Annotated in this window: 46 protein-coding genes and 1 tRNA gene (1 of these 47 only partly in view); 27 read left to right on the top strand and 20 right to left on the bottom strand. The window is 61.3% G+C overall.

The genetic code is table 11. The annotated features are described in order from the left end of the window. Positions 1-49: 49 nt before the first annotated feature. From HFO99_RS31920 to HFO99_RS31940, 5 genes are all read right to left on the bottom strand, one after another. Complete coding sequence (locus HFO99_RS31920) at positions 50-811, bottom strand: electron transfer flavoprotein subunit beta/FixA family protein (RefSeq protein ID WP_222365642.1); 762 nt, start codon at positions 809-811, stop codon at positions 50-52. A gap of 186 nt (positions 812-997) precedes the next feature. Further along, a complete protein-coding gene (locus tag HFO99_RS31925) occupies positions 998-1,783 on the bottom strand; it encodes a rhomboid family intramembrane serine protease (protein WP_222310002.1) in 786 nt (261 codons plus the stop codon). Positions 1,784-1,816: 33 nt separating this feature from the next. Then, positions 1,817-2,395: a cob(I)yrinic acid a,c-diamide adenosyltransferase gene (locus tag HFO99_RS31930; RefSeq protein WP_222365643.1), complete on the bottom strand. Its 579-nt coding sequence runs from the start codon at positions 2,393-2,395 to the stop codon at positions 1,817-1,819. Between the two features lie 21 nt (positions 2,396-2,416). After that, positions 2,417-2,620, bottom strand: coding sequence for a twin transmembrane helix small protein (locus HFO99_RS31935; protein ID WP_017966362.1), 204 nt, complete (start codon positions 2,618-2,620; stop codon positions 2,417-2,419). Between the two features lie 18 nt (positions 2,621-2,638). Beyond that, complete coding sequence (locus tag HFO99_RS31940) at positions 2,639-3,472, bottom strand: SDR family oxidoreductase (protein ID WP_222365644.1); 834 nt, start codon at positions 3,470-3,472, stop codon at positions 2,639-2,641. Between the two features lie 75 nt (positions 3,473-3,547). On the opposite strand from HFO99_RS31940, the gene HFO99_RS31945 reads away from it, so the two are divergent. Further along, positions 3,548-4,471, top strand: coding sequence for a YihY/virulence factor BrkB family protein (locus HFO99_RS31945; protein ID WP_222253634.1), 924 nt, complete (start codon positions 3,548-3,550; stop codon positions 4,469-4,471). Here HFO99_RS31945 and gluQRS read toward each other — a convergent pair. Continuing rightward, a complete protein-coding gene (gluQRS, locus tag HFO99_RS31950; RefSeq protein WP_222365645.1) occupies positions 4,436-5,317 on the bottom strand; it encodes a tRNA glutamyl-Q(34) synthetase GluQRS in 882 nt (293 codons plus the stop codon). The genes HFO99_RS31945 and gluQRS overlap by 36 nt on opposite strands. Here gluQRS and HFO99_RS31955 point away from each other — a divergent pair. Then, positions 5,316-6,008 carry a DNA-3-methyladenine glycosylase family protein gene (locus tag HFO99_RS31955; protein ID WP_222365668.1) on the top strand — a complete coding sequence of 231 codons (693 nt, stop codon included), beginning with the start codon at positions 5,316-5,318 and terminating at the stop codon, positions 6,006-6,008. The genes gluQRS and HFO99_RS31955 overlap by 2 nt on opposite strands. A gap of 111 nt (positions 6,009-6,119) precedes the next feature. Then, the gene (locus HFO99_RS31960; protein ID WP_017966367.1) at positions 6,120-6,677 is read left to right on the top strand and encodes an HNH endonuclease; all 558 of its coding nucleotides are present in this window, start codon (positions 6,120-6,122) and stop codon (positions 6,675-6,677) included. A 73-nt stretch (positions 6,678-6,750) separates the two neighbouring features. Here HFO99_RS31960 and HFO99_RS31965 read toward each other — a convergent pair whose 3' ends face one another. Together HFO99_RS31965 and HFO99_RS31970 are read right to left on the bottom strand one after the other, a co-directional pair. Beyond that, entirely contained in the window at positions 6,751-7,272 is a 522-nt protein-coding gene (locus HFO99_RS31965) for a disulfide bond formation protein B (RefSeq protein WP_222365646.1), read from the bottom strand. A 22-nt stretch (positions 7,273-7,294) separates the two neighbouring features. Continuing rightward, a complete protein-coding gene (locus tag HFO99_RS31970) occupies positions 7,295-7,891 on the bottom strand; it encodes a YqaA family protein (RefSeq protein ID WP_164579011.1) in 597 nt (198 codons plus the stop codon). Between the two features lie 197 nt (positions 7,892-8,088). Between HFO99_RS31970 and HFO99_RS31975 the strand changes: the two genes are divergently transcribed. Together HFO99_RS31975 and HFO99_RS31980 are read left to right on the top strand one after the other, a co-directional pair. Then, entirely contained in the window at positions 8,089-8,379 is a 291-nt protein-coding gene (locus tag HFO99_RS31975; protein ID WP_222365647.1) for a hypothetical protein, read from the top strand. 116 nt (positions 8,380-8,495) lie between these two features. Next, on the top strand, positions 8,496-8,825 hold the full coding sequence (locus tag HFO99_RS31980; protein ID WP_222336315.1) for a hypothetical protein: 330 nt from the start codon (positions 8,496-8,498) through the stop codon (positions 8,823-8,825). Between the two features lie 52 nt (positions 8,826-8,877). Here HFO99_RS31980 and HFO99_RS31985 read toward each other — a convergent pair whose 3' ends face one another. Then, positions 8,878-10,626 (bottom strand): cation:proton antiporter, encoded by a 1,749-nt coding sequence (locus HFO99_RS31985; protein ID WP_222365648.1) that lies wholly within the window; start codon positions 10,624-10,626, stop codon positions 8,878-8,880. A gap of 213 nt (positions 10,627-10,839) precedes the next feature. Between HFO99_RS31985 and HFO99_RS31990 the strand changes: the two genes are divergently transcribed. Together HFO99_RS31990 and HFO99_RS31995 are read left to right on the top strand one after the other, a co-directional pair. After that, a complete protein-coding gene (locus HFO99_RS31990) occupies positions 10,840-11,124 on the top strand; it encodes a hypothetical protein (RefSeq protein ID WP_222253642.1) in 285 nt (94 codons plus the stop codon). A gap of 169 nt (positions 11,125-11,293) precedes the next feature. Further along, positions 11,294-11,581 (top strand): hypothetical protein, encoded by a 288-nt coding sequence (locus HFO99_RS31995; protein ID WP_003543268.1) that lies wholly within the window; start codon positions 11,294-11,296, stop codon positions 11,579-11,581. A 225-nt stretch (positions 11,582-11,806) separates the two neighbouring features. On the opposite strand, the gene HFO99_RS32000 is transcribed toward HFO99_RS31995, so the two are convergent. After that, positions 11,807-12,664 (bottom strand): LysR family transcriptional regulator, encoded by an 858-nt coding sequence (locus HFO99_RS32000; protein WP_222365669.1) that lies wholly within the window; start codon positions 12,662-12,664, stop codon positions 11,807-11,809. A 181-nt stretch (positions 12,665-12,845) separates the two neighbouring features. Between HFO99_RS32000 and HFO99_RS32005 the strand changes: the two genes are divergently transcribed. Both HFO99_RS32005 and HFO99_RS32010 read left to right on the top strand, forming a co-directional pair. Then, on the top strand, positions 12,846-13,304 hold the full coding sequence (locus HFO99_RS32005; protein ID WP_315860507.1) for a HEPN domain-containing protein: 459 nt from the start codon (positions 12,846-12,848) through the stop codon (positions 13,302-13,304). Between the two features lie 90 nt (positions 13,305-13,394). Beyond that, the gene (locus HFO99_RS32010; RefSeq protein ID WP_222365650.1) at positions 13,395-13,994 is read left to right on the top strand and encodes a hypothetical protein; all 600 of its coding nucleotides are present in this window, start codon (positions 13,395-13,397) and stop codon (positions 13,992-13,994) included. Here HFO99_RS32010 and HFO99_RS32015 read toward each other — a convergent pair. From HFO99_RS32015 to HFO99_RS32025, 3 genes are all read right to left on the bottom strand, one after another. Then, entirely contained in the window at positions 13,989-14,321 is a 333-nt protein-coding gene (locus HFO99_RS32015) for a DUF3102 domain-containing protein (protein WP_222365651.1), read from the bottom strand. The genes HFO99_RS32010 and HFO99_RS32015 overlap by 6 nt on opposite strands. Positions 14,322-14,664: 343 nt before the next feature. Then, positions 14,665-14,749, bottom strand: a tRNA-Leu gene (locus HFO99_RS32020). A 125-nt stretch (positions 14,750-14,874) separates the two neighbouring features. Next, entirely contained in the window at positions 14,875-16,170 is a 1,296-nt protein-coding gene (locus tag HFO99_RS32025) for an MFS transporter (protein WP_222365652.1), read from the bottom strand. A gap of 129 nt (positions 16,171-16,299) precedes the next feature. Between HFO99_RS32025 and HFO99_RS32030 the strand changes: the two genes are divergently transcribed. Beyond that, a complete protein-coding gene (locus tag HFO99_RS32030; protein WP_222365653.1) occupies positions 16,300-16,878 on the top strand; it encodes a TetR/AcrR family transcriptional regulator in 579 nt (192 codons plus the stop codon). An 89-nt stretch (positions 16,879-16,967) separates the two neighbouring features. Here the strand turns inward: HFO99_RS32030 and HFO99_RS32035 are convergent, their stop codons facing one another. Beyond that, complete coding sequence (locus tag HFO99_RS32035) at positions 16,968-17,948, bottom strand: aldo/keto reductase (protein WP_222365654.1); 981 nt, start codon at positions 17,946-17,948, stop codon at positions 16,968-16,970. A 221-nt stretch (positions 17,949-18,169) separates the two neighbouring features. Here HFO99_RS32035 and HFO99_RS32040 point away from each other — a divergent pair, with 221 nt between their 5' ends. Further along, positions 18,170-19,819, top strand: coding sequence for an AMP-binding protein (locus HFO99_RS32040; protein WP_222365655.1), 1,650 nt, complete (start codon positions 18,170-18,172; stop codon positions 19,817-19,819). On the opposite strand, the gene HFO99_RS32045 is transcribed toward HFO99_RS32040, so the two are convergent. The 3 genes from HFO99_RS32045 to secA all read right to left on the bottom strand — a co-directional run bounded on the left by HFO99_RS32045 (position 19,794) and on the right by secA (position 25,384). Beyond that, a complete protein-coding gene (locus HFO99_RS32045; RefSeq protein WP_222253648.1) occupies positions 19,794-21,071 on the bottom strand; it encodes a GNAT family N-acetyltransferase in 1,278 nt (425 codons plus the stop codon). The two genes, HFO99_RS32040 and HFO99_RS32045, sit on opposite strands and share 26 nt — an antisense overlap. Further along, positions 21,072-22,487, bottom strand: coding sequence for a lipopolysaccharide biosynthesis protein (locus tag HFO99_RS32050; protein ID WP_222365656.1), 1,416 nt, complete (start codon positions 22,485-22,487; stop codon positions 21,072-21,074). A 179-nt stretch (positions 22,488-22,666) separates the two neighbouring features. Continuing rightward, positions 22,667-25,384 (bottom strand): preprotein translocase subunit SecA, encoded by a 2,718-nt coding sequence (gene secA, locus HFO99_RS32055; RefSeq protein WP_222365657.1) that lies wholly within the window; start codon positions 25,382-25,384, stop codon positions 22,667-22,669. Positions 25,385-25,630: 246 nt separating this feature from the next. Here secA and HFO99_RS32060 point away from each other — a divergent pair, with 246 nt between their 5' ends. The 6 genes from HFO99_RS32060 to HFO99_RS32085 all read left to right on the top strand — a co-directional run bounded on the left by HFO99_RS32060 (position 25,631) and on the right by HFO99_RS32085 (position 29,750). Further along, entirely contained in the window at positions 25,631-26,512 is an 882-nt protein-coding gene (locus HFO99_RS32060; protein ID WP_222365658.1) for a peptidylprolyl isomerase, read from the top strand. 116 nt (positions 26,513-26,628) lie between these two features. Further along, positions 26,629-27,870 carry a bifunctional glutamate N-acetyltransferase/amino-acid acetyltransferase ArgJ gene (argJ, locus tag HFO99_RS32065; RefSeq protein WP_222365670.1) on the top strand — a complete coding sequence of 414 codons (1,242 nt, stop codon included), beginning with the start codon at positions 26,629-26,631 and terminating at the stop codon, positions 27,868-27,870. Next, positions 27,851-28,657: a GNAT family N-acetyltransferase gene (locus HFO99_RS32070; protein ID WP_222365659.1), complete on the top strand. Its 807-nt coding sequence runs from the start codon at positions 27,851-27,853 to the stop codon at positions 28,655-28,657. The genes argJ and HFO99_RS32070 overlap by 20 nt, the downstream gene beginning before the upstream one ends. After that, positions 28,654-29,067 (top strand): 8-oxo-dGTP diphosphatase MutT, encoded by a 414-nt coding sequence (mutT, locus tag HFO99_RS32075; RefSeq protein WP_017966385.1) that lies wholly within the window; start codon positions 28,654-28,656, stop codon positions 29,065-29,067. The genes HFO99_RS32070 and mutT overlap by 4 nt, the downstream gene beginning before the upstream one ends. Before the next feature lie 126 nt (positions 29,068-29,193). Beyond that, a complete protein-coding gene (locus HFO99_RS32080) occupies positions 29,194-29,511 on the top strand; it encodes a hypothetical protein (protein ID WP_064247732.1) in 318 nt (105 codons plus the stop codon). Between the two features lie 71 nt (positions 29,512-29,582). Next, positions 29,583-29,750: a Flp family type IVb pilin gene (locus tag HFO99_RS32085; RefSeq protein WP_064247733.1), complete on the top strand. Its 168-nt coding sequence runs from the start codon at positions 29,583-29,585 to the stop codon at positions 29,748-29,750. Between the two features lie 14 nt (positions 29,751-29,764). Here the strand turns inward: HFO99_RS32085 and HFO99_RS32090 are convergent, their stop codons facing one another. Next, a complete protein-coding gene (locus HFO99_RS32090; RefSeq protein ID WP_222336326.1) occupies positions 29,765-30,649 on the bottom strand; it encodes a methyltransferase domain-containing protein in 885 nt (294 codons plus the stop codon). Positions 30,650-30,726: 77 nt separating this feature from the next. Between HFO99_RS32090 and HFO99_RS32095 the strand changes: the two genes are divergently transcribed. From HFO99_RS32095 to HFO99_RS32110, 4 genes are read left to right on the top strand one after another with little or no spacing between them, the layout of a single operon-like run. Next, positions 30,727-31,503: a ComF family protein gene (locus HFO99_RS32095; RefSeq protein ID WP_222365660.1), complete on the top strand. Its 777-nt coding sequence runs from the start codon at positions 30,727-30,729 to the stop codon at positions 31,501-31,503. 31 nt (positions 31,504-31,534) lie between these two features. Further along, the gene (gene grxC / locus HFO99_RS32100) at positions 31,535-31,792 is read left to right on the top strand and encodes a glutaredoxin 3 (protein WP_222253657.1); all 258 of its coding nucleotides are present in this window, start codon (positions 31,535-31,537) and stop codon (positions 31,790-31,792) included. Positions 31,793-31,802: 10 nt separating this feature from the next. Beyond that, on the top strand, positions 31,803-32,660 hold the full coding sequence (locus HFO99_RS32105; RefSeq protein WP_222309956.1) for a carbon-nitrogen hydrolase family protein: 858 nt from the start codon (positions 31,803-31,805) through the stop codon (positions 32,658-32,660). Further along, positions 32,657-33,085: a DUF1178 family protein gene (locus tag HFO99_RS32110; protein ID WP_222365661.1), complete on the top strand. Its 429-nt coding sequence runs from the start codon at positions 32,657-32,659 to the stop codon at positions 33,083-33,085. The genes HFO99_RS32105 and HFO99_RS32110 overlap by 4 nt, the downstream gene beginning before the upstream one ends. An 85-nt stretch (positions 33,086-33,170) precedes the next feature. Here HFO99_RS32110 and ubiG read toward each other — a convergent pair whose 3' ends face one another. Beyond that, positions 33,171-33,917, bottom strand: a complete 747-nt coding sequence (ubiG, locus tag HFO99_RS32115; protein ID WP_222365662.1) for a bifunctional 2-polyprenyl-6-hydroxyphenol methylase/3-demethylubiquinol 3-O-methyltransferase UbiG — start codon at positions 33,915-33,917, stop codon at positions 33,171-33,173. 294 nt (positions 33,918-34,211) lie between these two features. On the opposite strand from ubiG, the gene HFO99_RS32120 reads away from it, so the two are divergent. The 6 genes from HFO99_RS32120 to clpB all read left to right on the top strand — a co-directional run bounded on the left by HFO99_RS32120 (position 34,212) and on the right by clpB (position 43,770). After that, positions 34,212-35,486 carry an aspartate kinase gene (locus tag HFO99_RS32120; protein WP_011653679.1) on the top strand — a complete coding sequence of 425 codons (1,275 nt, stop codon included), beginning with the start codon at positions 34,212-34,214 and terminating at the stop codon, positions 35,484-35,486. An 89-nt stretch (positions 35,487-35,575) separates the two neighbouring features. Further along, complete coding sequence (gene ptsP, locus HFO99_RS32125) at positions 35,576-37,843, top strand: phosphoenolpyruvate--protein phosphotransferase (RefSeq protein ID WP_222365663.1); 2,268 nt, start codon at positions 35,576-35,578, stop codon at positions 37,841-37,843. A 29-nt stretch (positions 37,844-37,872) separates the two neighbouring features. Next, positions 37,873-38,952 carry a peptide chain release factor 1 gene (gene prfA / locus HFO99_RS32130; RefSeq protein WP_222365664.1) on the top strand — a complete coding sequence of 360 codons (1,080 nt, stop codon included), beginning with the start codon at positions 37,873-37,875 and terminating at the stop codon, positions 38,950-38,952. After that, entirely contained in the window at positions 38,949-39,809 is an 861-nt protein-coding gene (gene prmC / locus HFO99_RS32135; protein ID WP_222336332.1) for a peptide chain release factor N(5)-glutamine methyltransferase, read from the top strand. The genes prfA and prmC overlap by 4 nt, the downstream gene beginning before the upstream one ends. A 341-nt stretch (positions 39,810-40,150) precedes the next feature. Then, a complete protein-coding gene (locus HFO99_RS32140; RefSeq protein WP_222365665.1) occupies positions 40,151-40,918 on the top strand; it encodes a DUF4167 domain-containing protein in 768 nt (255 codons plus the stop codon). Between the two features lie 251 nt (positions 40,919-41,169). Continuing rightward, a complete protein-coding gene (gene clpB, locus HFO99_RS32145) occupies positions 41,170-43,770 on the top strand; it encodes an ATP-dependent chaperone ClpB (RefSeq protein WP_222365666.1) in 2,601 nt (866 codons plus the stop codon). A gap of 64 nt (positions 43,771-43,834) precedes the next feature. Here the strand turns inward: clpB and HFO99_RS32150 are convergent, their stop codons facing one another. Further along, positions 43,835-45,000 carry the 3' portion of a M23 family metallopeptidase gene (locus tag HFO99_RS32150; protein WP_222365667.1) on the bottom strand. The gene runs 775 nt beyond the window's last position, so 1,166 of the gene's 1,941 nt are visible here — the last part of the coding sequence; its start codon lies beyond the right edge, outside the window; the stop codon is at positions 43,835-43,837.

Here is a 45,000-nt window from a genome sequence, read left to right on the forward strand (position 1 = left end):
GTCAGCCAGAAGAAGAATGGTCATGATGATGGCTCCTGTTCCAAGCTGATTACAGCACGCCGGCTTCGTTTTTGAGCTTGTCGATCAGTTCGGCGACCGACTTGACCTTGACGCCGGCCTTGCGGCCGGAGGGCTCCTCGGTTTTCAAGACCTTGAGGCGCGGCGTGGTGTCGACACCGAAGTCGCCGGGCGTTTTCTTGTCGAGCGGCTTCTTCTTCGCCTTCATGATATTAGGCAGCGAGGCATAACGCGGTTCGTTCAAGCGCAGATCGGTGGTGACGACCGCCGGCAGCTTGATCTCGATCGTCTGCAGGCCGCCATCGACTTCGCGGGTGACGGTTGCTTTGCCCCCAGGACCAGAGGCTTCGATCTCGATCTTCGAGGCGAAGGTCGCTTGGGCAATTCCCATCAGTGCCGCCAGCATCTGGCCGGTCTGGTTGCTGTCGTCATCGATCGCCTGCTTGCCTGATATGATCAGCCCTGGCTGTTCGGCATCGGCGACAGCCTTGAGGATCTTGGCAACCGTGAGCGGTTCGACTTGATCGTCGGTCTCGACCAGGATCGCCCGATCGGCACCCATCGCAAGGGCGGTCCGTAGCGTCTCCTCGGCCTTGGCAGGACCGATCGAGACGACGACCACTTCCTCGCACTTGCCGGCTTCCCTCAGCCGCAGCGCCTCTTCCACCGAGATCTCGTCGAACGGGTTCATCGACATCTTCACATTGGCAAGCTCGACACCAGTGCCGTCCGGCTTCACCCGGATCTTCACATTATAGTCGACAACCCGTTTGACTGGGACGAGTATCTTCATGGGGTCCTTCCTTCAGGAGAAACTGGCTTCGGAGACTTTTTTAGAAAATGCGCGTTCGGGCGCCGCTCCGATTGTCGAATGGCGACATGGATACGCGCTTTTCCTCCAAATTCAACGCTTCCATGACGCCGGCAGGCGATTTGCCTCGGCAATATACGAACGTTTACGTTCACGTCAATATTGTCGTCACTGACGACCCCAGGGAAATCGCTGTGCCGTCCGCCCATCCGTACCGGCCGCGATGGCCGGGCCGGCGCCCGGGTCGTTTCTGACGGCGCGAGGCGTGACGATCTGCCGGTCGAAGAGCGGCACACCATGCCGGCGCAACACGAGGATCAGGAAAGCCCCGGCAAGGATGCCGCCGACATGCGCGCCCCAGGAAACGTCGCCGTCAGGTGTGATCGCCAGCATGAAAAATTGCTGCCCGATCCACAGAAGCAGCGGCACGAAGGCTGGCAGGGGCAACGGCACACGGAAAAACACCAGCACCCAGACCCGGACGCGCGGATGCAGCATCACATAGGCGGCAACGACGCCGGAGACCGCCCCCGATGCGCCGACCAGCGGTGCTTCCGAGGTCATAGTCAGCAGCCCGTGGCAGAGCGCGCCGGCGGCCGCGCAAACGAGATAGAAAATCAGGAAGCGCAGATGCCCCATCGCATCCTCGACATTGTCGCCGAAGACCCAGAGGAAGATCATGTTGCCGGCGAGATGCCAGAAGCCGGTGTGGACGAAGGCATAGGTGAGGTAAGTCAGCGGCTCCGGCACGATTTCGAGCCCCTGCGCCAGCACCGCGTGGCCGAAGGCGATCGCCGGGATATAGCCGAGCCCGACGGTTGTCGCCTGGGCTGCCTGCTCACTTTCTAGGCTGGTCAAAAGCCAGGCCGCTATATTCAGTGCGATCAGTGCGAGCGTCACCCACTGAACCTTGATATGTTTCAGCGTGTTGGCATCGTGAAGTGGTATGAACATAAAGGCCCCCGGGCGATCGTGATCGCGGTTAGCCTATCTGTTTTTTCCCGGAACCCAAAGCACATCCGCATGACCCCGGTCGTTTGCATGACGTGCGGCGACGAAGAGGAAATCGGAGAGCCGGTTGACATATTTCATCGCCGGCTCGCCGATGATTTCGCCGTCGGTGCGGGCAAGCGCCACCATCAAACGTTCGGCGCGCCGCGCAATCGTGCGGGCAAGATGCAGATGGGCGGCGGCCGGGCTGCCGCCTGGCAGGATGAAGGATTTCAGCGGCTCCAGACCGGCGTTCAGCTGGTCGATGTCGTGCTCGACGCGGCCAACCTGCGTCTCGGCGACCCGCAGCGGCTCGTAGGCCGGCGGCTCACCGGTGTCAGGGGTGGCGAGATCGGCGCCGAGATCGAAGAGGTCGTTCTGGATCGACATCAGCATGGCGTCGAGGTCAGGCAAGCCGGCCGTGTACAGCCGCGCCAAGCCGATCGCGGAATTGGCCTCGTCGATCGTGCCGTAGGCCTCGACGCGCAGATCGTCTTTGAGCCGGCGCGGGCCGGACACCAGCCCAGTGGTGCCGTCATCGCCCGTTTTCGTGTAGATCTTGTTGAGCTTGACCACGGTTTCCTCCTTGAATCGCGATCAGGTCGGGCGGCCACCGCCGGTCAGCCAGAGCGTCAGCATGATCAGGATGACGGCGATCGCCTGCAACAGCACACGAAGCTGCATCAGCTTGTTGGAACGGTTGGCATCGCCGCCCTTCATCATGTTGAATAGACCGCGGATCAGGACGAGGGCGACGACGCCCATGACGATGATCGCGAGGATATAGGTGACCGTGGACATGGCATTCAGCTTTCTCAGTCAGTCCATCCAGCGCATCAGGCGGTAGAAGAGGTCTGCTGGAAGCAGCCGCTTCAGGAACATGCCCTGCTTGGCCGGAGTCGTTACGGGATAATGTGGCCTCGGATTTTTCGAGTTCAATGCGTGTTTCAATACGGAATAGACCGCTTCCGGGCCGAGTTTGTGGCGGTTGACCGGCCCCGATCCGTCGAGCCTTGCCAGTTGCCTGATGTAATCGACCGCGTGCGGCGAATTCTCGAGGTCGATATGCTCCTTGATCTTTGCGAGCGCATTGGCGGTGAACCGCGTGGCGATCGGTCCCGGCTCGATCAGGCTCACATGGATGCCGCTGCCCTGCAGTTCCATGCGCAGGGTGATGCTGAGGCCTTCCAGCGCGAACTTGGAAGCGGTGTAGGCGCCGCGATAGCGATAGGGGACGACGCCGAGGATCGAAGAGCATTGCACGATCCGCCCCTCTCCGCGTTTGCGCATCGGCGGAATGACCTGCCGCGTCAGCTCATGCCAGCCGAAGAAATTCGCCTCGAACTGTGCGCGCAGCGCTGCCGTCGACAGATCCTCGACGGCGCCCGGCTGGCCATAGGCGCCGTTATTGAAGAGCGCGTCGATGCGACCGCCGCTGCGTTCCAGAACCGCGCCGACCAGGTCGGAAATCGTCTCGGTCCTCGCATAATCCATCAGGAAGGCTTCGATGCCTTCCGCTACCAGCCCCTTGAGATCATCCGGCTTGCGCACCGTCGCGAAGACACGCCAGCCATCGGTTTTCAGCGCCCGTGCGCAATGAGCGCCGATACCGGACGAACATCCGGTCACGACGATGGTGCGCTGCTCCGCCATGGAATGATTCCTGTACAAAATGGGACTCGTTTCCCATATTCGGCCAGAGGATACAATCTGGAAAGCCGAGACGGAATGCTGAAGGTGCTGCGCACGATCTACGACGTGGTCTATGACGCGATCTGTCACATGGTCGAGGACGACGGCTTCGCCATGGCAAGCCACGTGGCGCTGTCGAGCCTGCTTGCGGTTTTCCCCTTCCTGATCTTCGGCACCGCGCTTGCAAGCTTTCTCGGCGCCGATCAGTTTTCCTCGACCGCCATCCATCTGATCTTCGACACCTGGCCCGAGGCGATCGCCAAGCCGCTGGCTGACCAGGTGCTGCAGGTGCTGACCATTCCGCGCGGCGGGCTGCTGACGATCTCGGTTCTGGCAGCCGCCTATTTCGCCTCGAACGGCGTCGAGGCGCTGCGCATCTCGCTCAATCGCGCCTATCGGGTGCAGGAAACACGGCCCTGGTATTTCACCCGTCTCTTCAGCCTCGGCTACGTGTTGATCGCGGTCATCATCTTTGCGGCGATCAGCATTCTGCTCGTCGCCCTGCCGCTGGCACTCGATTATTCCAGGAAATGGTTTCCGCTATTTGCCGAAACGCTCGACATCGTCTTCAGCTGGCGCATCTACGGCACGCTGGTGGTTCTGACGGTCGGACTGCTGGTCATGCATCTCTGGCTGCCGGCCGGCAAACGGCGGGTCTTCGATGTCATTCCGGGCGTCTTGCTGACGCTGCTTCTCTGGCTCGCCGGCGCGCTGATCTTCGCCTATTACCTTGCGACCTTCGCGAATTATACGGCAACCTATGCCGGTCTCGCCTCCGTCATGATCGTGCTGATCTTCCTCTACATGGTCGGCGTCATCTTCATCATCGGGGCGGAGATCAATGCGGCGCTGATCAAGTTTCGCGTCTTCCGGATGTTTTCCCATACGCTTTCGATCGTCGGCAGAGAGCGTGTCGAAAGGCCATCAGAGCCCGACAAGGCGGCGAATATCCGCCCCTGACATGCCTTGGGCGCGCAATTCGCCAAGCCCGGTGTCGCCCTCGCTTTTCGAAAGCTTGCGGCCGTCGGCGCCGAGAATGAGACGGTGATGGTGATAGACCGGCTGCGGCAGGCCGAGCAGCACCTGCAATAACCGATGCACCGATGTCGCGTGGAAGAGGTCGAGCCCACGCACGACATGGGTGACGCCCTGCAGCGCATCGTCGACGACCACGGAAAGATGATAGCTCGATGGCGCATCCGACCGCGACAGGATGACGTCGCCCCAGACGTCAGGTTCTGCGGCAATCTCGCCTGTCCTGCCGTCGCCGGTTTCCGTCCAGAACAGCAGCTCGCCGATCAGGTCGAGCGCTTTGCGCATATCGAGTCGCCAGGCATGTTTCTTTCCCGAGGTCAGCAGGTCCTGCCATTCGTCTGCCGGGCGTTCGCGATCACCGGCGGGATAATGCGGCGTGCCGTCGGGATCGCGCGGCCAGGATTCACCCGCCGCCTCGTAGGCAGCGACGCGCGCCTTCACCTCGCCGCGCGTCAGAAAGGCGGGATAGACCAGCCCGCGCCCGATCAGCGCATGCAGCGCCGCCTGATATTCGGGGAAATGGTCCGACTGGCGCCGCACCGGCCTTTCCCAGCTGATATCAAGCCATTCGAGATCGCTGAAGATGCCGTCCTCGAACTCCGGCGTGCAGCGCGTCTGGTCGATATCCTCGATACGCAGCAGCAAGCGGCCTTGTTCGGCCTCCGCCATGTCGCGGTTCAGCAGAGCCGAGAGGGCATGGCCGAGATGCAACGGTCCGTTGGGGCTCGGCGCAAAACGAAAGACAGGTTTTTGACGCTCACTCGTGGTCATGCTTTCTTCTGCCATGGATTCGAATTTTGAACCACTGCGAGGCAAAGTGCAGATCATCCGCAACGAAGACGATGTCAGGCAGGGGCTCGAAGCGCTGCTTCGCCTTGATCCGCGTCTTGCACCGATCGTCGCGGAGGCCGGGCCCATTCCGCTGCGGCTGCGCGAACCCGGCTTTGCCGGCCTTGCCCATATCATCGTCTCGCAGATGGTGTCGCGCGCCAGCGCCGACGCGATCTGGCGGCGCATGCTGCCGGCGGATGGTCTTTTGACTGCCGAAGGCTACGTGCTGCTTCACGCCGACGCATGGCGCGAATTCGGCTTGTCGCGCGCCAAGGCCGAGACGCTGTCGCGGATTGCCGAAGCGGTCGCCTCCGGCCGCCTCGATCTCTCCGGGCTCTGCCTGAAGCCGCCAGGCGACGCACTTGGCGAACTCACCGCGCTGAAAGGCGTCGGTCCGTGGACGGCGGAGGTCTATCTGATGTTTTGCGGCGGCCATGCCGATGTTTTCCCGGCCGGCGATGTCGCGCTGCAGAATGCCGTCAGGGCGGCTTTCGGTCTTGCAGCACGGCCGCCGGCAAAGGCGCTGACCCGGCTTGCGGAAGTCTGGTCGCCGTGGCGTTCGGTGGCGGCACGGCTTTTCTGGGCCTATTACGCCACGAAAATGCGCCGTGACATGGTGCCGATCGGCTGATCGGCAACACTCTTCAAATTGCCTTTATCCTCTGAATTTATTGGACTTCACAATCCTGTAACAACCGGCCTAATATACAGGTGCAGATGCCGAATCGATCAGGAGAGTCCCTTGACGATTGCAGTCTCCCCACAGGCCCTGCCAGCGCTCGTCCTGAACGCTGACTACCGGCCACTGAGTTATTACCCCTTGTCGTTGTGGTCCTGGCAGGACGCGATCAAGGCGGTATTTCTCGACCGTGTGAACATCATTGCAGAATATGAACATTCGGTTTCCTCGCCGAGTTTTTCGATGCGGCTTCCGAGTGTCGTGTGCCTGAAGACTTACGTTCAGCCGTCCCGCAATCCCGCCTTCACCCGGTTCAACGTCTTCCTGCGCGACCGGTTCGAGTGCCAGTATTGCGGCGCTGATGACGACCTGACCTTTGACCACGTCATCCCGCGCGCCCATGGCGGCGAGACTACCTGGGAGAATGTCGTGGCAGCCTGCTCGCCCTGCAATCTGCGCAAGGGTAGCAAGCTTCCGAAGCAGGCAGGCATGTTCCCGGCGCAGAAGCCCTACCAGCCGACGGTACAGGATCTGCACAATAACGGCCGGCTGTTCCCGCCAAACTATCTGCATCAAAGCTGGCTCGACTATCTCTACTGGGATACCGAACTGCAGCCCTGATCGAACGGCCTACAGCGTCGCGCGTCTTTTCAGAGGCACAAAAGACGCTGTACATTTCGGTTTCCTGCATAATTTATGCAGTGGCGGCCTTGTGAACGCCGACAAAGGCGAAGGCCGCAAGCAGAATTCCGGCAATCACATTCCAGCCGGCAAAAGACAGGCCGAGCACGCGAAGCGCCGCATCGGTACAGGACGGGCCCTTGATGGTGTTGAGCTCACCGAGCAGATCACCGGCATTGGTCGTCATGCTGCTTGCCGTGGTCGAGCAAGTGGCCGGGCCGGGCCAGAAATGCCATTCGACCCCTGCGTGATAGACACCCATGCCTGCCGTCACCAGCATCAGCATGCCGGCCGCGAGAATGAGCGCCCGGGTGATCCAGTTCGGCAGTCCGACGAGTTCGGAGATTGCGGCCAGGATCGCGATCGGGATGGCGTAATAATAGGGCTGACGCTGCAACAGGCAGAGCGCGCAAGGGATATAGCCGCCGATATACTGGAAGCCGAGCGCCGTTCCGATCGCTGCCGCCATGCCGATGGCGAGCAACAGGGAATAAATAAAGCCGGGGCGGGCGAGCGGCGAGGAAGGGGCAGTCATGGCAGGGCTCCGCGAAATTGGCTCAGTGGGCAAACAGTTTATAAGCGATTCCGAGTGTGATGAGGACGCCTGCACCGATGCCGACGATCTGACCAAGGCGTTTCTCGACGAAGTGGCGGATCGGCTCACCATATCGACGAAGCAGCCACGCCAAAAGCAGGAACCGAGCACCACGAGCTATGATGGCGGAGATAACGAAGAAGCCTAGATTCATGCCAATGACGCCAGCCATAATGGTCACGACCTTAATCGGCGGAAGGTGTGCCAAGCCGGAAGTCACTAGCAATAGTAACAGGATTTCCCATTCGCCGTGGATCGCGCTTCGCAATTGTTCGAAATCATCGAATTTGTTGTAGAACTCAAGAACTGGTCTGGCGATTGCGTCATAAGCGTAATAGCCGAGCGCCCAGCCGGCGATGCCGCCGAGCACGGAGGCGACAGTCGCAATTAGCGCATAGCGATAGGCGCGTTCCGGCTTGGCAAGCGCCATCGGCAGGAAGAGCACATCGGCGGGGACGAGAAAGACGGAGCTTTCGACGAAGGCGATGACGGCGAGCCAGACTTCGGCCGATTTGCGCGAGGCCAAAGACATGGTCCAGTCGTAAAGTCTGCGGAGCATTCCGTTTCCTTCCTGTTGCGGTGCAAAAAAGCTTTAGGGACCATGCGCGGCGCTGTAAATGCTCGCCCGTGTCCTTCTTGCCACCGCGGTCCAAAAATTTTCGTGATGCGGGCCATCGGCGCCTCTCCCAAGATTTCACGGGATTGCGAATCGGCCATTCTGCGGCAAGCTAATTTGGGGTCGACGTGCAGGGTGGCATGAGGATGTTCAAAGTGATCGAAGGCGGCCGTGGACAGTCCGTGCAAATGGATGACCGGTCCGCAGAGGGGCGTGGACCAAGCAAAGACGACGTGCGCCGGGAGGCTGCGCGACGGATCAGCGAGAGCGGTTATCATCTGTCCCGCATCCGGGAATTCGCGACCGGCGTGCCCATGCTGGCGTCTCTCAAACACTTGTCGCTGCAGATCGACTTCGCAGCCGAGGCGTTGTCACGGCTCGATCCGATCCCGGAGGATTTCTGCGCCGACGGTTATTGGCCGGCGGGCTGAGGCAATCCCGATACGGCGCCGCGCGTCTGGGGATTTAATCCCTACGCCTGCGGAACAACGGCTTTGGCGCATGGTTTCTTTCTCATGACCAACAAAATCCCGAGGAGGATATTCCCATGCCGATGAAACTTGCTGCAGTCTCGCTGCTCGCCCTTGGCATGGCGACGGCAGCTTTCGCACAGAGCAACCCGCCGCAGGCTCCGACCAACAGCGGCGCCAACACGCCGAGCAGCTCAGAATATAACAGCACCGGCAACAGCGGCAGCGGCACGACGGTACCACTGGATCCGAATGCGACGAACAGCACGACGAACAATGGCTCCGGCAGTTCGATGAACACGCCGATGAACAAGGCGAATTGCCCGGATCAGCCGAGCGGCAATTCACTTCAGACGCAAGGCGGCAACAGCGGTACGACGACCAGCGAAGCCTGCCCTGACAAGTAGTCCATTATTTGCCGAAACGCCGCAGCTCCGTCCGGGAGCTGCGGCTTTCGTTTCAGGATAGATCCATCGACTTTTCCCATTGCTGACGCAGAACGTTCATTTCCGTCCGCTTCTGGGCCATTTCGCTAACGGCGGCCCGCAGATGTGGATGGTGCGACATGAACATGTTGAAGTCGCGCCGTTCGAGCACTTCGAACTGGCAGAAATCGACGGCGATGACGTCGGCGGTGCGTCGTGCGCCAGTCAGCAGCGCCATTTCCCCAAAGAAGGCGCCCGGCTCCAGACGGATAGCGCCGCTGGCGAGCCGCACTTCCACCGCACCGGACGAGATGAAATACATGCTGTCGCCGCGGTCGCCGCGGCGGATGACGCGTTCGCCGGGCGGCGCGGATTTCGCCTTGAAGAGCAGCAGCAGCTCCTCCTGCGCGTCCTCGTTGACTTGGGAGAACAGCGGGAAAGTCTCGATCAGCTGCTGCATCTTCAATTGATGCTGGCGCTCGCGCTCGTCGCCGAGCGCCCTGATCTTTTCCAGTTCCTTTCCGAGCGCCTTCTGCCTGCTCCTGCCATAGCTTTCCCAGAGGGAGGGCCATTTCGAGTGGATGTATTTCTTCAGGCCGTCGGTTGCAAAGATCACAATCGGGTTGAGTGTGATCGACAGGATCGCGGCAGCGAGGATCAGATCCTGGCCCTCATGCGGCAGGAGCCCGAGCGAGACGCCGAGGCCGGCGAGGATGAAGGAAAACTCGCCGATCTGGGCGAGGCCGCCGGCCAACGTCAACCCCATGCTGATCGGATATCGCAGCAGCATGACGATGAGGAAGGTGATGATGCCTTTTCCCAGGATCACGAGCGCCAGCGCGCCGATCACGGCCAACGGCTGACGCACTAGGATCGAGGGGTCGAAGAGCATGCCGACGGAGACGAAGAACAGCACGGAGAAGGCATTCTGCAACGGCAGCGAGTCGGCCGCCGCCCTGTGGCTGAGCTGGGATTCGCTCATGACGACGCCAGCGAAAAAAGCGCCGAGCGCAAAGGAGACGCCGAAGATCGCCGCCGAACCGAAGGCGATGCCGAGCGCGATCGCCAGCACCGTCAGCGTAAAGAGTTCGCGCGAGCCGGTGCGGGCGATCAGCGTCAGCAGCCAGGGCACAATGCGAGGGCCGAGGAAGATCGCCATGGCGGCAAAGGCCACCACCTTCAGCAGCGTCAGGCCGATCGTCAGCACCAGCGGCAGCTCACCGAGGCCGTGGTTGATAGTATCGCTGGCGTTGCCACCCAGAAGCTCTGCCAGCGCCGGCAGCAGCACCAGCGCCAGCACCATCACCAGATCCTCGACGATCAGCCAGCCGACCGCGACGCGTCCGCTTGCCGCGTTGACGAGATTGCGCTCCTCCAGCGCCTTCAAGAGCACGACGGTGCTTGCCACCGACAGGCTGAGGCCAAGGACGATGCCGGCGCCGAGGCTCCAGCCCCAGAGTTTGCAAAGGCCGATGCCCAACAGGGTGGCGAAGATAATCCGCCCGATCGCGCCAGGCACGGCGATGCCGCGCACGGCGAGCAGGTCGGAGGCGGAAAAATGCAGGCCGACGCCGAACATCAGAAGGATGACGCCCATCTCGGCGAGCTGGCCGGCAAGAGCGGTATCGGCGACGAAGCCCGGCGTGAACGGCCCCATCAGGATGCCGGCCATCAAATAACCGACGAGCGGCGGCAGCCGAAGCCGGTCGGCCGCATAGCCCAGGATCGCCGCGAAAACGAAACTGACGGCGACCGTCGCGATAAGTCCTACTTCCTGATGCACGTCCGCCCTCTCTTGTGATAGCGGCGGCCACTTTGGACGAAGCGCAAGCAAAATTAAACAGTTGATTTGGGGGATGGGCTACTGTTCGGGCTTTCGTTCTCAGTGCTGGCTGGTGTGGCGCAGACGTCGTCCGCGGCGCGGTCGGGCCGTCACCGATGTTGGAACCACTTGCGTCTTGCCTCGTTGCCCTTTCATCAAGAAAGGAGAAACGACATGCGGAAGATGATCTTGAACTGTACTGTGGCGGCTCTTGCCGCTTGCTCGTTTGCAGCGCCTGTTCTTGCCGACAGCGTGTATGTGAGGGAGCGCTCTTATGACGACGGCTATCGCCATGAGCGGGTACGACCCGGCATCACAATCAGCGAACGTGGCGTCACTTTCGGTGCCGTGCGCGAGCGTGAGCACCGCCGCTATCGCGATAATGGCTGCGAAACCAGGAGCGTCACCCGACAGACCGAGGAAGGCGAGGTCACCAGGACTGTCCGACGCTGCAATTAACGAAAAAATATGCGATAAGCACGAAGCCCGGTTCCAACGAGCCGGGTTTTCGCCTTTCGTGGTACGAATATCTCAATGCGGTGGTGAAAGTCGTCTGTCGGTGTTATGAGCACGCCTTTGGTAACAGCGCGTTCCCAGCGCAAACACCGCCCGCACAGGATCTTTTAGTATGATTGAGCTTACGCCGTCCCAGATCGCCGCACTTAAACTCGCCAGGGATGGAGACCTTTATCCTCAGCCGGCCAATAAATGGACGCACGAGAACGCGACAGTGACTTACGCAAAAACTGACCGGTGGAAAGAGCGGCCTCAGAAAATAAAGTCGGTCACTGCCAAGACGTTGGGCGAGTTGAAGGAGCCGGGTTTTCTCGAAAGGCGGCACCTGGATGACGACGCATCAAAAGACGTCTACGGCATCACGATGGCCGGCAAAATGTGGCTGCTGAAGAACAAGTAGTTTAGCTTAGCCGCTGAGTATTTTCACAAGCCCCCCAGCCTAACGAGATATGAGGGCCTCATATCTGACTTTTCGGGAGGGACTTGAGATCGCCGCCAGAGCGACCTTGGCCAATAAGAATTGTATCGGGTACGGGCGGGGGCGGCGTCGTCTTTCGCTGGCGCACAGCCGCCAGCGCCGGCGCCCCATCACGCCCAAGCCTTTCACAGTGGCTTTGGTTCGGAATTATGTGGCCTCACCTGCCTGCGCGCAAAGCCATGCGCAGAGCTGCCGCGGCGCCTGGCGCGCGTCATTGGCGCGCATGAGCGCAAAATGCCAGGCCGGCCCGCTCAGCACGTAGGGGAACGGCGCGATCAACCGGCCCTCGGTCAAAAGCGGCCGAAACAGCGATGGCGACAACAGCGCCACACCCACGCCTGCCAGCGCCGCATTGGCATCCAACTCGTGCGTGGGGTAATCGACCGCCAAAAAGCGCAAACCCTGCGGGGTCGCGCATTGAGCCTCCTTAAACCATTGCTCCCAATCAGGGTGCGGCAAAAGCTCAAAGTCAGCCAGCGCCTCCGGCGCGGCAAGCGTCCGCGTTCCAAGCAGGGAAGGCGACAGCATCGGCGTCACTTCTACGGGAGCGAGCCGATATTCTTCCAGCCCGGCCCATCCACCGCGACCCGTCCTTATGGCGACGTCGAATGCGCCCGTGTCACGTATTTCCGCCGAGACGTCGACCTCGATGACGGAAGCTCCAGGCGTAGGATAGCGCGCCAGACGCGGTGCAAGCCAGCGTGACGCAAAGGTCGGCGGCGCCGTGAGCCTGAGTGGCGGCGTCGCCGCCTGAAATTCTGCGAGCGCCTCACCGATCCCGGTTAATGCCTCCCGAACCCGATATGCCAGAACGGAGGCGGCGCCCGTCGGGACCACTCGCCGACCGGCGCGAATAAATAGCGGCTGACCGAGCTCAGCCTCCAGAGTGCGAATACGAAGGCTGACCGCCGCCGGCGTCAGAAACAAGCGTTCGGCTGCGCGCGCGAAGCTGCCGGCCGAGACACAGGCTTCCAAAACGCGCAGAGACTCCAATGACGGCCGCATGATCAGCTTCCCTTCACGATCAATTTGTCTTGTGGTGACGACAAGCAAAGCACGTTTTGAAGGCGGAATGCCCTGGTGCAATTTGGGGGAGCCAAGAATAGGAGATTTACTGTGTCCCTGCAATCTCAGCACCTGTTTACACTCTTTATGAACCAAAGGGGAGGTTCTTGTCTTGGACGCAGTGTACCCTGGGCATGAAGCGAGCGTTCATGATATTCTCGAGCTAGCATCGCATTACCGAGCGGCCGCGATTTTGCTTGGGGAATGCTCTCCTCGGGGCAAACCGCTGTCGCACGCTCCGCGCCGGTTTCTGGCCCTCCACTCGATCGAGCTCTACCTGAATGCGTTTCTGCTCGCCAAGGGGCGTGACCCTAAGATGATCCGCGGCCTCCAGCACAACATTGGCGAGCGATCGCGATGGGCGAAGGAAGCCGGCCTAATCTTCCGAAAGCGGACGGAGGAACACTTGGCGACGCTGTCCAGGGAATACCTCGTCACACGATACGGTCCTGAAATGACCGCCACGCTGTCGCAGGTGAACCGAGTGATGGCAACGCTCGAAGAGTTGTCGCAGAAGGTGAGGAAGGTCATAGGCGTAGATAAGTCGAACAACGGGGAAACCGCCGATCCAAACCTGTGAGCATCGGCGATTCGTGCGATTGCCCCTTGATGGAATCACACGATTCAAACTTCATGACCGCCCGAGACACCGGTTGCTGGAAGGAAACCTATGAGCTTAGGACTGCATAAAGAGGATCTGCTGGCCCTTAACCCAGACATGCGCGCCTTCGCCCTGGTTGGGGCGTTCATGGGATTCTTCGCACTGATGGAATCGGGCATCAATGAGGCTCTTGGTGAAGTGCTCGAGGCAAAGGGCGCAAAGGCGGCCATAATTACCCGGAACATGACCTTTAACGATAAGATTAAGACGCTCAGAACATTAGTTCACTACTTCATCACAGACGAACAAAAGGCCGCCGAATTCGATGAACTCGCGAGACGTGCCAAAAAATTCGGAGAGATGCGAAATATCGTTGCCCACACGGCGTTTCGAGGAAGCTCCAAATCCGACGGGGTTGAATTTTTCACGATGGAAGCGAGCAGCAAGTTACGCTTTCCCGAAACGGACTGGTCGATAGACGAATTCCTCAAGCACATCGACACCATCAACGCGATCGACGACGGGCTTCGCTCTATCGAAAGCAGAATGTCATTGCAGCGCGTCGCTAGGGCCCTCATGGAAAAGCCCAAGGGAGCGCTCGGTGGTCTTTTCGGTCTGGGGGCGCAGTTTACGGAAGAAGAAGGTGCCGGGGGCCTCGGGCTTCTATAGCTCCTGGTGGCTAGCCTCCTTGGTGGCGCGCATGAACCGCTGAGCTTGGCTACGGGTGATCCCGCTCTTCTCTTCCACCCATGGCCCGAAGTGACCATGTGGCAGCTTGTCCTTGATGGCGAGCAGCTCCCGCCCGAGTTCGATCATTTTCTCCTTGGGAACGTGCTCACCGGGCCGGGGCAGTCGCCGGAGCTGTTGCCGCGCCTCGACGGGACGCTCCATGAGATACGGGCATGTGAGGCGATTGTGGGCATCCCACGCCGCGCGCTTCTGTTCGGGAGTTAGCGACTTGAACTGCTGGACGGTCATGCCAAGGCCGAACGCCATCGGAGCAAAGTCCCGGTTCGGACCAGGCCTCATGCCTGAGCCGCACGATCTGCCAGCTATTCAGGTGGCGCATGACACCCACGCCTTCGACCTCGATTTCCGTTAAAGCCACGACCAATTAGCGGCTCGCCATGACTTGGAGGACGGTTCTGCGAACGTCATCCGCTATGGCCTGGCGGGACTTCTGATCGCCCAAATTGCCGTGGGGCTGATGAACAAGGATTTGGAACACGAATAGAACCGATCAAATACGGAACAAAAGTGTCCAGCTTTTCAGAAGGGTAAAAGTTTTCTGGACATTTAATGGAAAAAATTCGATGAAATCAATGAATACTTAAGAGAGTGGTGCCCCATGCCGGAGTCGAACCAGCACTTCTTTCGAAACTCGATTTTGAGTCGAGCGCGTCTACCAATTCCGCCAATGGGGCAACGGATACGAACGGGCGGCTGTCTAACATGCGAGCGCCCGGACGCGCAAGACGGGCAAGCGAAGTTATCGGACTGATCCGGCAGAGAGATCCGGCCTCGCTTCGAGGCCGGATCCTGTCTGATATCAATGGGCGGCGGCCGGTGCGGGATTGCTCAGGCCGGACTTCTTCAGCGTGATCGCCAGGATCGAGGCCAGCAGGCAGAAGGCGCCGGCAACGAAGAAGGCGGGCAGGTAGCTCGAAAGCTCGGTGCGCGAGAGGCCGGCGCCATAGGCGGCGGTTGCGGCTCCCAGCTGGTGGCCGGCAAAGACCCAGCCGAAGACGAGGCCGGTCTTTTCGCGGCCGAAGCGGTCGGCGGCGATCTTGACGGTCGGCGGCACGGTGGCAATCCAGTCGAGGCCGTAGAAGACGGCGAAGATGGAGAGGCCGTAGAAGCTGAAATCGCTGAAGGGCAGGTAGAGCAGCGACAGGCCGCGCAGGCCGTAATACCAGAAGAGCAGCCAACGATTGTCGAAGCGGTCGGACAGCCAGCCGGAACCGATGGTGCCGAAGAAATCGAAGATGCCCATGACGGCCAGCACGCTGGCCGCAGCCACCGGCACGATGCCGAAATCACCGCACAGGGTGACGAAGTGGGTTTGGATCAGGCCGTTGGTGCTGAGACCGCAGATGAAGAAGGTGGCAAAGAGGATCCAGAAGGTCGAGGTCTTCGAGATTTCCTTGAGGACGGTGATCGGCGTCATCAGCGCGGCGCCGAGGGAGGTGCTTGCCGGTGGCGGCGTCACCTGCGTTTCTCCGAAGGAGGGCAGGTTGAGATCGGCCGGCCGGTCGCGCATGAAGGCAAGCACGGCAAGGGCTGCAACCATGATCATGGCGCAGACGAAAAACACCGTCGAGCGCCAGCCGTAACGTTGCGTCAGCTCCGCCATCAACGGCAGAAAGACGAGCTGGCCGGTGGCCGAGCTTGCCGAGAGCATGCCGACGACGAGGCCGCGATGCTTGGTGAACCAGCGGGAGGAGATCGTTGCGGCGAGCACCATGGCCGTCAGACCCGTGCCGAAGCCGACGACGATACCCCAGAGCAGCAGCAGCTGCCACAGCGTCGTCATGAACAGCGAACCGACGAAGCCGGCGCCGATCAGCGCTAAGGCGAAGACAATGACCTTGCGCACGCCGAAATAGTTCATGAAGGCGGCGGCGAACGGACCCATGAAGCCGAAAAGGATCAGGCGGATCGCAAGGGCCGAGGAAATCTGCGAGGTCTCCCAGCCGAATTCGTCCTGCAGCGGCTTGATGAGAACGCCGGGTGCCCCCATGGCGCCGGCGGTGACCAGCATGGTGAGGAAGGTCGCGGCGACGACGACCCAGCCGTAATGGATGTTGCGCCGGGCAAGGGTGGAGGCAAGGGCTGTGGAAACCATGGGGCAAGATTCCGTTTGAATTCAGGTTCGAGAAGATACTGGATCGATTTACATGATGGCCATCATATTTCTTGCGTATTGATGATGGACGTCATATATTTTGTCAAGCGACTATTTCTGGAGACGACAATGCGGGTCAGCCGCGAAAAATTTGCCGAAAACCGCGAAAGGATCCTGAGCGTTGCCGGCGTGCTTTTCCGCGAAAACGGTTTCGACGGGGTCGGCGTCGCCGACATCATGAAGGCGGCGGGACTGACGCATGGCGGCTTCTACGGTCATTTCGGTTCGAAGGACGACCTGGCACTGGAGGTCAGCCGCAAGCTGATCGACAAGGTCGAAATACGCTGGAAGGAGCATATCGCCGAATCGCCCGACCGGCCGCTGGCCGCCCTTCTCGACCATTATATCCACTGGCGCACGGTTGACGATCCCGGTGGCAGCTGCGTCTTCGCAACGCTGATCCAGGAGGTCAGCCGCAGCCGCGGCGCGGTCCGCGCGGTCTTCAGCGATGGGCTGTCCGTGCTGGTCGACACGCTTGCCGATATCGTTCCCGGCGAAACGGAAGAGGAGCGCCGTGCCAATGCGACGACGACGCTGTCATCGATGATGGGTGCTGTCATTCTTGCCCGCGCGGTCGAGGACCGGGCGCTTGCCGAGCAGTTTTTGGTGACGATGCGCCGGCAGCTCGATCCTGAAAGCCAGGCATAATCTCAGTCGGAAAGGCGAGGGTTTCGATCTCCCTCTCCGCGCGGAGTGGGATCTACCTTGCACAAGCCTGAGGACCGAGAAGCCAGCGGCTACTTGAATCCGGCGATGGCGTGCGGGACGTAGGGTGCTTCCAGTGCTGCGATTTCCTCGGCGGTGAGCTTGACCGAGAGCGAGGCAACGGCGTCTCTGAGGTGGTTCGGTTTGGACGCGCCGATGATCGGGGCGGTCACCGCACTCTTCTGCAGGATCCAGGCAGTTGCGACCTGGGCGCGGGAGATGTTGCGGGCCTTGGCGATTTCGGCCACGGCCGCGAAGATCTTGCGGTCGGCATCGATGGACTGGGTGTAGAGTGTCTTGCCGAATTCGTCGGTTTCGCTGCGCGCCGTCGTCTCGTCCCAGTCGCGGGTCAGGCGGCCGCGGGCAAGCGGGCTCCAGGGGATGACGGCGATTTTCTGATCCTCGCAAAGCGGCAGCATTTCGCGCTCTTCCTCACGGTAGAGCAGGTTCAGGTGGTCCTGCATGCTGACGAATTCGGTCCAGCCGTTCAGCCTGGAGACGTAAAGCGCCTTGGCGAATTGCCAGGCATACATGGAGGAGGCGCCGATATAACGCGCCTTGCCCGATTTGACGACGTCGTGCAGCGCTTCCAGCGTTTCCTCGATCGGCGTCGTGTAGTCGAAGCGGTGGATCTGGTAGAGATCGACATAGTCGGTGCCGAGACGACGCAGACTGTTGTCGATCTCGTCGAAGATCGCCTTGCGCGACAGCCCGGCGCCGTTCGGGCCCGGCCGCATGCGGTTGAACACCTTGGTCGCCAGCACGATGTCCTCGCGTTTGGCGAAGTCTTTTATGGCCCGGCCGACGATCTCCTCTGATGAACCGTTGGAATAGGTGTTGGCGGTGTCGAGGAAATTGATGCCGAGGTCGATCGCCTGCTTGATCATCGTCCGGCTTTCTTCTTCCCGAAGGCTCCAGGCATGATTGCCGCGGCCGGGATCGCCGAAGGTCATGCAGCCCAAGCAGATTTTCGACACTTCGAGACCGGTCTTCCCAAATTTTGCGTATTCCATGAAACGACTCCGTGATGAATTGGATACCAGGCGCCTTTCGATGATTTAGCGCGAGATGGCCAAAGCCGCAGGGCGGCAAATGAAGAATCTATGCTGCATGCGCACAATGATCCGTGATCGAGACTTCTGAAGCCGCGCTCATCGCCGTCGATTCTGGCTGCAGCTTGCACATCCGCGCCGCAAGATGTTAGCTGATGCAGCATTTTTATCGGAATCCGACCATGCAGCTGCCGTCCCACGATCGTTATGACGATCTTTATCGCGATTTCTCCTGGCGGATCCCGGAGGACTTCAATATCGGCCGCGCCGTCAGCGACGACTGGGCCGCAAGAGATTCCGAGCGCGTGTGCCTTGAGCATTTCAGCCCTGATGGCGATCATCTTTCGCTGACTTATGGAGAGCTTGCCGGTTCCTCCTCCATGTTCGCCAATGCGCTGGCTTCGCTCGGCATTAAGCGAGGTGACCGCGTCGCTCTGCTGATGCCCCAATCCTTCGAGACCGTGGTCGTTCATGTCGCGATCTACAAGATGGGTGCAATTGCCTTGCCGCTTGCGCTGCTCTTCGGCGTCGAGGCGCTCGAATACAGGTTGAGGATCTCAGGTGCGACGGCAATCGTCACCAATGATTTCGGCCTCGATCGCATCCGGAAAATTCGCGATCGGCTGCCGGAGCTCCGGCATGTGATCAGCGTCGATGATGCTCACGATGCTCTCTCCTTTGCCGATTTGATCGTGTCATACGAGCCCTTCTTCAAGGGAGAAAAGACGGCTCCCGACGATCCGGCGCTGATGATCTTTACCTCCGGCACGACGGGGCCGCCCAAGGGCGCGTTGCATGGTCATCGCGTTCTGCCCGGCCATATTCCCGGTATGCAGTTTGCCCATGAGGGCTTTCCGAAAGTGGGCGACAAGGTCTGGACGCCGTCCGACTGGGCTTGGGCGGGTGGGTTGCTCAATGCGTTGCTGCCGAGCCTGCTGCTCGGAATTCCCGTCGTCTCGTCGCCGGCGCAGAAATTCGATGCCCATATGGCTTATCGTATCATGGCGGAGATGGATGTGCGCAACGCCTTCATTCCGCCGACGGCGCTGAGGCTGATGAGATCCGTGTCCGATCCGCGCTCGAAATATGATCTGGTGCTGCGCACCATCGGTTCGGCCGGGGAGGCGCTCGGCCGAGAGACCTATGAATGGGCGCGGCATACGCTCGGCATCACCGTCAACGAATTCTACGGCCAGACGGAGTGCAATTTCGTGCTTGCTTCCAGCGCTGTCTATGGCGTCACCAAGGCGGGTGCCATTGGACGGGCAGTGCCCGGGCATCGCGTCGCGATCGTCAGCGAAACGGGCGACGAGTTGCCCGTCGGCGAACCGGGCCAGATCGCCATCGCCAGTCCCGATCCTGTGATGTTCCTCGGCTATTGGGACGATGCGGCGGCGACCGAACGAAAATTCGCCAAAGGCTGGCTGCTCACCGGCGATATCGGCCGGCAGGACGCCGAGGGCTACGTCACCTTCGAAGGCCGCGATGACGACGTCATCACCTCGTCGGGATATCGCATCGGCCCGGCCGAGATCGAAGACTGCCTGATCGGCCATCCCGCCGTGCAGCTTGCCGCCGCCGTCGGCAAGCCCGATGCCGTGCGCACCGAAATCGTCAAGGCCTATATCGTGCTTTCACCAGGCCATCATCCAAGCGACGCGCTGGCCGCCGACATAAGGGAATGGGTGAAGACGCGGCTTTCGATGCACGAATATCCGCGTGAGGTGGAATTCATCGATGCATTGCCGCTGACGACCACCGGCAAGGTGATCCGCCGACTGCTGCGGGAGAAGGCGGCCGGCGAGGTTAGCCCCGGCCGGCAAGCGACATGATCTTTTCGCGGAGCATCTTCGCCATGTTGCGGGTGCTGCGGTACATGTGAAGCTGGGCGGTGACCTGGCGCATGTCGCGGTCGCTGTTCTGCGTCAGGCCGATCACCAGCGTTCCCATCTCCTCGCGCTCCTGCCAGAAGCGGCTCATGATCGGATGATCCGAGACAGCGCAGGAATCGGAGCGGACTATATTGGCATCGTCGAGATGCCATTCGGTGAGTTCGCTCATCAGCAGCTTGCCCGGCGAATAGCGGGCATAGTTTTCGTCGTAGGCGGTCTTCCACGTATAGGCCTCGCCGCCCATCATCAGCACGACGATGGCGGCGATCGCCTTGCCGTTGAGGTCGATCGTGTGAATACGTACGGCATCGACGGTGGCAAGGTTCGACACCGCCTCGCGGGCGAAGGCCGTGTGATAACGATCGGTGACGAGAGCGCTTCGCCGCTTGCCCTTCCAGCCGCCGGCTTCCATTGCCAGAAATTCCTCGAAGCGGATATGGATTTCGCGCGGTTGCCGGGCGACGGTATAGACCGCCGTTCCCTGTTCCTCCAGCTGGCGCCACTGGCGGCGCATCTCGCGCATATGCGAGGAGGAGATGGTTTTGCCGAGATAGACCGGCGCCTCTTCCTCGCTCTGCAGCATTGGGCGCAGGTAAGGATTGGTGACGGTAACGGGAAGATTGCGGCTGAGCGCCACGGCCTTGAGCATGCGCACGAAGATACCGTTCAGCCTGAGATCCGGCAGGACCAGTATGCCGGGCAGATTGAGATCGCGCGCGGTCAGCCCCTCGAAGAGGTTGTCGAGCGTTTCGGCGGCATCCTCGCCATCGACGAGCGGCGTGCCGAGCGGACCGAAACTGTTCGACCAGCCGCGGATGATCGACGGGCCGACGGCGAAGCCCGGCTTGTCGACCGAAAACGGCAAGAGGAACCGCATGCGGCTGCGGCCGGCATTGTGATCGCGGATCAGGGCGAAGTTCACCTGCCGATCTTCGAGCCGCGGCATGGCGGGGGCGAGGAAACGGCCGGAGAAAAAGACGTTCGGTTCCATCGCCCGGTTGGAGAGGAAATCGAGCTCATCCTGAAGCTCATAGCCCAGCTTGCCGGGATAAAGGCAGAGCTCGCGCCCCGGCCGGCCGATCTCCGCGCGAGCCTCAGCCCGCGGTGCTTCGAAATTCAACGCAGCGAGATCATGCACCATGCGGTTTGCGGCGCTGTCGGTGCTTTCGGTAACGGGGGGAACACGCACCATCTATCGAACTCTCATTTCAGTCGTTGCGGTGGAGGGGCTGGCGAAAGCGAAAAGGACGATGCCGAGCGTGCCGCGCACGGCGACATGCAGTAGGATCGCCTCGACTGCCATGGCGGAGGCCGTGGCGATCGCCGTGCCCTCGATGCCGTAATGTGGGATCAAAGCGAGGTTAAGGCTGACATTGGCCGTCAATGCGCCGGCATAGAGTGCGACACAGAGGTTCTGCTTGCCTGCCATCATCAGCAGCGTTTCGGCCGGGCCGACCAGCGATTTGGCGAGGATGCCGGCAAGCAGGATCGTCATCACCAGATAGCCTGATGTAAAGGCGCCGCCGAAGAGCGACAGCAGCAGATGGCCGGCCGCAAGCACGACAAGGCCGACTCCGAGCGCCGGCCAGAAGGTCCAGCGGGCGGCGTCGATGGCAGCGGTTGCCAGCTGGGCGTGGTCGCCTTCGGCGATGATCGAGGAAAAGCGCGGGCCGGAGGCCGCCTTGACCGAGAAATTGATGAAATGCACCAGCGCCATCGTCTTGGCGGCGGCGAAATAGATGGCGACGTTGTGCGGCTCGAGGAAGATGCCGACGACGACGACATCGGAATTGGTGAGCAGGAAGCTCACCCCCTCGATCAAGAAAATCGGGAAGGCGACGCTGAACCAGGCGAGGAAATCGACCTTGCGCGGGCCTTCGTCATAATGCCGGCGAAGGCGGTAGAGCGTTGCGGCATACTGACCAAGGGCGGTGACGAAGGTCGCGACCAGCGCCGCCTGCATCGCGGTGACGGCCGTGTGCTCGGCGCCGATGGCAATCGCAATCAGCATGAAGAGGATGATGAGGATCGGGCGGACGATGTAGACCGGGCTCAGCGCCATCACCGGCCAATGGTTCGCCCGTGACGTGCCTTCCAGAATATCGCCCAGCGCGATCATCGGCATGGCGAGCAGGCCGATGAAGATCGGGACGAGATAATAGACCTGGATCATATCGCCGAAGAAATGCAGCCCGAGCATGCCGGCGGCGAGCACCACCGTTCCGGACAGCAGCGCAAAAATCCGCGCCGTGCCGGTCAGGCCGCGGATTTCCTCGAAAGCGCCCGCTGCCCTGTATTGCGGCAGGAAGCGGATGATCGCAGTGTGGAAACCGAGGCATGAGAGATCGCCGAAGACGACGACCAGCACCCAGACGAAAACGAAGATACCATATTCATATTCGCCCATCAGCCGGGCAAGCACGATCTGGGAGACGAAGGCAAGTGCAGCGCTGAGGATACGGATCGAAAACGCCGTCAGCGCCATGCGCTGGGCGGCCGCCCTCTCCCCGCGTTCGGTGAGCACGGCGGCAAGCATGCGCAGCGTACGGCCGCCGATTGGGCGCAGGCCCGCTGGCAGCATCTTCTCCGCTGTTTCTATGACCGCCATGATGAACACGCAAAACTCTGAGGTCAGGCAAATCGCCCTGAAGTCTTGACAGAACAGGGTTAAGAAACGGTTCCGGATCGGGCTGCCGTCCAACGCTGAAATTCCGGTTTTCCGGCGTTGCCGCAGAAAAGAAAATGCCGCCCGAAGGCGGCATTTTCGCGGATCTTTGCGGGCTTGCCTCAGACCTGCTCGAAGGCGCCGTGGCAATGCTTGTATTTCTTGCCGGAGCCGCAGGGGCAGGTCTCGTTGCGGCCGACCTTGCCCCAGGTGGCGGGATCATCCGGGTTGCGGTTTTCAGGAGAAACGATGACTTCCGATGCCTGGTAGATCGCCGGGGCGAAATCGTCCTCGCCGGTCGTCGGATCCAGGTGATGGGCCTGCATCAGTGGCGGTTCAGGCTCGGCAGGCGCCTGCTGCACCAGTTCGACGCGCATCAGCTGGGCGGTGACGGCCTCGCGCAGATTGTTGAGCAGCGCCGTGAAGAGCTCGAAGGCCTCCGACTTGTATTCCTGCAGCGGATCGCGCTGGGCATAGCCACGGAAGCCGATAACGGAGCGCAGATGGTCGAGGTTGACAATGTGCTCGCGCCAGAGATGATCAAGCGTCTGCATGACGATCGAGCGTTCGACATAATGCATGATGTCGTCGCCGAAACGCTCGGCCTTTTCCGTGAAGGCCGCATTGGCGGCTTCCGTCAGTCGCTCGCGGATATCGTCCTCGCCGATGCCTTCTTCCTTCACCCAGTCCTCGACCGGCAGGTCGAGATTGAGGATGTTCAAAGCGCTGGTCTTCAGGCCGGCGGCATCCCATTGTTCGGCATAGGCGCGCTCTGGAATATGCTTGTCGACCATGTCCTCGATCACCTCACGGCGCATGTCGGAAACGGTCTCGGAAATATTGGTCGATTCCATCAGTTCGAGGCGCTGCTCGAAGACCACCTTGCGCTGATCGTTGAGAACGTCGTCATACTTCAGGAGGTTCTTGCGGATGTCGAAGTTGCGGGCTTCGACCTTCTTCTGGGCGCGCTCCAGGGCCTTGTTGATCCAGGGGTGGACGATCGCCTCGCCCTCCTTGAGGCCGAGCTTGGTCAGCATGCTGTCCATGCGGTCGGAGCCGAAGATGCGCATCAGGTCGTCCTGAAGCGACAGATAGAACTTCGAGCGGCCGGGGTCGCCCTGACGACCGGAGCGGCCGCGCAGCTGGTTGTCGATGCGGCGGCTTTCATGGCGTTCGGTGGCGATGACGTAGAGGCCGCCGGCGTCGAGCGCCTTTTGCTTAAGCTGCTTGATCTCCTCGATGATCGCCTGGATCCGGGCGTCACGCTCCGGACCGGCTTCGACTTCGCCAAGTTCGCGCTCAATGCGCATGTCGAGGTTGCCGCCGAGCTGGATGTCCGTGCCGCGGCCGGCCATGTTGGTGGCGATTGTGATGGCACCCGGCACGCCGGCCTGGGCGACGATATAAGCTTCCTGCTCGTGGTAGCGGGCGTTCAGCACCTTGAAGTCGTCGAAGCCTTGCTTGCGCAGGCGCTCGGCGAGCAGTTCCGATTTCTCGATCGAGGTGGTGCCGACCAGCACCGGCTGGCCGCGCTTATGGGCGTCGAGGATCTCCTCGATGATCGCCTTGAACTTCTCGTCGAAGGTCCGGTAGACCTCGTCATCCTCGTCGAGGCGCTTGATCGGCAGGTTAGTCGGGACCTCAATGACATCGAGATTGTAGATATTGGCGAATTCTTCCGCTTCCGTCTGCGCCGTGCCGGTCATGCCGGCGAGCTTGTCGTACATGCGGAAGTAGTTCTGGAAGGTGATCGAGGCCAGCGTCTGGTTTTCCGGCTGGATCTGCACCTTTTCCTTGGCTTCGAGCGCCTGGTGCTGGCCTTCCGAATAGCGGCGGCCCGGCATCATGCGGCCGGTGAACTCATCGATGATGACGACTTCGTCGTTGCGGACGATATAGTCCTTGTCGCGCTGGAAGAGCTTGTGGGCCTTCAGCGCGTTGTTGACGTGGTGGACGATCGCAACGTTCTCGATGTCGTAGAGCGCGTTGCCCTTTAAGAGGCCGGCCTGGCGGAGCAGGTTTTCCAGCTTCTCAGTGCCCTCTTCGGAGAAGTTGGCAGAGCGCTGCTTCTCGTCGATCTCGTAATCGCTGGGCACCAGCAGCGGAATGTAGGCGTCGATCGTATTATAGAGTTCGGAGCGGTCGTCGAGCGGGCCGGAGATGATCAGCGGCGTGCGCGCCTCGTCGACGAGGATCGAGTCCACTTCGTCGACGATCGCGAAGTTGTGGCCGCGCTGGACCATCTGGTTCTTCTCGTACTTCATGTTATCGCGCAGATAATCGAAGCCGAGTTCGTTGTTGGTGGCGTAAGTAATGTCGCAGGCATAGGCCGCGTGACGTTCCTCGTCGGAAAGGCCGTGGACAATGACGCCGGTGGTCATGCCGAGGAAGCCGTAGACGCGGCCCATGGTGGCGGCATCGCGCTGGGCGAGGTAATCGTTGACGGTGACGACGTGCACGCCCTTGCCGGAAAGCGCGTTCAGGTAGACCGGCAGGGTGGCGACGAGGGTTTTGCCTTCGCCCGTCTTCATCTCGGCGATCGCATTCGAATGCAGGATCATGCCGCCGACCAGCTGTACGTCAAAAGGCCGCAGGCCGAGAACGCGGCGCGAGGCTTCGCGCACAACGGCAAAGGCCGGGATCAGAATGTCGTCGAGCGTCTTGCCCTCAGCGAGCAAGGCGCGAAACTCCACGGTCTTTGCCGCGAGCTGCTCGTCCGTCAGCGCCTTCGTCTTCTCTTCGATAGAGTTGATGGCAATGACGTTCGGCTGGTAGGACCGCACGCGGCGGTCGTTGGAAGACCCAAATAACTTGCGGGCTATACCGCCAAAGCTGACCATATGACTGGCCCTTTCTCAATATTCATCCCCGGCGTTTCTTGTCCGCGGCCCAGCCGAAAATCAGGCGCGCGCCTTAAAACGCCCGGAAACTGTTCTGGACGCGAGGTTGCGTGACAGATAAGAGGGGGGTCGAATGATGTCAACGGATTTGGCGGATACAGAAAGGCCACAATCCGGTGTCGATGGCTATTTTCGGCTGGATTCAGGGGATGCTGAAACCGGCAATGTAACTGTGAAGGGTATTTCATGTTGAGCACCAACAAACTTGCCGTTCTGGCGTTCGCAACTTTTGTTGCGCTCCAGGCCCCGGCCTATGCCGATGACGCCGTCATCGCCAAGGTCGGCACCCTGGAGATCCACCAGTCGGAACTCGACCTCGCCGTCGCCAATCTCGATCCCCAGCTGGCGCAGCTTCCCGATGACCAGAAGAAGGTCGCAGCCCTTTCCGCCGCCATTGACGTGAAGCTGCTCGCTGCCGACGCTGCGGCGGAGAAGCTTGATCAGACCGACGAATTCAAGAAGCGCATGCAGTATCTCTCCGACCGCGAGCTTCACAATGCCTATTTCAAGAAGCATGTCGTCGACATCGTGACGCCTGACGAAGTCAAGGCCCGTTACGACAAGGAAGTCGCCGCCCTGCCGAAGCAGGAGGAAGTTCACGCCCGTCATATCCTCGTCAAGACCGAGGACGAAGCCAAGGACATCATCAAGCAGCTCGACGCCGGCAAGGATTTCGCCGAACTCGCCAAGGAAAAGTCCACCGATCCGAACAAGTCGGAAGGAGGCGATCTCGGCTATTTCTCGCGCGGCCGCATGGTCAAAGAATTCGAAGACGCAGCCTTCGCGCTTGAAAAGGGCACCTACTCAAAGACGCCTGTTAAGACCGATTTCGGCTTCCACGTCATCAAGGTCGAAGATAAGCGCGACGCTCCGCCGCCGCCCTTCGATCAGGTGCAGGATCAGGTTCGTCAGCTCGTTATGCGCGACAAGTATCTTGCGCTTCTGAACCAGGCGAAGGCCTCCTCCAAGATCGAGATCACGGACGAGACGCTGCGCAAGGGTTACGACCAAGCCAACAAGCAGCCGGAGCCGGGCAGCGAGCCGGTTGCCCCGGCGCCGAAGCAGTAATATTCGCAAGGGCCCGGTTTTTCCGGGCCCTTCACTATCGTCGTTGTTGTCGCATTTCCGGACGGCGAGCCGGTTTCCATTTCGCCTGGAAATGCTTATTGGTAGGTCTCATCATCATGTCCGGTTCCGTCTCTCCGCTCGCTCCGAAATCCTTCGTCTCGATGCCACCGCTGCGCGGCGTGCGCATGGCGACGGCTTCCGCCGGCATCAAGTACAAGAACCGTACCGACGTGCTGATGATGGTCTTCGACAGGCCGGCGACCGTCGCAGGCGTTTTTACCCGTTCGAAGTGCCCGTCGGCGCCGGTCGATTTCTGCCGGGCCAACCTCCCCCATGGCAGCGCCCGCGCCGTCGTCGTCAACTCAGGCAATGCCAATGCTTTCACTGGCCTGAAGGGCCGCCAGGCGACCACGCTGACGGCGAAGTCGGCTGCCGCTGCCGTCGGCTGCGCCGAAAACGAGGTCTATCTGGCCTCGACCGGCGTCATCGGCGAGCCGCTCGATGCCACCAAATTTTCAGGCGTTCTGGACCGGATGCAGGCCGAAGCGACCGGCGATTTCTGGTTCGAGGCCGCCAAGGCGATCATGACGACCGACACCTATCCGAAGGTTTCGACCCGCAGCGCCGAGATCGGCGGCGTGGCCGTGACGATCAACGGCATCGCCAAGGGCGCCGGCATGATCGCGCCCGACATGGCGACGATGCTCTCCTTCGTCGTCACCGATGCCGACATCGCGCCTGCCGCGCTGCAGGCGCTTCTGTCTGACGGCGTCGGCCCGACCTTCAATTCCATGACCGTCGACAGCGATACCTCCACCTCTGATACGCTGATGCTGTTTGCGACCGGTGCGGCGGCCGAGGACGGCCAGGCCCGCATCGAACGCGCCGACGATCCGCGCCTTGCCGCCTTCCGAGCCGCACTCAACGAAGTGCTGAAGGATCTGTCGCTGCAGGTGGTGCGGGACGGCGAGGGCGCCACCAAGATGCTCGAAATCACGGTGACGGGTGCAGAGAGCGACGCCGCTGCCAAGCGTATCGGGTTGTCGATCGCCAATTCGCCGCTGGTCAAGACGGCGGCCGCCGGCGAAGACGCCAATTGGGGCCGTATCGTCATGGCCGTCGGCAAGTCCGGCGAGATGGCCGATCGCGACCGGCTCGCCATCTGGTTCGGCGAGATCCGGGTCGCCGTCAATGGCGAGCGTGATCCCGATTATTCCGAGGAGGCGGCCTCGAACGTCATGAAGGCGCAGGATATCCCCGTCAAAGTCGATATCGGGCTCGGCACCGGCACGGCAACCGTCTGGACCTGCGACCTCACCAAGGAATATGTTGCGATCAATGGCGACTATCGGAGCTGATCGTTCATTGGCGCAGGCATCCATTTCCTCACACAATCTGCCGCTGGTCCGCAGGCTGGAGGCCGTCGGCTTTCGCGCCTGGCCAGCGGCATCCGTTCAATATGACGGCAGCTGGCAGGTGCGGCTGACGGCCGGTCACCCGTCCAACCGGCTGAATTCGATCGTGCCGCTCGATCCTTCGGATCATCGCGACGTCGAAATCCGCCTGGAAAAAGCGCGCCGCAAGTTCGAGGCCTATGGACGCGCTGCCGTGGTCCGCCAGACGCCGCTTGCCTCGCCGGTGCTGATCGAACTTCTGCGCACGCAGAACTGGACGCGCTTCGATGAGACGGTGGTGATGACCTGCGACCTTGCCGAGGCGGAGCTGCCGGATACGCTCGATCACCTGCCGACCCATGATGTCGGTCGGTTCGTCGACGCCAATCTTGCCGTCGACCAGGCGCCACTGAGGCTGAAGCCGGCGCTTGCCGAAATCATTTCGGCGATCAAGCCGCCATCCGGCCTGTTCATGATCGAGAACGCGGCAGACGGCCCGCTTGCGACCGTGCTCTGCGTCCAGGACAACGACCTTGCCGGCATCATGTCGCTTTCGGTCTCCGAGGCGCGGCGACGCGAGGGGCTCGGCACCGAAATCCTGACCTCGGCGCTGCGCTGGGCGCGCATGCGCAGCGCCCGTTCGGCCTGGCTGCAGGTGAAGCGGTCCAACCGCCCGGCCATCGCACTCTATGAGCGCCTCGGTTTTCGCGACGCCTATCATTATTGCTATTGGCACAGGGAGCCGCGATGAGCGAGGCAGGCCGGAAGATATTGCTGGTCGCCGCCTGTGCGCTGATCGATGCCGATGGGCGTATCCTGTTGGCACAGCGTCCCGAGGGAAAGTCGCTTGCCGGGCTCTGGGAGTTTCCCGGGGGGAAGGTCGAGCCCGGCGAGACGCCGGAGGAAACGCTGGTGCGCGAGCTCGAGGAAGAGCTCGGCATCATCACCAAGATCGCCTGCCTTGCGCCGCTTACCTTTGCCAGCCATTCTTACGAGACCTTCCACCTTTTGATGCCGCTTTATATCTGCCGGCGCTATGAGGGCATTCCCCAGGGCCGGGAGGGCCAGGCGCTGAAATGGGTGCGTCCGCAGGCGCTGCGCGATTACCCGATGCCGCCGGCCGACGAACCGCTCATCCCAATGTTGCAGGATTTACTTTAGCGTTATCTGATTATTATTGTGCCACACCGTTTTCGGCTGTGGATATTAATGGATCGTTTAACACCTTCTGCCAAAGATCGGCCTCAATCAAGCATCTGGCGTGCGTGTATTAAAAGGCTTGACGTCATGGACGATGATTTCTGGAAAGCTGTCCGGGAAAAGGAACGGGTTTCGTCTGCCTCGCGCAGGACGGGTGCGCTGAATATCGCCCTTCTGTTCGGAACGGCGGTGGTCGCGCTGACCCTCATTCTGACGCCGATGCTTGCGGATTCCTCGAAGAAAAGCGTCTTTGCCAGCGCGCCGGCGGATTTCGATACGATCACGACGGGATCAATCCCGAAGAGTGAAAGCGGCAAGCGTTATACGATCCGCCGCAGCGTCCTTCAGGATACGCCCGGGTCGGTCTGCGTCGTTCAGGGCTATGGCGTCGGCGCCGGTTGCTGAATGCCGGCCGTCGCCCGATGGTCGTGGAATTGGTCGTTTGCAGTCGGTTTCGCTCAGAGGGTCGCGTAATAATGCGTATTTTGAAAGCATTTCTTGCTGATAACAGAGGTGCGACGGCAATTGAGTATGGCTTGATCGCCGCCCTCATTTGTGGCGCGCTCATCTCCGGCCTCGGGGCCTTCACCGGCGCCTTGCAAGACGTCTTCAACGTGATCGGCAACAATCTGCCTGCGAATTGAAGATGCTGCCACCGCTACTGCTTGAGCTTGTGCTCGTCCACCTTCAGTGCATCGGCGAGGCGCGCCTTGGCCGAACCTGGCCTGAGCGGCTTTTGCTGGCTCTCGTGGGCAGACCATCCCGAGACATAGATGATCGAGAAGGTGGCGCGGATACGTCCATCGGGATCGGAATAACGTTCGGCGTAGATCTCCGCTGCGCGCAGGAAGAAGGCGCGCGTCAGGGGCATCCGGGCGCGGGCTGCAAGCGGATTGCTCATGCCCATCGCTCTCAGATCCCGCATCAGCGGAAAGAGCGAATCATACCGCACCGTATAGTTCTCCGCATCGATCACCGGCAACGTGAAGCCGGCGCGCTGCATGAGGCTGCCGACATCGCGCACATCAGCGAAGGGAATGACACGCGGGCTTGCGCCGCCCGTCATCTCGACCTCGGTGGCCAGCAGCACATCGCGCAGTTCCTGCAACGTGCCGGCGCCGGAGATCGCGGCCATGAACAGGCCGTCCGGCTTCAGGGCGCGGCGGATCTGGATGAAGACACCCGGCGTATCGTTGGTCAGATGCAGGCTGAGCGGCGCTAGGATAAGATTGGCCGATTGCGGTTCGAGCGGCACATCCTCCAGCGGCGCCTCGATCAAGGTTTCGCCCGGTCCGGCATAGGCCTTCTCGCTTTCGATGCGGATCATCGTGCCGATTTTGCCCGTCGCTAGCGCGGCACGGGCGGCGGCACCGGTTGCGCCATGCAGTTCGACGGCGGTCTCGAAAGTCCGCTCGACCACCGTAAGCCTCTCGGCCATTTCCTCAGCGGCAATGTCGAGCAGGAAGGCGGCTTTCGGGTCGTTGTTTGCAAGCGCGCGATGGCGATGTGCGGCGATCAGGGCTCTGTCGAAGATCGTTTCCATAGCGATGTCCTTAGTCCCGCGCCGCCTGTGCGGCAAGACGATTTTCCTTTCGTGGAGAACACGCTAGTCTCTGCGGCATGGGGCCAATCGAATTGAAAAGACCGGCAGAATTCTTGCGGACGCATCTCTTGCGGCCGTTTTCGGCGCTTGCCGATTTCCTTTATCCGCCCGCCTGTTCCGTCTGCGGCATTTCCACAGGCGGCCATCGCGGGCTCTGTGCGAAATGTTGGTCCAGTATCCGCTTCATCGAACGGCCCTATTGCGAGGTGCTCGGCATTCCCTTCTCGCACGATCTCGGCGCCGGGATCCTCAGCGCCGAGGCGATCGCCAACCCGCCGCCCTTCCACCGGCTGCGGTCGGCGGCAACGCACGACCATGCCGTCCGCGGTCTTGTTCATGGGCTCAAATATCGCGATCGCACCGATCTGGCGCCGATGATGGCTGCCTGGATGCTGCGCGCTTCCGACGGAACGGTCGAGAGCTGCGATGCGCTGATCCCGGTGCCGCTGCACCGCACCCGCATGCTGACGCGCAAGTTCAACCAGGCAGCCGAGCTTGCCCGCCATATGGCAAGGCTCTCGGGCAAGCCGCTGCTTGCCGCCACGCTTATTCGCGTCAAGCGCACCAGCCAGCAGGTCGGCCTTGGCGCAAAGGCGCGCGAGGACAATGTCAGGGGCGCTTTCGCGATTGCCAAGGGTTGCGAAAACGACATTTTCGGGAAGCGCATCGTGCTCGTCGACGACGTCTATACAACAGGGGCGACGGTCGCTGCGGCAAGCCGGACACTGCGCAAGGCGGGTGCGGCTGAGATAACGGTTTTGACCTTTGCAAGGGCTCTCTCCGAGCCTATATGACAGAAATACCCGGCGTCGGTCTGGAGAGATTATGGTACCCGTCACCATCTACACACGGCAGTTTTGCGGCTATTGCAGCCGCGCCAAGTCCCTTCTCGAAGAAAAGGGCGTCGAATACGTCGAGCACGACGCGACCTTTTCGCCGGATCTTCGCCAGGAGATGATCGGCAAGTCGAACGGGCGTACTACCTTTCCGCAGATATTCATCGGCATCGACCATGTCGGCGGTTGCGACGATCTCTTTGCACTCGATCGGGCCGGCAAGCTCGATCCGTTGCTTGCAGCTTGAGGAAGAGCCGATGAGCTTCAAGGCCGCCGCCGTCCAGATGTGCTCTGGGGTCGATCCGGTGAAGAATGCTGCGGCCATGGCGCGGCTGGTGCGCGAGGCCGCTGGCCAGGGCGCGACCTATGTACAGACGCCCGAGATGACGGGAATGCTGCAGCGCGACCGTACGGCGGCACGCGCCGTGCTTGCCGACGAGGCGCATGACATCATCGTCAAGACCGGCTCCGAGCTCGCTGCGGAATTCGGCATCCACCTGCATGTCGGTTCGACGGCGATCGCCCTTGCCGACGGCAAGATCGCCAATCGCGGTTTCCTGTTCGGTCCCGACGGCAGGATTCTCAATCGCTACGACAAGATCCATATGTTCGACGTCGACCTCGACAATGGCGAGAGCTGGCGTGAAAGTGCCGCTTATACAGCCGGCTCGGAGGCCCGCGTCCTGTCGCTGCCCTTTGCCGAAATGGGCTTTGCGATCTGTTACGACGTGCGTTTTCCCGCGCTCTTCCGCGCCCAGGCGATGGCCGGCGCCGAGGTGATGACAGTTCCCGCCGCCTTCACCAAGCAGACCGGCGAGGCGCATTGGGAGATCCTGCTCAGGGCACGCGCGATCGAGAACGGGGTCTTCGTCATCGCCGCTGCGCAGGCCGGCCGGCACGAGGACGGGCGCGAGACTTTCGGCCATTCGATGATCATCGATCCCTGGGGCACGGTGCTGGCGTCGGCCGGCGCCGCCGGCGAGGCGGTTATCGTCGCCGAGATCGATCCCGCCGCTGTCAAGGCTGCGCATGACAAGATCCCGAACCTGAGGAATGGCCGGGAATTCTCGGTCGAAAAGATTGCGGGAGCAGTCGCCGGAGGCGTCGCCGCTTGATCCGCTATTCCCTCACCTGTGACAATGCCCATGAATTCGAAGGCTGGTTTTCGGAAAGCGCCGATTTCGATCGTCAGGTCGAAACCGGTTTCCTGATCTGCCCGGTCTGTCATTCCGCCGCCATTTCCAAGCTGTTGATGGCGCCTTCGGTGTCGACTGCGCGGAAGAAGGACGAGATCCAGACGCTGGCGATGGATGCCATGCGCCGCGACGCCCTGCAAAAACTCAAGGAGGCCGTTGCGGCGGTCAAGGCCAATTCCGAGGACGTCGGCACGCAGTTTCCCGAGGAAGCCCGCAAGATCCACTATGGCGAGGCGGATGCCCGCGGCATCATCGGCCAGGCGACGGTCGACGAGGCGCAGGCGCTCTTGGAAGAGGGCATCGAGATCGCAGCCATTCCGGTTTTGCCGGAAGACGTAAACTGACATGCAGTCCGCGCGTCTGGTCGTCTGCAATTTCAGCCTGCATGTCGAGCTGCGGAAAGCGTAGCCGGCTTACTGGCGGCGGGAATTATGCCGGCCGCTTCGCCAGCAGCATATAATTCACGTCCATATCCTTGGACAGGTTCCATTGGTTCGATAGCGGATTGAAGAAGACGCCGGTGCGGTCGGTGATCTCGAGGCCGTTTGCGGCCAGCGGCTTTTCCAGCTCTTCCGGGCGGACCAGCTTTTCATACTGATGCGTTCCGCGCGGCAGCCAGCGCAGAATGTTCTCGGCGGCGAAGATGGCAAGCGCTGCCGCCTTCATCGTGCGGTTGATGGTGGCAACGAAGATCAGGCCGCCGGGGCGGACCATTTTTGCGCAGGACGTCATGAAGAATTCGACATCGGCGACGTGCTCCACCACTTCCATGTTCAAGACGATATCGAAGGTCTCGCCAGCCTCAGCGAGCTCCTCGGCGGTGACGGCGCGATAGTCGACCGAAACGCCGGAGGCCTTCGCATGGGTGGAGGCGATGCCAATATTCTTCTCGGACGGATCGGCGCCGACGACGGAGGCGCCCATGCGGGCGACAGGTTCGGACAACAGACCGCCGCCGCAGCCGATATCGAGCACGCGCAGGCCCTCGAGCGGGCGCGCGTTTTTCGGATCACGGCCGAAATTCTCGCAGACCTTGTCGCGGATATAGCCGAGGCGGACGGGATTGAACTTGTGCAGCGGTCTGAATTTGCCGGTCGGGCTCCACCATTCCGCCGCCATCGCCGAGAAGCGGTCCACTTCGCCCTGGTCGATCGTGCTTCTGGCGCCTTCCGTCATCGTCCACTCCTTCATTCGCTAAAAGTGAAGTCGGACGATCGGGGGCATAAGTCAAGGGTGCAGACCAAGGGACTGACGAGGGCGGAACCGCTCGCCAATAGCTTTTATCCCCGCGCTTGCCTCCCCCCGCCAAACTCGCTAAGAGACGCCGCAACTTGGGGCCTTTGGGGACCTGGGCTTAGAGCGGTTCCGGAAGTTGGGAATCTGGCTCTTGGGCCAAGCGGTCTGCCCCAGAGCTTTCGTGATGCCGGGTCCGGTTTTCCGCTTTCCCGGCGCCAGTCGTGGTAGAGGCATATGGCACGCATCGTAATGAAATTCGGCGGCACGTCCGTCGCTGACCTGGACCGCATCAAGAATGTTGCCCGCCACGTAAAACGCGAAGTCGATGCCGGGCACGAGGTCGCGGTGGTGGTGTCGGCCATGTCCGGCAAGACCAATGAACTGGTCGGCTGGGTCCAAGGCACGCCGAAGGTGATCGGCGCCAATTCTCCGTTTTACGATGCGCGGGAATATGACGCTGTGGTCGCATCCGGCGAGCAGGTGACATCCGGGCTGCTGGCCATTGCATTGCAGGCGATGGATATCAATGCCCGTTCCTGGCAGGGATGGCAGATCCCGATCCGCACCGACAATGCGCATGGCGCGGCACGGATCATGGAGATCGACGGCTCCGACATCGTCAAGCGGATGGGCGAGGGGCAGGTCGCCGTCATCTCCGGCTTCCAGGGGTTGGGGCCTGACAACCGTATCGCGACGCTCGGGCGCGGCGGATCGGACACTTCGGCCGTTGCAATCGCGGCAGCTGTCAAGGCGGATCGCTGCGATATCTATACCGATGTCGACGGCGTCTACACGACCGACCCGCGCATCGTGCCGAAGGCGCGCAGGCTGAAGAAGATCGCCTTCGAGGAAATGCTGGAAATGGCCTCGCTCGGCGCCAAGGTACTGCAGGTGCGCTCGGTCGAGCTTGCCATGGTACACAAGGTGCGCACCTTCGTGCGCTCGTCATTCGAAGATCCCGATGCTCCGGGCATGGGCGATCTGTTGAACCCGCCCGGAACGCTGATTTGTGACGAGGATGAAATCGTGGAACAGGAAGTAGTCACCGGCATCGCCTATGCCAAGGATGAGGCTCAGATCTCGCTTCGCCGTCTTGCCGACCGGCCGGGGGTTTCCGCGGCGATCTTCGGGCCGCTCGCCGAATCTCATATCAATGTCGACATGATCGTCCAGAATATCTCCGAGGATGGGTCGAAGACCGATATGACCTTCACCGTACCATCAGGCGACGTCGAGAAGGCGATCAAGGTGCTCGGCGACCATAAGGAGAAGATCGGCTACGATGTCGTGCAGAACGAATCGGGGCTGGTGAAAGTATCGGTCATCGGCATCGGCATGCGCAGCCACGCGGGCGTTGCCGCGACCGCATTTCGTGCACTTGCCGAAAAAGGCATCAACATCAAGGCGATCACCACCTCCGAGATCAAGATTTCCATCCTGATCGACGGTCCCTATGCAGAACTCGCTGTCAGGACTTTGCATTCCTGCTACGGTCTGGATAAGAATTGATTCCCAGTGGGCGGCCTGCCCCTTCAGGTTGAGGAGACGAGGGCCGGCCTGCCGGGACTGAGTGCGTTGTTTCGGGAGCTTGAGACGCCATGAGAGACCTTTCCGGCGGTCCGCGCGTGCTGCTCAGGCGGCTGCGCGAGTTGATGGCGGAGCCGCTGGAGCCGCAGGAGCGTCTTGACCGGATCGTTCGCCAAATCGCCGGCAATATGGTGGCGGAGGTTTGCTCCGTCTACGTGCTGCGCGCCGACGGCGTACTTGAACTCTACGCAACCGAAGGCCTCAACCGCGAGGCCGTGCACCTGGCGCAACTGAAGATGGGGCAGGGCCTGGTCGGCACCATCGCGGCATCGGCCCAGCCGTTGAACCTTTCCGACGCGCAGTCGCACCCTGCTTTCCGCTACCTGCCGGAAACGGGCGAAGAAATCTACCATTCCTTCCTCGGCGTGCCGATCCTCAGGACCGGGCGCTCGCTCGGCGTTCTCGTCGTGCAGAACAAGGCGAGCCGCAACTATCGCGAGGAAGAGCTGGAAGCGCTCGAGACGACGGCGATGGTGCTTGCCGAGATGATCGCCACCGGCGAACTCAAGAAGATCACCAAGCCGGGCCTCGAACTCGATCTGACGCGTTCGGTGACGGTCGACGGCGACACCTATAATGATGGCATCGGCCTCGGTTACGTCGTGCTGCACGAGCCGCGCATCGTCGTCACCAACCTGTTGAACGAGGATGCCGAGAAGGAAATCCGGCGACTGGCAGAAGCTATGGGCTCGCTTCGGATTTCGATCGACGACATGCTGTCGCGTCGCGACGTCTCGATGGAGGGCGAGCATCGCGAGGTGCTCGAAACCTATCGCATGTTCGCCCATGACCAGGGCTGGGTGCGCAAGCTCGAGGAGGCGATCCGCAACGGCCTGACGGCAGAAGCGGCGGTCGAGAAGGTGCAGAGCGACACCAAGGCGCGGATGATGCGGTTGACCGACCCTTATCTGCGCGAACGCATGCATGATTTCGAGGATCTGGCGAACCGTCTGCTCAGACAGTTGACCGGTTATACCGGCCGGACGACCGCCGAAGGTTTCCCCAGCGACGCAATCATCCTGGCGCGTGCGATGGGAGCAGCCGAACTGCTCGATTATCCGCGTTCCAATGTCCGTGGGCTGGTGCTGGAAGAAGGGGCGGTGACGAGCCACGTGGTGATCGTCGCGCGCGCCATGGGTATTCCCGTCATCGGTCAGGCTGCGGGCGTGGTGGCGCTCGCCGAGAACGGCGATGCCGTCATCATCGACGCCGACGAGGGACATGTGCATCTGCGGCCGATGGCCGATCACCGGCGCTCCTACGAGGAAAAGGTTCGCTTCCGGGCCAGGCGGCAAGAGCAGTTCCGGGCGTTGCGCGCCGTCGAGCCGGTGACCAAGGACGGGCAGCGGATCGCGCTGATGATGAATGCCGGACTGCTGGTCGACCTGCCGCAGCTTTCGGACTCGGGTGCCGAGGGCATCGGCCTGTTCCGCACCGAGCTGCAGTTCATGATCGCCTCCACCATGCCGAAGGCGGAGGAGCAGGAGCAGTTCTATCGCAATGTGATAAAGCAGGCGGCGGGTCGCACCGTCACTTTCCGTACGCTCGACATCGGCGGCGACAAGGTCGTGCCGTATTTCCGTGGCCATGAGGAAGAAAATCCCGCCCTCGGCTGGCGCGCCATCCGGCTATCGCTCGACCGGCCGGGGCTATTGCGCACCCAGTTGCGCGCCCTGCTGAAGGCATCGGCCGACACCGAGCTGAAGCTGATGGTGCCGATGGTGACGGAGGTTTCCGAGCTGAAGATGGTGCGCGAGCTGTTGCAGAAGGAAGTGCAACACCTCTCGCGCTTCGGCCACGGGCTGCCGCGCAAGCTGCAATTCGGGGCGATGCTGGAGGTGCCGGCACTGCTTTGGCAGCTCGATGAATTGATGGAGGCGGTCGATTTCGTCTCGGTCGGTTCGAATGATCTCTTCCAGTTCTCGATGGCGGTCGATCGCGGCAATGCGCGGGTTTCGGACCGCTTCGATCCGCTCGGCAAGCCGTTCTTGCGCATCCTGCGCGATATCGTGCGCGGCGCGGACCGGAACAAGACACCGGTGACGCTCTGCGGCGAGCTCGCCAGCAAACCGATCTCGGCGATGGCGCTGCTCGGCATTGGTTTCCGCTCGATCTCGATGTCGCCGGCCTCGATCGGACCGGTGAAGGCGATGCTGCTCGGGCTCGATGTCGGGGCACTGACGAAGGCGATGGACGAGGTGCTGGACGATCACCACGCCTTGATGCCGATGCGCGAGGTGCTTGCCCGCTTCGCCGAGAGCCACAATATTCCCCTTTAGACAGAGATTAAGAAGAATCGGAGTGAAGGGTGGCGAAGCTTCCCGTTGAAAAGATGCGCGAGCTGGAACGCCGTTTCGGCGAGATCGAGGCGCGCATGTCGGCTGGTCCGGCTGCCGATGTCTATGTGAAGCTCGCATCCGAATATTCCGAGCTGCAGCCTGTCGTGACGAAGATCCGCGTCTATGAGAAGGCGATCGCCGAGCTTGCCGACCTCGAAACGCTGCTCGAGGACAGGTCGGTCGACCGCGAGATGCGCGACCTCGCCGAGTTGGAGCTGCCCGAGGTGAAGGAGCAGATCGAGGCGCTCGAGCAGGAGATGCAGATCCTGCTTCTGCCGAAGGATGCAGCCGACGAAAAGAGCGCGATCCTCGAAATCCGCGCCGGCACGGGCGGCTCGGAAGCCGCCCTTTTCGCCGGCGATCTCTTTCGCATGTATGAGCGCTTTGCGGCGGAAAAGGGCTGGAAGGTGGAGGTGCTCTCGGCAAGTGAGGGCGAAGCCGGCGGCTACAAGGAAATCATCGCGACGATCACCGGCAGGGGCGTCTTTGCCAAGCTGAAATTCGAATCCGGCGTGCATCGCGTGCAACGCGTGCCGGAAACCGAGGCGGGAGGGCGTATCCATACGTCGGCCGCAACGGTTGCGGTGCTGCCAGAGGCCGAGGAGATCGACATTGAGATCCGGGCTGAAGATATCCGCATCGACACGATGCGCTCTTCGGGTGCGGGCGGCCAGCACGTCAATACGACGGACTCGGCGGTGCGCATTACCCACCTGCCGAGCGGCATTGTCGTCACCAGCTCGGAAAAATCGCAACACCAAAATCGCGCCAAGGCGATGCAGGTACTGCGCTCCAGGCTCTACGATGCCGAGCGGCAGAGAGCCGACAGCGAGCGCTCTGCCAATCGCAAGAGCCAGGTCGGCTCCGGCGATCGCTCGGAGCGTATCCGCACCTATAATTTCCCGCAGGGGCGGGTAACGGACCATCGCATCAACCTGACGCTCTATAAGCTCGACCGGATGATGGAAGGTGAGATCGAGGAGGTCGTCGACGCGCTGATGGCCGATTACCAGGCCAGCCTGCTGGCGCAGCTCGGCGAGCAACAATGAGCTCGACGGTCGCCGATATGCTTGCCGATGCGCGCCGCCGCTTCACCGAAGCCGGTATCGTCGACCCGGCGACCGATGCGCGGCTGCTTGTCGCGGGCCTTCTGACATTGTCGCCGACCGAGCTGTTGACGCGATCGGCCGAGAGGCTTTCTGCCGAGCAGGCCGAAGTGATTTTCAAGGCGCTGGAGCGGCGGCTCGGTCATGAGCCGGTGCATCGCATTCTCGGCGAGCGGGAATTCTACGGCCTGCCGCTTCGGCTCTCGGCTGAAACGCTGGAACCACGGCCGGATACGGAAATCCTGGTCGATACGGTTCTCGTCTATCTCAAAGACCTTGCAAAGGCGCAAAACCGTCTCCATATCCTTGACATGGGAACCGGGACCGGGGCGATATGCCTTGCGCTTTTGAGCGAATGTCCTGATGCGTCGGGTGTCGGCAGCGACATATCGGCGGATGCACTTTTGACGGCAAGATCGAATGCAGAAAGAAACGGGTTGCAGGATCGTTTTGAGGCCGTACAGTCGAATTGGTTCGAGGACATCCAGGGATCCTTTCACGCGATTGTCTCAAATCCGCCCTATATTGCTTCCAATGTCATTCACGATCTCGCTCCCGAAGTGACCAAATTTGATCCGGCTGCGGCTCTGGATGGCGGCCCGGATGGGCTTGACGCTTACAAGGCCATAGCTAAGGATGCGGCAAGGTTCATCAGACCCGATGGCGTCGTCGGACTGGAGATCGGCTACGATCAGCGTAACGACGTGACGGCGATCTTTGAAGCGAAAGGCTTCAGGTGCCTCAAATCCGTGAAAGATTATGGTCAGAACGACAGGGTGCTCATGTTCGCGCTCGCGTGAGAGACGATAATGCGGCATTGAACAGGACATTATTGTTATTGCGAAGAAAAGGCTTGGATTTCCCGGTGAAGCAATATAGGTTGCGGTCACGTGTTGGGCAGATAGGAATGAACGAGATTCGTTCGGTACTTGGTTTGCCTCGGGGGTCCGCTCTTTTAAACGAGAGTTTCAACGGTTGAACACGACCCAATGCGTGAATCAGTCAAACTGACTTGAGAACCAAGCGGCAGGTCGGCGCAAAGGCGCAGTATGCTCGCGGCACAAAGGTCCTGACCCGGTTTCCGGTCATGGCGGTTGGTGCCATGTATCCATCACAAACAGAGAATTCAGGTGAACGATCGATGAGGCCAGGACAGCAGAACAAGCGCGGTCGAGGGCGTGGTAACAATAATAACGGCGGCGGTGGCGGCGGTGGAAATAACAATAACAACAATTTCAACCGCAAGGGCGGCAATCCGCTGACCCGGTCATATGACAGCTCCGGCCCCGATGTGAAGATTCGCGGTACGGCGCAGCATATCGCCGAAAAATACGCGCAGCTGGCCCGCGACGCCCATAGCTCCGGTGATCGCGTGATGGCCGAGAACTATCTCCAGCACGCCGAACATTATAATCGTATTATCGCCAGCGCCCAGGCGCAGATGCAGGAACGCTTCCAGCGCGACGACCGCGGCGAGTACAATGATCGCGACGGTGTGGACCGCGACGGCGACGATATGGACAACAATGACAATGAGAATGACAATGACGGCGACGATGTCGTTATCGTCCAGCCGCCGCAGAGCAGGCCGCACCAGCCGCAGCAGAGCAGACAACACCAGCCGCAGGCACAGCCGAAGCCGGTAGCCGCTCAGGCGCCTGCACCGGCACCCCAGTCCGAGGTCATCGATGGAACCGGCCCGCAGCCGGAGATCGAAGGCATTCCGGCTGAAGTCGCGATGGACGAGGAAGGTGCCGGCGGCCAGCCGCGCGAACGCCAGCCCCGCCGCCGCAGCACCGGCAGCCGTCCCCGGCGCCCGCGTCGCGGCGCTGAGGGCGAAGAAGCAGCCGCTGAAGGCGAAGGCGCCTCTGGCGAGGCGCCAGTGCTGGCTGACGCCGCATCGGAATGAGGATTTCGCTCTCTTTCTGAAGAGAGCGTGACGTTCATGCCATCTGCACGAATTGCTTTGAAAATCCCCGGCCTTTTGCCGGGGATTTTCATTTTACTGGCTCTTTAAACTCGCAGAACAGGCTACCATATTCTCCTCGAACTGCTTCGCCCAAATATCAGACGGGCAAAGCGCGGCCTGCCTTTTCAGGGGGTCGATCTCAATCATCGGTCTGCGCCTCGTCAGGGCAGGGCGATCCATGGAGGTAGGATATGAATATCGAGAAATATTCGGAGCGGGTGCGCGGCTTCATCCAGTCCGCCCAGACCTATGCGCTGGCGCAGGGGCATCAGCAATTTACACCTGAACATGTGCTGAAAGTTCTGCTCGATGACGATCAGGGCATGGCGGCGTCGCTGATCGAGCGCGCCAGCGGTGATGCCAAGGCCGCCCGCCTGGCCAATGACGCGGCTCTCGCCAAGTTACCGAAGATCTCCGGCGGCAACGGCAACATCTATCTGGCACAACCGCTCGCCAAGGTCCTTTCGACCGCCGAGGAAGCGGCGAAAAAGGCCGGCGACAGCTTCGTCACCGTCGAGCGCCTGCTGCAGGCGCTGGCGATTGAATCCTCGGCCTCGACCTTTTCGACGCTGAAGAACGCAGGTGTGACAGCCCAGGGCCTCAACCAGGTCATCAACGACATCCGCAAGGGCCGGACGGCGGATTCCTCCAATGCCGAGCAGGGTTTCGACTCGCTGAAGAAATTCGCACGCGATCTCACCGCCGAGGCCCGCGAGGGCAAGCTCGACCCGGTGATCGGCCGCGACGATGAAATCCGCCGCACCATCCAGGTGCTTTCGCGCCGTACCAAGAACAATCCCGTGCTGATCGGCGAACCCGGCGTCGGCAAGACGGCGATCGTCGAGGGCTTGGCGCTGCGCATCGTGAACGGTGACGTGCCGGAATCGCTCAAGGACAAGAAGTTGATGGCGCTCGACATGGGCGCGCTGATTGCCGGTGCGAAATATCGCGGCGAATTCGAGGAGCGGCTGAAGGCCGTGCTCAGTGAAGTCCAGGCGGAAAACGGCGAGATCATCCTGTTCATCGACGAAATGCATACGCTGGTGGGCGCCGGTAAAGCGGATGGGGCGATGGATGCCTCCAACCTTCTGAAGCCGGCCCTTGCCCGCGGTGAGCTGCATTGCGTCGGTGCGACCACGCTCGACGAATACCGCAAACATGTCGAGAAGGATCCGGCTCTTGCCCGCCGCTTCCAGCCCGTCGTCGTCGATGAACCGACAGTCGAAGACACGATCTCGATCCTGCGCGGCCTGAAGGAAAAATACGAGCAGCATCACAAGGTGCGCATCGCCGATGCGGCGCTGGTGGCCGCAGCGACACTTTCCAACCGCTATATCACCGACCGTTTCCTGCCTGACAAGGCCATCGACCTGATGGACGAGGCGGCAGCGCGGTTGCGCATGCAGGTGGATTCCAAACCGGAAGAGCTCGACGAACTCGACCGCCGCATCATGCAGCTGAAGATCGAGCGCGAAGCGCTGAAAAAGGAAACGGACGTCGCGTCCGCCGACCGTCTGAAGCGGCTTGAAACCGAAGTGACCGATCTCGAGGAGCAGGCCGATGCGCTGACGGCCCGCTGGCAGGCGGAAAAGCAGAAGCTCGGCCTTGCCGCCGATCTCAAGAAGCAGCTCGACGATGCCCGCACCGAACTGGCGATCGCCCAGCGCAAAGGTGAATTCCAGCGCGCCGGCGAGCTGACCTACGGCGTTATTCCGGATCTCGAAAAGCAGCTCGTCGATGCCGAGAAGCAGGATGGCGAACGCGGCGCGATGGTGCAGGAGGTCGTCATCCCCGACAATATCGCCCATGTCGTTTCCCGCTGGACCGGTATTCCGGTCGACAGGATGCTGGAGGGCGAACGTGACAAGCTGCTCCGGATGGAAGACGAGTTGGCGAAATCGGTGATCGGTCAGGGTGATGCGGTTCAGGCCGTGTCGCGCGCCGTCCGCCGCGCGCGCGCCGGCCTGCAGGATCCGAACCGGCCGATCGGCTCGTTCATCTTCCTCGGCCCGACCGGGGTCGGCAAGACGGAACTCACCAAGGCGCTCGCCCGCTTCCTCTTCGACGACGAAACGGCGATGGTGCGCATGGACATGTCGGAATATATGGAGAAGCACTCCGTTGCCCGGCTGATCGGTGCGCCTCCCGGCTATGTCGGTTATGATGAAGGCGGAGCGCTGACGGAGGCCGTGCGCCGCAGGCCCTATCAGGTCGTGCTGTTCGACGAGATCGAAAAGGCGCATCCCGACGTCTTCAATATCCTGCTGCAGGTGCTGGACGACGGACGCCTGACGGACGGCCAGGGCCGGACGGTCGATTTCCGCAACACGATGATCATCATGACCTCGAACCTCGGCGCCGAATATCTGACGCAACTGAGGGACGGCGACGACAGCGACACGGTTCGCGAGCAGGTGATGGAGGTCGTGCGCGGGCATTTCCGACCGGAATTCCTGAACCGCATCGACGAGATCATCCTCTTCCATCGCCTGAAGCGCGAGGAAATGGGCGCAATCGTCGATATCCAGCTGAAGCGGCTGGTGGCTCTGCTGTCCGAGCGCAAGATCGTCATCGATCTCGACGAGGAAGCCCGCCACTGGCTGGCGAACAAGGGTTACGATCCGGTCTACGGCGCAAGGCCGCTGAAGCGGGTGATCCAGAAGTTCGTGCAGGATCCTCTGGCCGAACAGATCCTGTCCGGCCAGGTGCCGGATGGATCGACGGTGACGGTGACGAGCGGTTCCGACCGGCTGCAGTTCAGGACGAGGCAGACGGTGAGCGAAGCCGCGTAAACCGGTTTGCCGGATGAATGAGAAATGGCGGCTTCGGCCGCCATTTTCGTTGGGTGGTCGAGACCTACTTGCTCGCCACCTGGTCTGGCGTCTGGTTGTTCAGCAGCGTATCGATGCGTTTGCGCTCGTCCTCGAATTTCGCCAGCGCCTCGCCCTGCAGCGATTTGCCGCCCGGCAGGCGGATGCGCAGCGGATCGACCTTGGTGCCGTTGACGATCAGTTCATAATGCAGGTGCGGGCCGGTGGATTCGCCTGTCGTGCCGACCCAGCCGATCACCTGGCCCTGGCGGATCTTGGCACCAGGGACGACGCCCTTGGCAATGGCGCTCTGGTGATTATACGAGGATTCATAGCCGTTGGCATGGCGCACGATCGTCTGGTTGCCATAACCGCCGGAATCCCAGCCGGCTTTTTCGACCGTGCCGTTGCCGGCGGCGATGATCGCCGTGCCGCGCGGTGCTGCCCAATCGACGCCGGTGTGCATGCGGGCAAAACCGAGGATCGGGTGGCGGCGCATGCCGAAGCCCGATTTGAAGATGCCGTTCGGCACCGGGTTGCGCAGCAGGAACTGGCGGATACTCTTGCCGTTCTCGTCGAAATAATCGACCGTACCGTCGTCGGGGTCCTGGAAGCGGTAGAAGCGCGTCTGCGTGTCGCCGAAACGGGCGTTGACGTAGAGCAGTTCGGAGTCCTCGGTCGCCTGGCCGCCGCTGTCGGCGACGGAGAAGAAGGCCTCGAGACTGTCGGTCGGCCTCAACTGCGCCTGGAAATCGACATTGCTGGCGAGCAGCTTGATGATCAGAGCCGTCATATCCTTGGTCATGCCGTAGGAAAGGGCAGCACGATAGATGCCGTCATAGACGCGCGGCAGGTTCTGGCCGGGGGGCGGTGCAAAGGAATTATCATCGAAAGCGGTGGCGATGGCATCCAGCACCGGCGGCTCACTGCCGGGCACGTATCTGCCCTTGTCGTCGACGGCCACGGTGACGAGATGGCGCGTGCCGCGGTAGACGCTGGCTCGGATGATCTTTGCCTGTTCGCCCTTCTGAATGATGCCGATGCGCAGCACATCGCCCTTGTCGAGATCACCAGAACCCAGTTGCTGCGCGATATAGCCGGCAATGCCATCGGCATATTGCTGCGGATAGCCTGAATCCGTCAGCGCCTTGGCGATGGGCGTGTCGAGGCGCACGGGCAGGATGTCGTCGGCGAATTCTTCGGTCTGCGGCG

Origin of the sequence: Rhizobium leguminosarum, assembly GCF_019798305.1 — a bacterium.
GTDB lineage: Bacteria > Pseudomonadota > Alphaproteobacteria > Rhizobiales > Rhizobiaceae > Rhizobium > Rhizobium leguminosarum_U.

Coding starts and splice junctions, on each gene's coding strand:
- gluQRS (WP_222365645.1), bottom strand. CDS start 5,317: ATGACCACGAGTGAGCGTCAAAAACCTGTCTTTCGTTTTGCGCCGAGC.
- HFO99_RS32015 (WP_222365651.1), bottom strand. CDS start 14,321: ATGGCGTTCGGCCTTGGCATGACCGTCCAGCAGTTCAAGTCGCTAACT.
- HFO99_RS32035 (WP_222365654.1), bottom strand. CDS start 17,948: ATGGAATACGCAAAATTTGGGAAGACCGGTCTCGAAGTGTCGAAAATC.
- HFO99_RS32095 (WP_222365660.1), top strand. CDS start 30,727: ATGGGGCCAATCGAATTGAAAAGACCGGCAGAATTCTTGCGGACGCAT.
- HFO99_RS32105 (WP_222309956.1), top strand. CDS start 31,803: ATGAGCTTCAAGGCCGCCGCCGTCCAGATGTGCTCTGGGGTCGATCCG.
- ptsP (WP_222365663.1), top strand. CDS start 35,576: ATGAGAGACCTTTCCGGCGGTCCGCGCGTGCTGCTCAGGCGGCTGCGC.
- HFO99_RS31920 (WP_222365642.1), bottom strand. CDS start 811: ATGAAGATACTCGTCCCAGTCAAACGGGTTGTCGACTATAATGTGAAG.
- HFO99_RS32010 (WP_222365650.1), top strand. CDS start 13,395: ATGAGCTTAGGACTGCATAAAGAGGATCTGCTGGCCCTTAACCCAGAC.
- HFO99_RS31995 (WP_003543268.1), top strand. CDS start 11,294: ATGATTGAGCTTACGCCGTCCCAGATCGCCGCACTTAAACTCGCCAGG.
- HFO99_RS32060 (WP_222365658.1), top strand. CDS start 25,631: ATGTTGAGCACCAACAAACTTGCCGTTCTGGCGTTCGCAACTTTTGTT.
- HFO99_RS32070 (WP_222365659.1), top strand. CDS start 27,851: ATGGCGACTATCGGAGCTGATCGTTCATTGGCGCAGGCATCCATTTCC.
- HFO99_RS31970 (WP_164579011.1), bottom strand. CDS start 7,891: ATGCTCCGCAGACTTTACGACTGGACCATGTCTTTGGCCTCGCGCAAA.
- HFO99_RS32045 (WP_222253648.1), bottom strand. CDS start 21,071: ATGGTGCGTGTTCCCCCCGTTACCGAAAGCACCGACAGCGCCGCAAAC.
- HFO99_RS31980 (WP_222336315.1), top strand. CDS start 8,496: ATGCCGATGAAACTTGCTGCAGTCTCGCTGCTCGCCCTTGGCATGGCG.
- HFO99_RS31975 (WP_222365647.1), top strand. CDS start 8,089: ATGAGGATGTTCAAAGTGATCGAAGGCGGCCGTGGACAGTCCGTGCAA.
- HFO99_RS32000 (WP_222365669.1), bottom strand. CDS start 12,664: ATGCGGCCGTCATTGGAGTCTCTGCGCGTTTTGGAAGCCTGTGTCTCG.
- HFO99_RS32080 (WP_064247732.1), top strand. CDS start 29,194: ATGGACGATGATTTCTGGAAAGCTGTCCGGGAAAAGGAACGGGTTTCG.
- HFO99_RS31965 (WP_222365646.1), bottom strand. CDS start 7,272: ATGACTGCCCCTTCCTCGCCGCTCGCCCGCCCCGGCTTTATTTATTCC.
- HFO99_RS31925 (WP_222310002.1), bottom strand. CDS start 1,783: ATGTTCATACCACTTCACGATGCCAACACGCTGAAACATATCAAGGTT.
- ubiG (WP_222365662.1), bottom strand. CDS start 33,917: ATGACGGAAGGCGCCAGAAGCACGATCGACCAGGGCGAAGTGGACCGC.
- HFO99_RS31935 (WP_017966362.1), bottom strand. CDS start 2,620: ATGTCCACGGTCACCTATATCCTCGCGATCATCGTCATGGGCGTCGTC.
- HFO99_RS31955 (WP_222365668.1), top strand. CDS start 5,316: ATGCTTTCTTCTGCCATGGATTCGAATTTTGAACCACTGCGAGGCAAA.
- argJ (WP_222365670.1), top strand. CDS start 26,629: ATGTCCGGTTCCGTCTCTCCGCTCGCTCCGAAATCCTTCGTCTCGATG.
- grxC (WP_222253657.1), top strand. CDS start 31,535: ATGGTACCCGTCACCATCTACACACGGCAGTTTTGCGGCTATTGCAGC.
- HFO99_RS32040 (WP_222365655.1), top strand. CDS start 18,170: ATGCAGCTGCCGTCCCACGATCGTTATGACGATCTTTATCGCGATTTC.
- HFO99_RS31940 (WP_222365644.1), bottom strand. CDS start 3,472: ATGGCGGAGCAGCGCACCATCGTCGTGACCGGATGTTCGTCCGGTATC.
- HFO99_RS32140 (WP_222365665.1), top strand. CDS start 40,151: ATGAGGCCAGGACAGCAGAACAAGCGCGGTCGAGGGCGTGGTAACAAT.
- HFO99_RS32085 (WP_064247733.1), top strand. CDS start 29,583: ATGCGTATTTTGAAAGCATTTCTTGCTGATAACAGAGGTGCGACGGCA.
- clpB (WP_222365666.1), top strand. CDS start 41,170: ATGAATATCGAGAAATATTCGGAGCGGGTGCGCGGCTTCATCCAGTCC.
- HFO99_RS32025 (WP_222365652.1), bottom strand. CDS start 16,170: ATGGTTTCCACAGCCCTTGCCTCCACCCTTGCCCGGCGCAACATCCAT.
- HFO99_RS32050 (WP_222365656.1), bottom strand. CDS start 22,487: ATGGCGGTCATAGAAACAGCGGAGAAGATGCTGCCAGCGGGCCTGCGC.
- HFO99_RS32120 (WP_011653679.1), top strand. CDS start 34,212: ATGGCACGCATCGTAATGAAATTCGGCGGCACGTCCGTCGCTGACCTG.
- HFO99_RS32030 (WP_222365653.1), top strand. CDS start 16,300: ATGCGGGTCAGCCGCGAAAAATTTGCCGAAAACCGCGAAAGGATCCTG.
- mutT (WP_017966385.1), top strand. CDS start 28,654: ATGAGCGAGGCAGGCCGGAAGATATTGCTGGTCGCCGCCTGTGCGCTG.
- prmC (WP_222336332.1), top strand. CDS start 38,949: ATGAGCTCGACGGTCGCCGATATGCTTGCCGATGCGCGCCGCCGCTTC.
- secA (WP_222365657.1), bottom strand. CDS start 25,384: ATGGTCAGCTTTGGCGGTATAGCCCGCAAGTTATTTGGGTCTTCCAAC.
- HFO99_RS31945 (WP_222253634.1), top strand. CDS start 3,548: ATGCTGAAGGTGCTGCGCACGATCTACGACGTGGTCTATGACGCGATC.
- HFO99_RS32090 (WP_222336326.1), bottom strand. CDS start 30,649: ATGGAAACGATCTTCGACAGAGCCCTGATCGCCGCACATCGCCATCGC.
- HFO99_RS31990 (WP_222253642.1), top strand. CDS start 10,840: ATGCGGAAGATGATCTTGAACTGTACTGTGGCGGCTCTTGCCGCTTGC.